The sequence below is a fragment of the Micromonospora sp. NPDC049060 genome, assembly GCF_040649055.1.
GTDB classification, from domain to species: domain Bacteria; phylum Actinomycetota; class Actinomycetes; order Mycobacteriales; family Micromonosporaceae; genus Micromonospora; species Micromonospora reichwaldensis.
This window is the reverse complement of record NZ_JBEZEV010000015.1, coordinates 1-50,456: the sequence shown is the minus strand read 5'-3', so window position 1 is coordinate 50,456 and position 50,456 is coordinate 1. Positions and strand designations below refer to the sequence as shown.

Sequence of the window (50,456 nt, the reverse complement as noted above, 5' to 3'; positions counted from 1 at the left end):
GTCTGTGTAGGCCCGGGTGGCGAGGGCGGCGACCTCGAAGAACCACCACCGGTCGGCGGGCCGGCGGGACCGGCCGGTGCCACCGCGCGTCGGTCAGAGGCCGATGTTGGCCTGCGGGCCGGCGTGGGTACGCAACATCGCCGGGATGTCGGCGGCGTTGTGCAGGGTGTACGGGTAGAAGCTGCTCGGGTTGAACGCCGAGCCCTTCGACTTGACCTTGCCGGAGTCCCACGGGCTGTTGACCGTGACGTTGCCCCGCTGGACGAGTTCGCCCGCCTCGACGTAGTACGGGTTGCGGACGTTCTCGTAGTAGCTGTTCTCGATGACGGCCTTGGTGAAGCCCCGCACGTAGTTGCCGTACGAGGCGCAGTTCTGCAGGTAGTTGTTGTACATGTGCAGGTTGGCCAGGTTGTCCGCGCTGGGGTTGCGGGTCCTGGTGTTCTGGAACCAGTTGTGGTGGATGGTCATCCTGGCCGTGACGTTCTCGGTCCAGCCGATGCCGAAGGTCTTGTTGTTGTCGGCGAAGTGGTTCCAGGAGACGGTGATGTTGGTGCTGTCCTTGCGGCTGTCCAGCAGGCCGTCGTTCATCCGCTGGAGCCGGTTGTGGTCGATCCAGACGCGGTTGACGGTGTCCATCTGGATGGCGTCGTAGTCGTAGGTGTCGTCGCCCGGGTCGTCGTCCGGCATCAGGGTGTCCCGGATCGTCAGGTTGCGGATGATGACGTTGTTGACCCCGGAGCCGAGGAAGAACCCGCCGCCGACGATGTGGCCGCTGGTGCCCACGCCGACGATCGTCTTGTTGGACGCCACCCGCAGTTCGGTGCCCTTCGGGCTGATGTTGATCGTGCCGGCGACCCGGATCACGTAGGGGGCCGACGCGGTGACGTACTGGTTGAGCTGCGCCTGGGTGGTCACCGTGACGGTCTGCCCGCCGGCCCCGCCGGTCACCCCGGTGGCGAACCCGTCGGGCGCGTTGCCGTAGGGCACCGACGGGGTGCCGCCCGAGCCGAGCTTGACCATCTGCCACTGCTGGTTGGTGCCCCCGAGGTCGGCGAACTGGGAGATCCGACCACCGTTGGCCGTCGACCACTCCCACACGTCCAACGCCTTACCGCTGTGCCGGTTGACGAACCGCACGAACCCGTCCGCCGAATCCGCGACACCGAAATGCTGCCGCGTGTTCGTACCCGCCGACTCCTGCGTCAACGCCGCACCATCCTCGGCACTCGCGATCTGCAACACCTTCCCGCTCTGCCGCGAACGCAACTGGAAGTAACCGTTGTCCACCGGCACGAACTGCCACTGCTGGTTCAACGTGTCCGTACGCGTCCACTGATGAATCGGCGCACCATCACTCGTCGAATAGTTCGACACATCGATCACCTTGCCGCTGTGCCGCGACACGAACACGTAGTACGCGCCCGTGTCCACAGCCGCCGCCTGAACCGGACCACTAGTAACCGCCACAGCGGCCGGCGCCACGACGGCAAGCACCGCCAACGGCACCACACGCCGCCACAGGCGACGGACGGCGGTGGTCGCCGGTGCCGGACGTTGGTCGGGGGGATGGGTGGTCAGTCGCATTGACTTCCTTCCTGCGTACGGGTGGTGGTGGTGCGTGGTGGACCGCCTGGCATGCGGCTGCCCGGGCCGGATGCCAGGCGGGTCGGCGTCGGCCCGCTCTGGTTCCGTAGACGACGGCAGGGTCACGTCGACAACGGAAATTCAGAACTTTGTTTGGATCGCCTACTTACTTGGACAGTGACGGGCGACGATCTTTACAGGCGCATTTCGGTATGCGAGCATGCCGTGAGCTGCGTCGTCACCGGTGCAGGACCGGCAGGAGGACGCCGGTCCGGGCGGCGGGAGGCACGCCGGATCCGGTCGGTCCGCCCACCCGCGACGTGAGGAGGGACCGCCACCGTGACCGGCAGCGACGTCCACGCGCCGGCCCACGACGCGGAACTGGACCCGGGGACGCGCGACCCGTCCCACCCGGACGTGCCCGCCCTGGTCGCCGCCGCCCGCGCGGGTGACGGGGCGGCGCTCACCGAGCTGGTCTCCGCGCACCTCCCGCTCGTCTACGGGATCGTCGGGCGGGCGCTCAACGGGCACGCCGACGTGGACGACCTGGTCCAGGAGACGATGGTCCGGGTCATCCGTGGCCTGCCGGACCTGCGGGAGCCGGAGCGGTTCCGCGCCTGGCTGGTGTCCATCGCGTACCGGCAGGTGCAGCTCCACCTGCGCGGTCAGGCGCGGACCCGGCGCCGCGAGCAGGAGACCGACGCGGACCTGCCCGACCCCGGCGGCGACCTGGCCGAACGGACCGTGGCCGAGCTGATCCTCAGCGAGCAGCGCCGGGAACTGGCCGAGGCCACCGGCTGGCTGGACGACGACGACCGGCGGCTGCTGCGGTGGTGGTGGCGGGAGGCGATCGGCGAGCTGACCCGCGCCGAGCTGGCCGACGCGCTGTCGGTCAGCCCGAAGCACGCGGCGGTACGGCTGGGCCGGATGCGGACGCGCCTGGACGAGAGCCGGCTGATCATCCGCGCGTTGCGCGCGACACCCCGCTGCCCGGAGTTGGCCGCGCTGCTGCGCGGCTGGGACGGCACCGCCGGGCCGCTGTGGCGCAAGCGGCTGAGCCGGCACGGCCGGGGCTGCCCGCGGTGCGGATCGCACGGGCACGTGCTGCTGGCACCGGAGCGGCTGCTGCCGGGCATGACGACGTTCCCGGTCGCCGCCGGGCTCGTGGCGGGCGTCCCGGCTGCCCCGGCCGCCGGGACGTTCTGGGCCATGGTCCAGGGCTTCTTCGCCAACAAGGTCGTGGCGGGCGCCACGGTCGCGACGGTCGCGGCCGGCGGCATCGGCTACGCCGTGCTCCAGGCCCCAGAGCCGGGCGGCGTCCCCGCCCCGGCCGGCCCCACGGTGGCCGCGCAACCGTCCCGGCCCACGGGTGCGCCCACCGCCGGGTCGACCCGACCCGCTGCCCCGGTGGCGGGGGCCGAGATCCACGTCGCACCGGGCGGCTCGGACGCCGGCACCGGCAGCGCCGACCGCCCGTACGCCACGCTGGGCCGGGCCGTCGCGGTGGTACGCCCGGGCGCTGCGCGGCGGGACCCACCGGCTCACCGAGCCCCTGGTCATCACCACCAGCGGCACCGCGCAGAGACGCATCACCGTCAGCGGCTACCGCGACGAGCGGGCGGTGGTCGACGCGAGCCGGGTGCCGGCCGGCGAGTGGGCGATCACGCAGCGGGCGAGCTACTGGACCGTACGCGGGCTGGAGATCAGGAACGCGCCCGACCACGCGTACGTCTGCGTCTCCTGCCGCCACACCGTCTTCTCCCGGCTGTCGGTCCACGACAACGGGGGCATCGGCCTGCTGCTGCGCGACCCGGGCACGGTGGGCAACCAGGTGCTGGACAGCGACTTCCACGCCAACCACGACACCTCGGACGACGGCGGCACGGCGGACGGGCTGGCGTTCAAGTACGGCTCGGGCACCGGCAACCTCGTACGCGGCTGCCGGATGTACCACAACTCGGCCGACGGGCTGGACCTCAGCGAGTTCACGGACCCGGTGAGCGTCGAACGGTCCTGGGCGTACGGCAACGGGGTCGACCGGTGGGGGATCCCCGGCTTCACCGAGGGCGGCGGCAACGGCTTCAAGCTCGGCGGCGGTGACCCCGCTCCCGAGGTGCGGCACCGGGTGACCCGGAGCGCGGCCTGGGACAACGCCGGCTACGGCTTCACCGAGGCGGCCAACCACGGGCGGCTGCGGATCACGAACAGCACGGCCTACCGCAACGGCAAGGCCGGGTTCGCGTTCGTCGGCTCGCCGTCGGTGCTGCGGCACAACCTGGCCCTCGCCAACCGCGACGAGACGTGGCTCGGCGGGACGGTCGACGACGAGGACAACTCGTGGAACCAGCGGGACTGGGCGACGACGACCCTGCGCAGCGGCGATCCGTCCTCGGCCGAAGGGCCACGGGGTGCCGGGGGCGCGCTGCCGGAGACCACGTTCCTGCTGAACCGCCGCGATCCGGCGATGGGCGCCGACATGCGGTGACGGCGGGGCCACCCGACCAGGCGCAGCCGGCGGGGTGAGCCGCCGACATCGTGCGGCCGGCACCCGTACGGCCGACGGGAGGGGTTACCTTGCGCAGATGGATCTGGCGTACCTGCGGGCGCACCCGGAGCACCTGCCGACCTTCCTGACCCACCAGCGGATCCGGGAGACGCCGGTCGCCGGCGGCGACATCTGTGCCGCGTCCCGGCTGACGCTGGACGACGGGCACTCGGTGTTCGCCAAGACCTGGCCGGAGGCCGCCGGAAGGCCCGCGCCGGAGGGCTTCTTCGCCGCCGAGGCGGCCGGCCTGCGCTGGCTGCGCGAGGCCGGGACGGTCGCCGTACCGGAGGTGGTGGCGGCGCTGCCCGGGCTGCTGGCGCTGGAGTGGATCGAGCCCGGCGAGCCGACGCCCGAGGCGGCCGAGCGGTTCGGCCGGGAGCTGGCCGGGCTGCACCGGGCCGGGGCGTCGGCCTTCGGGGCCGGGTGGAACGGCTTCATCGGAGCGCTGCCGGCGGACAACACGCCCGATGACGGCCCCTGGTCGGGTTGGTTCGCGCGGGCCCGGCTCGTCCCGTACCTCCGGATGTCGGTCGACGGCGGCGCGCTCACCGGCGCCGAGGCCGGCCTGGTCGAGCAGGTCGTCGAGCGGATCGGCGAGTTCGGCGGTGACGAGCCGCCGGCCCGGATCCACGGGGACCTCTGGCCGGGCAACGCGCTCTGGGGCGCGGACGACCGGGTCTGGCTGGTCGACCCGGCGGCGCACGGCGGTCACCGCGAGACCGACCTGGCGCAGCTCGCGCTCTTCGGCGGCGCGCCGCACCTGGACCGGATCCTTTCCGCATACGCGGAGACGTGGCCGCTGGCCGACGGATGGCGGGAACGGGTGCCGCTGCACCAGCTCCACCTGATGCTGGTGCACACCGCACTGTTCGGCGCGGCGTACCGGGATGCGGTCGCCCGTACCGCCCGGTCGGCCCTGGCCGGGCTCGGGCGCGCTACCGTCGACGGGTGACCGCCGCCCCGCCGACCGACGGCGTCCTCGCCGACCGGTACGGCCGCGTCGCCCGGGACCTGCGGGTCTCCCTCACCGACAAGTGCAATCTGCGCTGCACCTACTGCATGCCGGCCGAAGGGCTGGCCTGGCTGCCCGGCCCGCAACTGCTCGGCGACGACGAGATCGTCCGGCTGGTCGGGGTCGCGGTGCGCCTGCTCGGCGTGACCGAGGTCCGGTTCACCGGCGGGGAGCCGCTGATCCGGCCCGGCCTGGCCGACATCGTGGCCGCCGTGGCGGCGCTGGAGCCGCGCCCCCGCATCTCGCTCACCACCAACGGGATCGGGCTGGACCGGCTCGCCCCCGGGCTGCGCGCCGCCGGGCTGGACCGGGTGAACGTGTCGTTGGACACGCTGGATCCGGAGCGGTTCGCCCGGCTGACCCGGCGCCCGCGCCTGGCGGACGTACTGGCCGGGCTGGCCGGGGCCGCCGACGCCGGGCTGACCCCCGTGAAGATCAATTCGGTGCTGATGCGGGGCGTCAACGACGACGAGGCGCCCCGACTGCTCCGCTTCGCCCTCGACCACGGCTACGAGCTGCGGTTCATCGAGCAGATGCCGCTGGACGCCCAGCACGGCTGGGACCGGCGGACCATGGTCACCGCCGACGGGATCCTGGCCGCCCTGCGCGGGGAGTTCGACCTGGTCCCCGACCCGGCGGAGCGCGGCGCGGCACCGGCCGAGACCTGGCTGGTCGACGGCGGCCCCGCCCGGGTCGGCGTGATCGCCAGCGTCACCCGGCCGTTCTGCGGCGACTGCGACCGCACCCGGCTCACCGCCGACGGGCAGGTACGCGCCTGCCTCTTCGCCACCGAGGAGTCCGACCTGCGCGGGGCCCTGCGGGCCGGGGCGGACGACGACGAGCTGGCCCGGCGCTGGCGGGCCGCGATGTGGGGCAAGCGGGCCGGGCACGGCATCGACGACCCGGCCTTCCTCCAGCCCGCCCGGCCGATGTCCGCGATCGGAGGCTGACCGTGGCAGAACCGACGCGCCCGGCCGACCCCGGGCCACCGGCCCAGGCACGCCCGGCCGACACCGGGCCACCGGCCCAGGCACGCCCGGCTGACACCGGACCGCCGGCCCAGGCACGCCCGCTCCGCACCGGGCCGCCCGTCCAGGACGCCGGGGCGCCGGTTACCGTCCGCTACTTCGCCGGGGCGCGGGCGGCCGCCGGCCGGACCGAGGAGACCGCATCCGCCGGGCGGTCCCTGGACGAACTCGTCGTGGAGCTGACCGACCGGCACGGTGAGCGGCTCGCCGTCGTCCTGAAGGTGGCGAGTTTCCTGGTCGACGGCGTGACCTGTCATGATCGGCAGGCACCGCTACCGGCCGGGGCCACGATCGACGTCCTGCCGCCCTTCGCGGGCGGCTGAGGGAGGCGCACACATGCTGGCGGCACTGGCGTTCGTCGCCACCATCGCGCTCATCACCGGCCTGATCCACCTCTACCTGTGGAAGCGCCTGGTGCGGGACACCACCGCCCCGGGCCGATGGCGGCGGATCGGCGGGATCACCGCCCTGGTGCTCGCGTTGCTCGTACCGGCGACCATGGCCGGCACCCAGGCGGGCCTCTACTGGCTCGCGTGGCCGGGCTACCTCTGGCTCGCCGTCATGTTCTACCTGCTGGTCCTGCTCGTGGCGCTGGAAGTGCCGATGGCGGTGGCGAAGCTCGTGCTGCGTCGCCGGGTCGCCGCCGCGGAGCCCACCGCCGCCGCGCCCGAGCCCGCCATGGTGGGCGCGGCCGGGCCGGCGGACCCGCCGGCCGCCGACGCCGTCGCGCAGCCCGACCACGACCCTTCCCGCCGGTTGCTGCTCGCCCGCGGGACGGCGATCTTCGCCGGGCTCACCGCCACCGGCCTCACCGGGTACGGCATCCGCACCGCCCTCGGCCCGCCGCAGCTCGACCGGGTGCAGATCCCGCTGGCCAAGCTCCCCCGCAGCATGGACGGCCTGCGGATCGCCACCGTCTCCGACATCCACCTCGGTCCGCTGCGCGGACGGGCGCACACCGAGCGGATCGTCGCCGCCATCAACCGCCTGGACGCCGACATCGTCGCCGTCGTCGGCGACCTGGTCGACGGCTCGGTGGCCGAGCTGGGCGAGGCGGCCGAGCCGCTGCGCGGCCTGCGCTCCCGGCACGGCAGCTACTTCGTCACCGGCAACCACGAGTACTACTCAGGTGTCGAGGAGTGGGTGCAGGAGCTGGACCGGCTCGGCCTGCGGGTCATGCAGAACGAGCGGACGGAGATCCAGGCCCGGGGCGGCGTGCTCGACCTGGCCGGGGTGAACGACGTCACCGCCGCCGGCACCGGTCTGGCGGCCCCGGCGGACTACGCGGCGGCGCTCGGCGACCGCGACCCGAACCGCCCGGTGGTGCTGCTCGCCCACCAGCCGGTCGCGGCGACGGAGGCGGCGAAGTTCGGCGTCGACCTCCAGCTCTCCGGGCACACCCACGGCGGCCAGATGGTCCCCTTCAACCTGCTGGTGAAGCTCCAGCAGCCGGTGGTCTCCGGCCTGGGCGAGGTGGACGGCACCAAGGTCTACGTCACCAACGGCGCCGGCTTCTGGGGCCCGCCGGTCCGCGTCGGCGCCGAGCCGCAGATCACCCTGGTGGAGCTGCGCTCCCGCTGACCCATAGCGCGGGCGGCCGACGTTGTCCAGCACCGGATGCTCAGGTCACGGGTGTGCGTGGCGACGGGTGGGTAATGGCGCGGGCGTGACAGGATGCGGCGTGCCTCCGTTCAGTCCCGCACCCCCCGGCGGCGTCCCGCCGTTCGTCGCGGATCTGCACATCCACTCGAAGTACTCGCGCGCGTGCAGCCGCGACCTCACCCTGCCCAACCTCGGCTGGTGGGCGCGGCGCAAGGGCATCGGGGTGCTCGGCACCGGCGACTTCACCCACCCCGCCTGGTACGACCACCTCCGCGAGACGCTGCACCCGGCCGAGCCCGGCCTGCACCGGCTCAGCCCCGAGGCGGAGCGGGACATCGCCCGCCGGCTGCCGCCCCGGCTGGCGAGCGAGGCGGAGGCGGACCCGGTCCGGTTCATGCTCAGCGTGGAGATCTCCACGATCTACAAGCGGGACGACCGCACCCGCAAGGTGCACCACCTGATCTACCTGCCCGACCTGGACGCGGTGGCCCGGTTCAACGCGGCGCTCGGGCGGATCGGCAACCTCGGCTCGGACGGCCGGCCGATCCTCGGCCTGGACTCCCGGGACCTGCTGGAGATCACCCTGGAGGCCAGCGCCGACGGCTACCTGGTCCCGGCGCACATCTGGACGCCGTGGTTCTCCGCGCTGGGCTCCAAGTCGGGCTTCGACGCGATCGCCGACTGCTACGCCGACCTGGCCGAGCACATCTTCGCCGTGGAGACCGGCCTCTCCTCCGACCCCGACATGAACTGGCGCGTCGGCAGCCTGGACGGCTACCGGCTGGTGTCGAACTCCGACGCGCACTCGCCGCCGGCGCTGGCCCGGGAGGCGACCGTCTTCGCCACCGCCCGCGACTACTTCGGGATCCGGGACGCCCTGCGTACCGGTGACGGGCTCGCCGGCACCATCGAGTTCTTCCCCGAGGAGGGCAAGTACCACGCGGACGGGCACCGGCTCTGCGGGGTCAACTGGTCGCCCGAGGAGACCCGGGCCGCCGATGGCCGCTGCCCGGAGTGCGGCAAGCCGCTGACCGTGGGCGTACTCAGCCGGATCGAGGAGCTGGCCGACCGGCCGTCGGGGCACCGCCCCGCGCACGCCCCCGACGTCACCCACCTGGTGCCGCTGGCCGAGATCCTCGGCGAGATCAACAAGGTGGGCGCCCGGTCCAAGCGGGTCGAGGGGAGGCTCCACGAGCTGATCGCCGCCCTCGGCCCGGAGCTGGAGATCCTCACCAGCACGCCGCTCGACGAGATCGGCCGGGTCGGCGGGGAACTGCTCGCCGAGGGCATCGGCCGGCTGCGCCGGGGCGACGTCCGCCGGGTCCCCGGCTACGACGGCGAGTACGGCGTCATCACCCTCTTCGACCCGGCCGAGCTGGGCGGCAACGCCGGCGGGGCCCAGGAGACGCTCTTCGACGTACCCGTGCCGGCGCAGCGCACCCCCGCGGAGCCGGCGCCGAAGCCCCGGGCCAAGCGCCCGGCGACGGCCAAGCCCGAACCGAAGCGCAAGGCCGCGCCGGCCGCGCCCCCGCCCCCGATCGCGCCGACGCCCTCGCCGCACGAGCCGTTCGAGCCGATGCTCGCCGGCATGGAGGAGGTCGGCACCGGCCTGCTGGACCGCCTGGACGCCATGCAGCGGGTGGCCGCCTCCGCGCCGGGCGGGCCGCTGCTCATCGTCGCCGGGCCGGGCACCGGCAAGACCCGGACGCTGACCCACCGGATCGCCTACCTCTGCGCGGAGCTGAACGTCTTCCCGGAGCAGTGCCTGGCGATCACCTTCACCCGGCGGGCCGCCGAGGAGCTGCGGCACCGCCTCGACGGGCTGCTCGGGCCGGTCGCCGAGGACGTCACCGTCGGCACCTTCCACTCGCTGGGCCTGACGATCCTGCGGGAGAACGCCGACGCCGCCGGCCTGCCGACGGACTTCCGGATCGCCGACGACGCCCAGCGGGCGGAGGCCCGCGCCGAGGCCGGCGACGACGATGCCGGCTACGCGGCGCTGCTGCGCAAGCAGGACCTCGTCGACCTGGACGAGCTGCTGACCCTGCCGGTCGCGCTGCTGAGGGCCGACAAGAAGCTGGTACGGCACTACCGGGAGCGCTGGCGCTGGATCTTCGTCGACGAGTACCAGGACGTCGACGAGGTGCAGTACGAGCTGCTGCGCCTGCTCAGCCCCGCCGACGGCAACCTCTGCGCGATCGGCGACCCGGACCAGGCGATCTACTCCTTCCGGGGCGCCGACGTCGGCTACTTCCTGCGCTTCTCGCAGGACTTCACCGACGCCCGGCTGGTCCGGCTGAACCGCAACTACCGCTCCTCCGCGCCCATCCTGGCCGCCGCCGTGCAGGCCATCGCGCCGTCGTCGCTGGTCCCTGGCCGCCGGCTCGACCCGGCCCGGCTCGACCCGGAGGCCCCGCTGGTGGGTCGCTACCCGGCGGCGTCCGTCGCCGACGAGACCGACTTCGTCGTACGCACCATCGACGAGCTGGTCGGCGGCCTCTCCCACCGGTCGCTGGACTCGGGGCGGATCGACGGCCGGTCCACCTCGCTGTCGTTCTCCGACATCGCGGTGCTCTACCGCACCGACGCGCAGGCCGCACCGATCGTGGACGCCCTCGCCCGGGCGAACATCCCGGTGCAGAAGCGCTCACACGACCGGCTGCGGGACCGGCCCGGGGTGGCCGCCATCGCCCGCGAACTGCGCCACGCCGACGGGCTCGACGGCTCGCTGGCCGCCCGGGTCCGGCTGGCCGGTCAGGTGCTGGCGGAGCGCTTCGCGGTGCCCACGCTGGACGGTGCCGGCGCGGTACGCCCGGAGGACGTCCGCTCGGCCGTCGACCTGCTCACCCCGCTGGCCCGCCGCTGCGGCGACGACCTGCCGCTGTTCCTCTCCCAGCTCGCCACCGGCGCGGAGGTGGACGCGCTCGACCCGCGCGCCGAGGCGGTCACCCTGCTCACCCTGCACGCCGCCAAGGGGCTGGAGTTCCCGGTGGTCTTCCTGGTCGGCGCCGAGGACGGGCTGCTCCCGCTGCGCTGGCCCGGCAGCACCCCCGACGACGACGCGATCGCCGAGGAGCGGCGGCTCTTCTTCGTCGGGCTGACCCGGGCCCAGGACCGGCTGTACGTGACCCACGCCGCCCGCCGCACCCGGCACGGCACGGAACGCGACTGCGCCCCGTCGCCGTTCCTCGACGTCATCGACCCGGGCCTCTTCGAACGCTTCGGCGAGGCCGAGCCCCGCCGCCCCCGCGACCGCCAGCTCCGCCTGATCTGAGCCACCCGTCGGGCTTTGGGTCCTTCCGGCCGCGGGTGACCGCTCAGGGGGTCAGGGCGGCCCGGTGTGCCTGTCCGTGCGGGGCGCGTCGGGCCGTCAGGCACCGGCGCGCCGGGTGGCCCGGGGCGGCATCGCGCAGGTCGGGCAGATGTCGGTGCGGCGGGCTCAGGCGGCCAGGGCGGCCAGCCAGGCGCCGGTGAGCAGGGCCGGGCCCAGCGGAAGCGGGGTGTCGCGACGCACCCTGCCGGCCACCAGCAGGACGAGCACCAGCACACCGTGCAGCAGGTGCGGCAGGAGCAGCCCGAGCGCCAGGGACGACCCGCCGAGCCAGCCGAGCGGCAGGCCAAGGACGGCGGCGAGCTTCACGTCGCCGAAGCCCAGCCGGGAGCCCGGCAGCACCGCCAGCACCACGTGGCAGGCGAAGCAGAGCGCCGCCCCCGCCACCGCGCCGAGCAGACGCCCGGGGCTACCGGCCGCCGCCGCCACACCGGTCAGCCCGACGGCGGCGACCAGCGCGGCGGCACCGACCAGCGGGTCGGGCAGCCGCAGGCAGGCCAGGTCGACCAGGGCGAGCACCAGCCCGACGGCGGCCAGCACGAGGAGCACCGGCAGGACCGGATCCGCCCCCAGGGCCGCCGCGAGCCCGGCGAACGCGACAGCACCCGCCGCCGCACCCCACCCGGCGGACGGCACCGCCCCGGCGACGCGCACCGCGCCCGGCGTGGCCCCGACGACGCGCGGCGTGGGCCCGGCATCCCGCACCGCGTTCGGCGCGGTGCCGGCGACGCGCGGTGCGTTCGGGGCGGTGCCGGCGACGCGCGGTGCGAGCGGGGCGGTGAAGTGGCGGGCGGCCCGGGGTGCGGCGAGGCCGGCCAGGGCGCCGAGCAGCGCCACGCATGCCAGCAGCCCGGTCGACACGGGCGGACGCTACCGGCGCGACGGCTCCGGCGCGGCCCCCCGGACGGGACGTCGCGGTCTCTCGGTGCTCACCACGAGGGCCACCCCGGCGACGATGACCGCGCCGCCGAGCACCACCCGCGCGGTGACCGGCTCGGCGGCGAACAACGCGCCGAGCGCCACCGCGACCACCGGGTTGACGTAGGCGTACGTGGAGGCCAGCGAGATCGGGGCGTGGTGCAGCAGCCAGACGTACGCGGTGAAGGCGACAAGCGAGCCGGCCACCATCAGGTACGCGAGCGCGAGCCACGACCGCGTGGTCACCGCGCCCAGGTCGAAGCCGCGCAGCTCGCCCCGGCCCACCGAGAGGAGGGCCAGCGCCGCCGCCCCGGCGAACATCTCGTAGACGGTGGCGACGAACGGGTCGGCGGGCATCCGCATCCGCCCGGAGAGGAAGGAGCCGATCGACCAGCAGGTGGCCGCCGCGACCACGGTCAGCGCCCCGGTGAGCGGCACGGCGTCCGCCCCGCCGGTCGGCAGCACCAGCAGCACCAGGCCGACGAAGCCCAGCGTCACCCCCGCCAGCGTCCACGACCGGGGCCGGTCGCCGGTGACCGTACGCAGCAGCACCACCAGCAGCGGAACGGTCGCCACCAGCAGGGCGGCGACCCCGGACGGCACCGCCACCCCCACCGGGCCGGACTCGGCGAGCACCACCAGCCCGTTGCCGCAGGCCAGCAGGAGGACCCCGACCAGCGCGGCCGAGGCGAGCTGTCGCCGGTCCACCCGCAGCGCGCCCCGCCCCCGCAGCGCCCGCAGCACGATCGCCAGCACCAGACCGGCGGCGGCGAACCGGGCGGCCGCCGAGCCGAGCGGCGGCATGGACTCCACCACGATCTTGATGCCCAAATAGGTGGAGCCCCACAGGACGTAGACCAGCAGCAGCGCGGTCCAGAGCAGGGCCGGCGCGGCAGCAGCCGTACGACCCGCCCCGGCGGCCGGGCCGGGCGGGGTACCCGCGTCGACGGGCGGCTGCGCACTCGGTGGAGGTGGCCTCATCGGTGGACACGCTACGGTGACGTCGGCGTCGGCGTCCCTCGTTGGTGGCCGGCCTCTCACCACTCGCACGGGAGGCGTGCATGGCGAACTACGGACCACCGGGTCGCGGGGACCCGGACCCGTGGCACGGGCGGCACCCCGACGAGTCGTACGGTCCGTCGGCCGGGTCTGCGGGGCAGGAGCCCTGGGCGGACGCGTACGGCCCACCCCCGCCGGGGCACGGCCCGGTGCCGTACGCCGCCCGGAGCGACGGCACCGCCGTCCCCTCCCCGTACGCGGCAGGTCCCGCCCCGCCACCGCGACGGCGGCGCGGGCGGACGGCCCCGGTCGTCGCGGTGCTGGCCACGGTGACGTTGCTGGTGCTGGTCGGCGGGGCCGCGGTGCTCTACCTGCTCGACCAGGACGACAGGAAGCCCGTCGCCACGCCGAGCGGGCCCGCGCCCGCGGCCCGGACCGACCCGCCGGAATCCCCGGCGGGCGCGACAGCCGCCACGCCGAGCACACCCGCCCCCGAGTCCTCCACCGATCCGCGCTTCGTCAAGGCCGGCCAGTGCGTCCGCAACGACGGGCCGGCCGGCGGCAAGCCCAAGCTGCTGATCAGCGACTGCGCGCCGCAGACGTACGAGGTGCTGCGCCGGATCGACGGGGCGACCAGCGGCGAGAAGGACGCCGCGGCGAAGTGCGCCAAGGTCGACGGCTACACCAACTGGTACTTCTTCGACAGCGAGCTGGACACCCTCGACTTCGTGCTCTGCCTGAAGCAGCGCTGAGCCACCGCACCCCTGAGGAAGAGATGACGACCTACGGATCACCCGCACAGCCGGACGACCCCTACCAGCGCCCGCCCGGCACCCCGGGCGGCCCGCCCCCCATCGACCCGACCCTGCCGGAGTGGGGGCAGCCGCCGGCCGCCGCGCAGTGGGGCCAGCCGCCGGCCAGCAACGAACCGCAGTGGGGCCAGCCGCCGTACGGGGGTGAAGCGCCGGCCACCCCGCAGTGGGGCCAGCAGGACCCGGCGTGGAACCAGCCCGCGCAGCCGCCGGCGCCGGAACCGGGCTACCCCCCGCCGCCCTCCTCCGGGGCCGGGTACCCGCCGCCCACCTCGGGGGCGGGCTACCCGCCGCCGACCTCCGGGGCCGGATACCCGCCGCCCACGTCCGGGGCCGGATACCCGCCGCCCTCCTCCGGGGCCGGCTATCCGCCGCCGCCCGGGGTGCAGCCGCCGGCGGGCCAGGGGGGCTACCCGCAGGCGGGACCGTATCCGCCGGCCGGGCCGGCACCCACGCCCGGCAACCAGTGGGGCGCCCCGCCGCCGGGGCCCGGCGGGTACGCGATGCCGCCGGCCGCTCCGCCCGCGAACAAGAGCGGTGGCAAGGTCGCGCTGATCATCGGCCTGGTGGCGGTGCTCCTGCTCTGCCCGTGCCTCGGCCTCGCCGGCTGGGGATTCTGGCAGGCCGGCGACGACGACCCGGTCACGGCCCCGACGGTGAACGCCACCGCCGGCCCGACGGGCCAGCCGACGAGCAAGCCGACGGGCCAGCCGACGAGCGAGCCCACGGACGAGCCCAGCGTGGAGCCGACCACCGCCGCACCGAGCCCCAGCAGGAAGGTGTTCGCCAAGGGCGACTGCGTGGTCAACGACGGCACGGCCAGCAAGGCCGAGCTGCGTAAGGTGCCCTGCGGCCCCAACACGTACGAGGTGCTCCTGCGGATCCCGGGTACGGCGGACGGTGACCGGTGCAAGACCCGGGCCCCGGAGGCGACCGCGAACTACGTGCACGACAACTCGATCGACATCCTCGACTACGTGCTCTGCCTGAAGAAGCGCTGATTACCAAAACTAGGGCTGTCTAGCATGGACGCTAGACAGCCCTAGTTTTGTGTCGAGACCGATCCCGGTGACCCGACACGCCGGTTGCCCCATCTACGGATGTCTAGTCCCCCAGCTAGACGGCCCGATACTGTGCGATGCGTGGATCCGGTCCGCAACCCGTACGCCCCGGGCGCCGGTCAGCGTCCCCCCGAACTCGCCGGGCGGGGGCGCGAGCTGGACGTCTTCGACGTCGTGCTGGAGCGCATCGCCCGGGGCCGGCCGGAACGCAGCCTGATGCTCACCGGCCTGCGCGGGGTCGGCAAGACGGTGCTGCTCAACACCCTCCGCTCCCAGGCGATCAACCACCTCTGGGGCAGCGGCAAGATCGAGGCCCGACCGGACCAGTCGCTACGCCGCCCGATCGCCGCCGCGCTGCACATGGCCGTCCGGGAACTGGCGCCCCGGCACCGCGCGCCCGACCGGATCGACGCCTTCCTCGGCGTGCTCAAGGCGTTCGCCCAGCGGACCGCGCCGACCGGTCGCGGCACCGCCGCCCCGAAGCTGCGCGACCGGTGGCAACCGGGCATCGACGTGCCCGCCGCCAGCGGCCGCGCCGACTCCGGCGACATCGAGATCGACCTGGTCGAGCTGCTCACCGACGCCGCCGCGGTGGCCGCCGACGTCGGCACCGGCATCGCGATCTTCATCGACGAGATGCAGGACCTCGGCCCGGAGGACGTCTCCGCGCTCTGCGCCGCCTGCCACGAGCTGTCCCAGCTCGGCGCGCCACTGATCGTGGTCGGCGCCGGGCTGCCGCACCTGCCTGCCGTGCTCAGCGCGGCCAAGTCGTACTCGGAGCGGCTCTTCCGCTACCAGCGCATCGACCGGCTCGACCGGATCGCCGCCGACCAGGCGCTCTGCGCGCCGGCCGAGCGCGAGGAGGTCGAGTACGAGCAGAAGGCGCTCGACCTGCTCTACGAGAAGTCCGGCGGCTATCCCTACTTCGTCCAGGCGTACGGGAAGGCGACCTGGGACCACGCGCCCCGCTCGCCGATCACCGCCGCCGACGTACGGGTCGCCGCGCCCGAGGCCGAGGCCGAGCTGGCCGTGGGCTTCTTCGGCTCCCGCTTCGAACGGGCCACCCCGGCCGAACGCGAGTACATGCGGGCCATGGCCACGCTGTCCCTGGTGGAGGGCGAGGCGGACGGCGGGGGACGCGACGACATGGACGCCGCCGTGCCGACGGCGGAGATCGCCCGGGCCCTGGGGCGCAAGCCAGCCAGCCTCTCCCCGGCCCGGGACGCGCTGATCAAGAAGGGCCTCATCTACTCCGGTGAACGCGGCACGGTCGCCTTCACCGTCCCGCACTTCGGCCGCTACCTGCGTACCCAACCGGCCTGACCGGCCGCGACGAGCCGCGACGGGCGTCAGACCTTGGACCAGGGCGGCGGGAAGAGCACCTCGCCGCGCGGCGGCGGACCCTCGCCGCTCGTGGCCGGCGGCAGCACCAGCGCCTGCCAGGGGTCGCCGAGACCCGACCAGGGGCTGGTCAGGCCCATCCGGTCGGCCCGGCCGAAGCCGAATCGGTGGTAGTAGCCCGGGTCGCCGAGCACCACCACCAGCCGCTCGCCCAGCTCCGTGGCCGCCTCGATGGCGGCCTGCACCACCGCCGTGCCGAGCCCGATCCGCCGCCGGTGCGGCGCGACCGCCACGGGGCCGAGCGCCAGCGCCGGCGCGGTGTGGTCGTCGGACTTGACCCGGACCCGGGTGAGCAGGGCGTAGCCGACGACCTCGCCGCCGTACTCGGCGACCATCGCCAGCTCCGGCAGCCAGGCGTCGCTGTCCCGCAGCTCCGCGACCAGCCCCACCTCGGGCGGCGTGGTCACGTCGGGGCGGGCGAACGCGCCGGCCAGCACCCGCCGGACCGCGCCGGTGTCGGCCGGGTCCTCAGGTCGCAGCCGCAACGTCGTCACGCGGGGCACGTTACCCCTCACGGGCCGTCCATCAGCGACGGTCGCTCGAATCGGCGTGGCGCGAGGTGCACGTCCACCGATCCGGATCGGCGGTTGCGGGGGTAGCCGGGCCGGCGACGGGGTATGACTGACCCATGAAACCCGTACGTTCCCTCGCCCGCGCCATGCTGAGCGGCATCTTCGTGGTCAGCGGGTTCACCAACCTCCGGAACCCCGGGCGGCTGGTCCCGGCCGCGAAGCCCGTGACGGACCGGGTGACTCCGCTGCTGGAGAAGACCGACCCCCGCATCCCCACCGACACCGAGACGCTGATTCGCGTCAACTCGGCGGTGCAGGTCGGCGCCGGGCTGATGCTCGCCACCGGACGGTTCGCCCGGCCGGCGGCCCTGGTCCTGGCCGGCACGCTGGTCCCGGTGACGCTCGCCGGGCATCCCTTCTGGAACAACGACGACCCGGCGGCGCGGCGCAACAACCAGATCCACTTCCTGAAGAACCTCGGCCTCTTCGGCGGGCTGCTGCTCGCCGCCGCCGACACCGGCGGCAAGCCGGGGCTGCGGTGGCGGACGGGCCACCGGATCGGCCACTCCCGACGTTCCGTGCAGCGAGCCGTCCGTACCGCCCGCAGGGAGGCCCGAATCGCCGTACGATCGGCAGCGACGGCCCGTCGACTGCCTGGCTGACCTGCGTCGATACCTCCCCCCGCCCGGGCCTTCACGTGTCAACGCCGCGAATCACCTGAACCACCCGACAGGCGTTAACGCGGTGGAAATGTCAAAAACATGTGTGGGATCGGACACGGTCGCATAACGCGGGAGGCATTAACGTGAGGCGCCGTTCTAGGCTCCGTGCAGGACCTGGACGGGTAGGACGACCTTGGTACGGGGGTGGCCACGCCATGCCGGCGACCGTCGGAAGACGGGTGGACCGCCTCGCCCCAGTCCGTCGCGTAACGCGTGGGATCGATCGTAGGACAGTCGTACGGGCTGGCATCGTGGCCGCCGTCGCCTATGCCGCATGGCTCGCCATCGGTGCTTTCGGGCGGCCGTACAACTTCTTCGACATGAAGATCTACCACGGCGCGGTGGTGTGGTGGGCGAGCGGTCACGAGCTCTACGAGTTCATCGCACCCGGCACCACCCTCGGCTTCACCTACCCGCCGTTCGGCGGCCTGGTGATGCTGCCGATGGCGCACCTGCCGGTCGAGCTGGCCGGGATGGTCAACGCGCTCGCCAGCATCGCCGCCCTGGCCGTCGTGCTGGCCGGGCTGCTCCGCCCCATCGTCGACCGGCTCGGCTGGCCGCTCTGGTTCACCGTGGGGATCGCGACGCCGCTGGCGGTCGCCATCGAGCCGGCCCGGGAGACCCTCGGCTACGGCCAGGTGAACCTGCTCCTCTTCGCACTGATCATGGCCGACCTGATCGGCCTGCGCTGGCGGGCCCGCCGGGGCACCCACATCCCCCCGACCGACGGCCCGCTGCTGCGCTTCGTCTACAGCGGGGCGTGGGCCGGCGTGGGCATCGGCCTGGCCACCGCCGTCAAGCTGACCCCGGCGCTGTTCATCGCCTACCTGATGATCACGCGGCAGTGGCGTGCCGCGACCACCGCGATCGGCACGGTGATCGCGGTGACCGTCGGTTCCTTCGCGGTCGTCGGCACCGAGTCGCGGGCCTACTTCGGCGGCGTGCTCTGGCAGACCGAGCGCGTCGGGGCCGCCGACATGACGCCCAACCAGTCGCTGGCGGGGCTGCTGGCCCGGCTGTACGACTCGATCGAGACGCCCGGCCTGCTCTGGCTGGCGTTCTCGGTGCTGATGCTGGCGGTCGGCCTCTCCCGCGCTGTCAACGCCCGCGCCGACGGCGACGAGCTGACCGCGTTCACGCTGGTCGGCCTCACCGCCAACGTGATCAGCCCGATCTCCTGGACGCACCACCTGGTCTGGGTGATCCCGGCGATCATCGTGCTGGCCGACGCGGCCGTACGCCGTCGCGAGGCCAGCCGCGGGTTGGCGCAGCGGGCCGGCCAGGGAGGGTACGGCGGGCCGCCGGGGGTGACGGGGCTGCGCCCGCCGATCTGGTACCCGACGCTGACCGGGCTCCGGCACGGCGTCGCCGCCGTCGGGCTCTACCTGCTCTTCCTGGTCTCCCCGATCTGGCCGTACGAGCACCAGCTCCCCGAGGTGTCGCACTACCAGGACGGCCTCTTCGGCGCCCTGATGGAGAACTCGCTGGCGCTGGCCCTGATCCTGCTGGTCGCCGCCCTGCCGTGGCGCCCCGGCGCCGAGCCGGCCTTCTACGCCGACCGGTTCGGCCGGCAGGCCGCGCCGAGCCTGCGCCGCTGACCGGGTGGGCCGCCCCTCAGGGGCAGTTCACCCACTCCTCGGTGCCGTCGGCGAAGACCTGCCGCTTCCAGATCGGCAGCCGCGCCTTGACCTCGTCGACCAGTCGGGCGCAGGCCGCGAACGCGGCGGCCCGGTGGGCGGTGCTGACGGCCGCCACCAGGGCCGCGTCGCCGATGGCGAGCGGGCCGACCCGGTGCGACACCGCGACCGCGTACACGTCCGGGTCGGCGGCTATCTCGGCCGCGACCTCGCGCAGGATCCGCCCGGCGCTCGGGTGGCCCTCGTACTCCAGGCTGGTCACCGCCCGGCCGTGGTCGTGGTCGCGGACCACCCCCTGGAACGAGACGACCGCGCCGGCCCGGCGGTCGGCGACCGCCGCCTCGTGCGCGGCGAGGTCGAGCGGCCGGTCGGTGACCTCGCCGAACGTCGTGGACCGGCCCGACGCGTCGGCCGTCGGCGTGGTCACCACGCACGCTCCCCGGGCAGCAGCGGCAGCGGTACGACCGGCACCCGGTCCCCCGGCTCGCCGGAGGTGCCGGGGCGGATGACGGCGAACCCGTCGGCGCCCGCCAGCCCGCGCAGCATCGCCGAGCCGACGTGCCGGACCGGGTGGGCGGTGCCGGCGGTCCGGTCCAACCGGACCAGTGCCAGGTGGGTGTACCCGCCCCGGCCGCGCACCGGCTCGGCGAGCGTGGCGTGCGGCAGCACCGGCATCGGGCGGCCCGCCAGGCCGGCCAGCAGCGGGGCGACAAGCGAGACCAGGGCGACGATGGCGGACTGCGGGTTGCCGGGCAGCCCGGCGACGAACCGGACCCGGCCGTCGGCGTCGACCAGCCGCGCCAGCAGCATCGGGAAACCGGGCCGCACCGCCACCGTGTTGACCACGTAGTCGGCGCCGAGCGCCTCCAGCGTGGGATGCAGGTGGTCGACCGGCCCGTGCATCGTGCCGCCGGTGGTGCACACGAGGTCGGCGGTGCTCAGCGCCGCGCGCAGGGCGGCCACGTGCGCGGGGAGCGTGTCCGCCACCGGTCCGACCACGTCCGACGGGCGGACCAGGCAGCCGTACCGGCGCAGCCAGGCCGGCACCGCCGGCCCGAGCGCGTCGCGCACCCGTCCGGCGCCGGGCGGGCCGGCGGTCAGCAGCTCGTCACCGAAGACCAGCAGCGCGGCGCGGGGCTGCCGCCGCACCAGCAGGCTGTCGTGCCCGCAGGAGGCGGCCAGGCCGATCAGCGCCGGGTCGACCGGCGTGCCGGCGGGGACCAGTTCCTCCCCGGCGTACGCCTCCTCGCCCGGCTCGCGCCACTCCGGCGCCGGCCGCGGCGTGCCGTCGACGAGGCCCTCCGGCGTACGACGGGACTCCTCCACCCGCAGCACGGATGTGGTGCCCTCCGGCACCATCGCGCCGGTGGCGATCTCGACGGTCGTCCCGTCGTCGGTCAGCGGGGCGGGGGTGCCGCCCGCCAACACCCGCCCGACCGGCCGCCACGGCCCGGTGCCGCGCACGGCCCAGCCGTCGACGCTGGAGGTGGGGAAGGCGGGCAGGTCCGTACGGGTGGCCAGCGGCTCGGCGAGGGTGTGCCCGTCGATCTCGGCGAGCGGCCGGCTGACGGCGGGGAGCGCGGCGGCCAGGCCGACCGCGTACACCCGGGAGCGGGCCTCCTCCCAGCCGGCGGGCGGGGGCGCGGTGGCCGGCTCGGCGGCCGGGGCGGTTTCCGTGCTCACCGGCCGAGCCTAACGGTGCGGCATGCCGGCCGCGCCGTCAGCGGCGCCGCGCCCACCGGTTGGTCGCGGCCCTCCCGCGTCGTCAGTGGTCGCCGCCGCGGAGCTGGTCGACGGCGTGGCGGAGGATCGGCCCGAGCACGGCGAGGCCGTCCCTGGCCCCGCCGGTCGACCCGGGCAGGTTGACCACCAGCATCCGGCCGACGACGCCGGCGAGCCCCCGGGAGAGCGCGGCGGCGGGGACCTTGTCGCGGCTGTGCGCCCGGATCGCCTCGGCGATGCCGGGGACCTCGTGATCGAGCAGCGCCCGGGTCACCTCGGGGGTGCGGTCGGAGGGGTTGATCCCCGTACCGCCGCTGGTCAGCACCACGTCGATCCCGTCGGCCAGGGCGGCACGCAGCGCCTCACCCACGGGCTCGCCGTCGGGCACCACCACCGGCCCGTCCACCTCGCAGCCGAGGTCGCGCAGGCCCGCGACGAGCAGGGGGCCGCTGGTGTCCGCGTACACCCCCGCCGCGGCGCGGTTGGACGCCACGACCACCCGGGCCCGGATCACGGCCGCTCCTGCGGGCGGACCCACAGGCCGGTCTTGCCGCCCTCCTTGCGCAGCACCCGGACCGCGTCGACGCTGGCCGCCGGGTCGACCGCCTTGACCATGTCGACGAGCGCCAGCCCGGCGACGGCCACCGCGGTCAGCGCCTCCATCTCCACGCCGGTGCGGTCCGCCGTCCGCGCGGTGGCGGTGATCTCGACGGTGTCGTCGGTGAGCGTCAGGTCGACCGTGACGCCGTGCAGGGCGATGGGATGGCAGAGCGGGATCAGGTCGGGGGTGCGCTTCGCGCCCATGATGCCGGCGAGGCGGCCGACCGCCAACGCGTCGCCCTTGGGCAGCCCGTCGCGGCGCAGCAGCTCGACGACCTCGGGCGTGGTGCGGAGCCGGCCGGCGGCGACGGCCAGGCGGCCGGTGACCGCCTTCGCGGAGACGTCGACCATGCGGGCCGCGCCCGCCGGATCGACGTGGGTGAGCTGCGCGGGTTCGGTCACGCTCGCGAGCCTATCTTTCCGGTACGGGTGCACGGGGGTCACCGGCGCGGGCACGCCGGGCGACGACGGGCCCGCACCGGCTGAACCGACGTCCCTTTCGATCGCGCGACGGCCGCGACTCCTCGCGAGTGGGCACCACCCCTGTCGCGAATTCGGAACGCGTTTCCGGCCCGTTGTCCCGCGGCCGTTTCCCTCCCACTTCATGGACCGGACCGATAGCTCGCCCTTCCCGGTGGACGGTGGCTCGGGATGACGTCCCGTAACGACGGGACGTCATTGACTCCGCAACGCCACGGAAGCGATCATCACCATCGGGAGAATCTCCGGGCGCATCGATCGGGGCGGCAACGGGCAACGTACGGAGTGCATCTTGCTCCGGTCGTTCCGTGACCTCGTCGGGGCGGCGGCAGGCGGTGAGCGCTGACGGAACCACCCGGGCGGACGGGCGTACCGGCACGGAAGCGGTGGTCTAGACCACGCGATGTGCCCAGGGCACGCGCCACGACCCGGTGTCACGTCGTCGGCCGCTGCAAACTGCACCGTCGTGTCCGATGCGCCGACGCCGCCACCGGTTCATTATCTAGCGTTAACCGGAAGTCGATAGACACACAGCACTGAGTTCCCGGCCAGAAGCAGAAAGTCACGCCGCAGGGCACGGTTCTCATCCATTGCCCATAGTCACATATATCCCTCCATAATTGGCCGAACCGCACTTAGGCTGTCGGCGTCGCGGAACACAGCCGCGCAAGGGCCAACGCGAAACCGGGGAGGGATAGCGATGTCGGCACACGAGTGGAACTGAGGATTGTGGCTGGCGCGTGACCGCGGGTAATCTTGGCGTGCTTTGCAGTCGGAAGCAGTCGGGATGCCGTGACACGACCGAACGTGGGCAAGACAGAGGCCGAGCGGCGGCTCACGCTGCACGTCGGCCTCGTCTGCGTTGTGGCCGCCATCGCGGCCGCCCTGTGTCTCCGCGAGCTGACCCGGCTGGACTGGTCACGCAACCACCTGACGCTCTCGCTCACTCTGGTCTGCCTGGCCCTCCTCGCCATGACGATCAAGTGGCGGATCCGGATCCGCGCGACGGTCCACGCGATCTCCTGGAGTGAGACGGCGATCATCCTGAGCCTGGCGGTCGCGCCAACTCCGCTGGTGATCCTGACCACCGGCATCGGGGTGGCGATAGCCCAGTACCTCGCCAAGCTCCCGCCCCTGAAGGCCGCCTTCGGAGTGGCCAAGACCATGCTGCTGGCGGTGGGCGGCGGAGCAGCCCTCCACGCGACCGGAGGATCACCACCGATCACCGACCTGTGGCCGGCCCTCGGCCCGATCGGGGTCGCCTACGCCGTCACGGTCGTCCTCGACGAAGTGCTGACCCTCCCGGTCATCGCACTCGCCACCGGCACCCGGCTCAGGCAACTCTTCCGCGAGGGCCTCGGGCTGCGCCTGACGAGCGCGCTGGCGCGCTTCGTCCTCATCGTCACCACGCTGTTCATCCTCCACGGGGACCCCCGGCTCCTGCTGGCGGTGCCGCCCCTCGTACTCAGCCTCCACCTGCTCTACTCCAACCAGGTCAAGGCCCGCACCGAGCAGCAGGCGTGGCAGCGGCTGGCCCGCACCACCGACGCGCTCAACGTGGTCGACCTGGACAAGGTCCTCACCACGGCGGTCACCCAGGCCGCCGAGCTCTTCTCCGCCGACGAGGTGGAGATCGAGCTGCGCGACGGCGGCCGGACAGTACGCGGCGGTGCCGTCGCCATCACGTACGACGGGCCGGCCGGCGAGCCGACCGCCGTGGACGGCACCGTGGTCCCCGCCGCCCTGGAGGGGCACGACCGGACGGTCGACGTGGGCGTACTGCGGCTGCGGTTCCGGGGGCCCGTGCAGCTCTCCGAGCGGGAGCAGTACACGCTGCGCACCTTCGCCTCGGCGCTCTGCACGGCCGTGCGCAACGCGCAGGCGTACGCCGAACTGGCCCGGGTCGCCGACGAGCACGCGTACGCCGCCACCCACGACGCGCTGACCGGGCTGGCCAACCGCCGACACCTGCTCGACCAGGGCACCGAACAGCTCGACACCCGGCACGCCGACGGGGTGACCGCGCTGGTGCTTATCGACCTCAACCACTTCAAGGAGGTCAACGACACCCTCGGGCACGCCGCCGGGGACCACGTCCTGGTGCAGGTCGCCGAGCGGCTGCGCGACGCCGCCCAGGAGGGGGACCTGGTGGCCCGGCTCGGCGGCGACGAGTTCGCCGTACTCCTGCGGGGTCTGCCGGCCCCGGCGGTGGCCGCGCACCGCGCGGAGACCCTGCTCGCCACGCTGCACGAGCCGTTCGACCTCGACGGCATGCGGATCAGCGTCGAGGCGAGCGGCGGGATCGCCGCCGCACCCGCCACCGGCGGCATGCCGGAGCTGCTGCGCCGCGCGGACGTGGCCATGTACCAGGCCAAACGGGCCGGCCAGCGGACCTCGACGTACGCACCGACCCGCGACACCGCCGACCTCGGCCGGCTCACCCTCGGCGGCGAACTGCCGCGCGCCGTCGCCGACCACGAGTTCACCGTCAACTTCCAGCCCATCGTCGACCTGGGCACCGGCCGGGTCACCGGCGCGGAGGCCCTCGCCCGCTGGCACCACCCCACCCACGGGATGATCGACCCGCTGCGCTTCCTGGAGGCGGTGGAACGCTCGGGCCTGCTCCCCGCCTTCGCCGAGGCGATCCTCGACCAGGCACTACTCGCGGCGGGCAGCTGGCGGGACGCCGGCTTCGACGTGCCCGTGGCGGTCAACGTGTCGCCGCGCAGCCTCCTCGACGCCCGCTTCCCCGGCTCCGTGCTGGCCCGGCTGCGGGCCCACGACCTGCCCCCCGACCGGCTGGTGCTGGAGCTGACCGAGACGCTCACCCTCAGCCAGCTCGACGTGGTCGACCGGGTGCTCAGCCGGCTGCGCGACGAGGGGGTCCGGCTGGCGCTCGACGACTTCGGCACCGGCTACTCCTCCCTGTCGCTGCTCTCCCGCATCCCCGTGCACGAGCTGAAGATCGACCGCAGCTTCGTGACCGCCATGGAGACCTCCGCCGAGGCCGCCGCCGTCATCCGCTCCACCCTCGACCTGGGCCGCAGCCTCGGGCTCGACGTGGTGGCCGAGGGCGTGGAGAGCGAGCCGCAGCGCCGGGCCCTCTGGGAGCTGGGCTGCACCGCCGGCCAGGGGCACCTCTTCGCCCGGCCGGTGCCCGCCGGCACGCTCCTCGCGGCGTTCCGGCGCGGCTCCGGGGGCAGCCCCGGCACCCTCGCCCCTCCGCTGCACGACGCCGGAGCCGTGATCCGGCTCGCCCCGGGCCGCCGGCCGGGCGGGCGCGGCCGCACCGACCGCCACCTGCCCGCCTGACGCGGCGGCAGGCGCCAACTGCCCACCTGACGCGGCGAGGCGCACCTGCTGCCAGACTGGCCCGCGTGACCGCCGCCCCGACCGCCCGCCGCCGTGGCTGGCAGCGCCTCGACTCCGCCGCCGGCGGCCTCGCCCTCGACCTCGGCCTGTACGCCGGGTCGGCGGCGTTCGCCGCGATCACCGCCGCCACGTCCACCCTGCTCCCGCACCGGGCCTGGGGCGCCGTCGCCGCCGTCGGATACCTCCTCGCGGCCATCGCCGCGACCGGCCAGCTCCTGCTGCGGCGGCGCGACCCCGCAGCGCCGGCGGCCGGGCTGCGGGCCCGTTGGGCGGTCACCGGGTTCGCCTGGTTCGCCACCGCCCTGCTGCCGCTGGCCTGGCAGAGCATCCAACGGGCCGGCGGACGCACCGACCGGGCGCAGGAGGAGGTGCTGGTCGTCGAGGAGTCCGGCCGGCGGCTCGTCGACACCGGCACGCCGTACCTCGGGCACGACGCGATCGCCGCCCTGCCACCCGGCGAACAACTGCTCGGCTACACCCCCTACCAGCCGGGAATGGCACTGTTCGGGCTGCCCCGGGCGGCCGTCGACGCCTGGTGGACCGACGCCCGCGTCTGGTTCGCCGTCGGGACCGCGCTGGCGCTCGCCCTGGCCGTCCGCGCCCTCACCCGCGGCGCACGCCGGACCGCAGACGACCACACCGGCGCCGCCCTGCTCCGGGGCGTACAGGCCGCCACCGTCCTCCCCGTCTGCGCGCTCACCCTCGCCACCGGCGGCGACGACCTGCCCGTACTCGCCCTCTGCCTGCTCGCCCTCGCCCTCGCCGCCGCCGGACGGCCGGGCCGGGCCGGTCTCGCGGTCGGCCTGGCCGGGGCGCTGAAGCTCTTCGCCTGGCCGGTCGCCCTCGTGCTGATCATCTGGGGCCTGACCCGGCGGGCCGGCCTGCGGGTCGCCGCGGGCGCGATCGGCGTGCCCGCCGCCGCGCTGCTGCCGGCCCTGCTCGTCGACCGCGACGCGCTTGTCGAGAACGTGCTCCGCTTCCCGCTCGGGCACGGCCTGGTGACCAGCCCCGCCCAGTCGCCGTTCCCCGGCCACCTGATCGCCACCGCGCTGCCCGCCGGCCGCGCCGTCGCCGTCGCCCTCCTGCTCGCCGCCGGCCTGGCCATCGCCGTCCGGCTCGCCCGCCGCCCGCCCCGCACCGCCGTCACGACCGCCCTGATCTGCGGGTACGGCCTGCTCGCCGCGATCCTGCTGATGCCCACGACCCGCTTCGGCTACCTGCTCTACCCGCTCGCCCTCCTCGCGTGGGCCCCCGCCCTGCACCCCCCGGTTTCCGCGAACCGGCGGGCGGAGGCCGGCGACACGGCGTAGACCTGAGGCATGACCACCTACCGCGACCGCGAAGAGGCCGGCCGGACGCTCGCCGAACGGCTCACCGCACTCATCGGCGCACCGGACGTCATCGTCCTCGGGCTGGTACGCGGCGGCGTGCCCGTGGCCCGGGTGGTCGCCGAGCGGCTCGGCGCACCCCTCGACGTGCTGGTCGTCCGGAAACTCGGCATGCCGTGGGCGCCCGAGGTGGCCTTCGGCGCGCTCGGCCCCGGCGGCGTGCGCGTCCTCAACGACGTCGTCGCCAGTCGGCTCACGGAGGACGACGTCGCCGAGGTCGTCCGCCGCGAGGAGGCCGAGCTCGAACGGCGGGAACGGCTCTACCGCGCCGGTCGACCGCCGCTCGACCTGACCGGGCGCACCGCCGTGATCGTCGACGACGGCCTGGCCACCGGGGCCACCGCCCGCGCCGCCGTCCAGGTCGCCCGCCACCTCGGCGCCCGCCGGGTCGTGGTGGCCGTCCCGGTCGGCTCCCAGGAGGCCTACGAGATGCTGGCCGCCGAGTCCGACCAGGTCGTCTGCGCCCAGCACCCGCCGGAGTTCATGGCGGTGAGCACCTACTACGAGGACTTCCACGAGGTCGCCGACTCCGAAGTCACGGAAGCGCTGACAGCGACTGCGTGACCGGACCGGGTACGGTCGGAGGATGAGCCTGACCTGTCCCAAGTGTCACGGAGAAATGCGCCAGTACGAGCGCAGCGGCGTCACCATCGACCAGTGCGGCGAATGCCGGGGGATCTTCCTCGATCGCGGTGAGCTGGAGAAGCTGTTCGAGGCGGAGGCCAACTGGAGTCGCCAGCAGGGCGCGGCGGCCCCGGCGCAGCCCGCCCACCAGCAGGGCGGCTACCCCGGCCAGCCGAGCCACCAGCAGGGCGGTTACCCGCCTCCGCCGCCCCCGCCGCCCGCTCCCGCCCCGCACCAGCCGGGCTACGGCGCCGTCCCGCCGCCGCCCCCGCCGGTGCACGGCTACCCGCCGGCCCCCGCCTACGGCCAGCAGCACCACGGCTACCACGGCCACTACAAGCGCAAGAAGCACAAGAGCTTCCTGGACGAGATGTTCGGCTGAGCCACTCCGTCGACCGGGCCGGTGCCTCGACCGGCCCGGTCACCCGTCGTTCGGTTCCACGCCCCGCGCCACCGCCGTTCGCCGTGCCGAGCGGCGGCGGCCGTGCGACGCTGCGCTCCATGACGCACCGCGGACGACACCTCGCGCTGGCGCAGGCGTACGACGGGATCACCCGCGTCGTCGCCGACCTCGACGACGCGGACCTGCAACGGCCCACCCGGTGCCGGGGCTGGCTCGTCGCGGACCTGCTGTTCCACGTGCTCTGCGACGCCCAGCGAGCGCTGGTCGCGCTGGCCAGCCCCGCCGAGGGCCCGGCCGACGTGGACGACGTGACCTACTGGCGCGCGTTCCCGTCCGAGGGGGACGGCGACGGCGCGCGGCACGCCTGGTGGGCCCGCCGCTCCGCAGCCGCCTTCGACCGCCCCGGCGGGATCGTCCGGCTCTGGGCCGACACCGCACCCGCCGCCGTACGCGCCGCGGGCGCGGCCGACCCCGACGGCCACGTGACCACCCAGGGGCACGTGCTGCGGGTGCCGGACCTGCTCGCCACGCTGACCACCGAGGCCGTCGTGCACCACCTGGACCTGGTCCTCGACCTGCCCGACGCGCCCCTGCCCGGGGTGCTGGCCACGCGGGTCGCCGTGACCACCATGGACGGCCTGCTCAGCGACGACGCCGTCCGGCCGGCCGCGTGGAGCGACGCCGAGTTTCTGCTCAAGGCCACCGGCCGACTGCCGCTCACCGACCGCGACCAGCTCGAACTCGGCGAGGTCGCCGGCTGGTTCCCCCTGCTGGGCTGACCGGCGCGGCCGTCCTCAGACGATGGCCATGTCCACGAAGCGCGACAGGTGGAGCTGCGCGGCCACCGTCACCGTGTCGGTGGGACCATTTCTGTGCTTGGCAACAATAAAATCCGCCTCCCCGGCACGCGGCGACTCCTTGTCGTAGTAGTCGTCGCGGTGCAACAGGATCACGACGTCGGCGTCCTGCTCGATCGAGTTGTGGGTGGCGATGCCGTTGGCGATGAAGTTGTGGGTACCGAGGACAGTGGCGTCGAAGACGTCGTGGCTGCCGAGTGACTCGATCGACACGATCTCATCCCAGAAGATGTCGTTCGTAGCGTGCAGGTCGAGGTCGGCGGCTTCGAGGACCGATGCGATCTTCGCAAGCCTGGATCGACTTGGTGCGTGCTTCCACAACGTGCTGCCACAGAACTGGGAGTCGATCGCTGCGGCGAACTCGCGGTGGGTCATGCCGTTCTCCGCCAGGATCTCCCGGACCCGGCCCCACACCTCGCGCGGCACCGTGTCGACGTTGGTGTTGCTGCGCATCGCCGTGAGCGATGTGAGCAGCTCGGCGCAGTTGAGCGCCCTGTCGCCGTGCACGCCGATCTCCCGGAGGAACCGCAACTGGTCATCCCGTCCGGAAACGTCAAGCGTGTACTGAGGTCGGTGACGTTCGACCGGCACCACTTTGATCCGAGCGGTGATGCCGTATCGCAGCAGCAGCCGGGACATGTCCTCCAGCATCCGGCGGCTTGTCGACGAGAAGTAGATGCGGCCACCACGGCCGGACTTGTTCACGGTCACCGAGCCGTCCGTGGCCCACAGGTGCCGGAGGAAGAGTGTGATCTGCTCCTTCGGCATGCCGAAGACCGCCGCCGGGATGAACTTCTCATGCGACCGCAGGCCGAACAGTCCCAGACCGTCCAACCACTCGGCGATCGGATTGCGCCGGCCGCGAGCGAGACGGTAGGGAGCGGGAAGCCTCAGGGTGGTGACCCTGGCCGCCTCGTAGTCGTCACGGATGGCGGTGATGCCGAAATGTTTGGCGGCCTCCGCCACGGCCTGCAGATTGCCTTCGTCGCGGCTCGCGTACCGAATAGGCTGCCGGCGCACGAACGAGCCGTCGCCTAGCAGGTGCGCCAGCAGGACGACCTCCGGCTCCGCCCACGTTCGGATCGTGAGTGGAGGCGGAACGTGCCGGGGGGTGGCGAGACGCGCTCCCGGCGCCAACTCCCCGAGCGGCAACCATCCGGCGAAGGTGAGAAACGGATGGTTCGACGTCGCGTCAATCTGCTTACCCGAGGCCAGCTTCATGCGGAACACCTCCCGATTGCCGCTCGGGAAGACGTGGGTCATCGTTCGCGGGGTGTAGCGCAGTGTCTCGTCCAGCGCCCATACCGGGACGTCCTTGGTTCCGTCGGCGAGCAACTCGCCGAGGGTCACTTCGGAGTTGTTGTCGGCCCGGATCAGCCGGGTCTCCGCCGTCAGGCAGCCCGATTCACGCAAGTCGGACAGCTGTGGTCGCTTGTCGGTGCGCTGCTCCGGGCCACGGTTCAGCTGGCTGACCGCGATCACCGGGCACTCCACCTCCTTGGCGAGCAGCTTGAGGCCACGGGAGAGGTCCGCGACCTCCTGCTGCCGGCTCTCGGTGCGCTTCGGGGAGGTCATCAGCTGGAGATAGTCGACCACGATCAGCTTGAGGTCGTGCCGCTGCTTGAGCCGGCGCGCCTTGGCCCGGATCTCCATCAGGTTCATGCTCGGCGTGTCGTCGACGAAGAGCGGCGCCTCACTGATCTCGCCCATGCAGCGGGCGAGCTTGGTCCAGTCGTCGTCGGAGAGCTGGCCGCTGCGTAGGACGTGCAGGGGCACGCGCGCCTCGGCCGACAGCAGCCGCATGACGATCTCGACCTTGCTCATTTCCAGCGAGAAGATGGCCGCCGCCTGGTTTGCCCGGATTGCAGCGTTGCGCGCGAAGTCCATGCTCGCCGTGCTGTTGTGTGTCGGGATCATCGCCCGACCCGCGAGGTAGAGGTGCTCGGGATTGTCCACCGTGACGCACCGGACCGGCACGCTCGCCACCGGTCGGACGTCGACGATGAAACGGCTGTCCGTCCGGGAGTTGCTCTCGCTACGGCGCCGCAGCCGGTGCGCCTCCCGCTTGCGGGTCAGGCGGAACACTTCGTCCCTCGTCGTGAAGTTCAAGTTGAAGGCGATCGAGCTTTCCGCGGTGCGTCCCTTGACGGTCTTCCGACTGACCGAGCAGCGGTACCCGAGACTGACGACCAACTCGTGCACGTCCTCGGCGAGGCGGGGGGACGTCGTGGTGAACTGCACGTTCCCGCTGACGGTCACGGTGCCGTCGGTGTCGAGCAGCCCGGCCAGCAGCGCTCGCCGCTGCGCCTCCGAGGCCCGCAGGTACGCGGCGGGGATGTGCTTGTCGCCCAACACCCCGGCTCCCCGCAGGTAACCACGGAAGGAGCCGTAACGCTTGTGGCAGTCACGGCACCTGCGACTTGCGTTCCAGGCGCTGGCGTCCACTCTCCCGCAGTGGGCGCAACCTTCGCGCCGCGCCGCAGGGACGAGTCCTTTCGACCGGCCTCCGCACGACTGTCCGCAGGTGTGGACCGCCGGGCCACGAGGCGTGAAGACCGTATGGCAGACGACGCATTCACGGTCCGGGATCGCGGGCAGCCGCGGCGGACGAATGGTGTAGACCATCGGCCCCGAAGGTCTGACCTCGAAGCCGTCGGACTTGATTCCGGCCAGGATCTCCGGGTCGACGGTGGTGACCCTTCCTTCCGCCGTGTGGCCGTCGCCGAGCCAGACGCCGAGCGTGTACGGCGCGAGCGGGAGTTCGCGCTCCGGAAGGCGGAGTGCGGCGGCGTTCTCGACCGCATGATTGAGTCGTCGGTCGGCCGTGTTCGTACGCAGGGTCGCTCGTATCTGCTCCGTCGTCACCACGTCCTGCAACTCCGCCGCCGCCAGGCTCTCCGACCACTGCTCGACACGCTCCAGCAACTGGCGGTAGAGGCGGCGGGCCGGATAGGCCCTGGCAGGGCGCACACGCGGGCGCCTGCGCATGACGACGGGCGACTCGTCGGCGATGTCATGCGCCACCCGTTGAGCGGTGTGCGTGAACTCCGGGCCGAGTACGGCGGCCAACTCCGCGATCGTGACATCGTCGCTGGAGGTGGCGCGTGCAGCGGCACCCTGTAGCCGTTGGATGGCTTGCGGAGACCAGTGGTTGCGCCGGCGGGCGGGGGCCGCGCGGCGACTCGCCCGCGTAGTGGTCTTCCACAGGTGTTCACCGTCGGCCACGATCACCGAGCCGTCGGAGAACTCGACCTCGTAGCACGGCCGGTCGTGCCGTACCTCGAACGCGGCGGTGACCTTCGTCGGCAGGCCGTCGGCGCTCAGCAACTCGTCGCCGACCTTCACGTCCCCCATGGTGGTCCAGCCCGTGGGCGTGGGAAGGGGGGTGTCCAACGCGAGCGCCTTGCCCAACCCAGGGCGTCCGGCGACGATCACCAACTGCCCGGCGTGCAGGCCGTTGAGCAGCCGGTCCAGGTCGGTGAAGCCGGTGGGGACGCCGGTCATGACGCCGCCCTGGGCGCCCACCGCCTCGATCTCGTCCAGTGTCGGCTGGAGCATGTCGGCGAGTACGGCGAAGTCCTCGCTGACGCGGCGCTCGGTGACGTCGTAGACCGCCTGCTGGGCGAGGTCCACGATGTCGTCGACGTCGCGGCTGCCGCCCTGGCTCGTGCCGTAGCCCAGCTGCACGATCTTGGTGCCGGCCTCGACCAGGCGCCGCAGGACCGCCCGCTCGCTGACGATCCGGGCGTAGTACGCCGCGTTCGCGGCGGTCGGCACGCTGGCGATCAGCGTGTGCAGGTAGGGGGCGCCGCCGATCCGCACCAGGTCGCCGGAGTCGGCCAGGGCCGCCGCCACGGTGATGGAGTCGGCCGGCTCGCCCCGGCCGTAGATCTCCAGGATGATGTCGAAGATGGTGGCGTGCACCGGCCGGTAGAAGTCGTTGGTCTTGAGGATCTCGACGACGTCGGCGATGGCGTCCTTGGAGAGCAGCATGCCGCCGAGGACGCACTGCTCGGCGGCGACGTCCTGTGGCGGGGTCTTGTCGAACTGGCCGTCGCGCTGCGGCGGCGGGGACGCCTGCCCCCCGCCCGATCGCGAGTCCGCCCGCATGTCGTCGGTGACCGACACGGGTCCCCCCTCCACTGCGTCGAATCCGGATCCAGCCCTGTCGCCGGGATGGACAACCTCGACCTGCCGGTCGATCGGGGGTCATCGCACGACCGGTCGGGGGCCAACCATACGGAACCCGAGGTCAGCCCCTCAACCACGTCGGTGGACGAGCCTCGGGACAACCTGTGGACGCCGGGGGACAAGCATGTGCGCAGGCTGTGCACAGCCTGTGGACAACGGCTGGGGAATTCTCCGCCGCAAGGCGCTGAGCTGCGGAAACACAATCCCCAGCCTGTGGATGGCAAGTTTTCGGTCGAACTGCGCGGTCGAACGTCCCGTACTATCTCCAGCGAACGGCTACACCTGCACAGGGGATTGCGCCATCGGTTGAGAAGGGTCACGCTCCGGCCGTGAGTAACCGGGACTGGGGACGCGGAGATGGCGGTCCGCGCGAGCCGGTCGCCCCCTGGGACGATCCCGCCGACCCGGCACCGGTCGATCCGTACGAGCGCGCTCCCGCGCGGCACCGCACGCCGAGCCGGCGCCGGGCCGTCGAGCGCGGGCAGCGGGAGCCGGTCGACAGCTACCTGCCGCGTTGGGCCCTGGAGTCGGGGATCCGCAGCGCCGACGGCGGTGGCCGCCATGCCGCGCCCGACGACGAGGTGGAGGTCGAGGCCGAGCAACCGCACTCCGGTGCCTGGCGGGCCACGGAGACCACGAGCAGCTGGCACCGGGTCAGCGAGACGAGTTGGCACGAGTCCCCGGCGATCGGCGCGGCCCCGCAGTCGGAGCACACCGGGGAGTGGACGTTAGGCGCGGCCCCGCAGTCGGAGCACACCGGGGAGTGGACGTTCGACCGTCCGCAGGAGCGGGGATACTCCGGGCGGCGGCGGGCCGAGGACGACCCCGTCTCGGGGTCGGCGCCGCTGAGCCGGCCGAGGCGCCTGCCGTCGGAACGCCCGCAGGTCGTCTGGTCCGGCCTGGAGCAGGCGAACGCGTCCGGGTCCGTACCGGATGGGGAGGCCGAGCGGCCGGCCCGGCGGGGCCGGCGGGCGGCGGAGGACCGCCCCGCCGTCGATCCCTGGGACCGGGAGTCGCACCTCGCCGCGTCCGGGAGCACACCCTCCCTTCCGGCGGTGGACGCGTGGGACGCGTCGGGTGTGCACGCGTGGCGCCCGGCCGGTGAGGTCGAGGGCTGGGACCACACCGACACTGGCCGGTGGGACCGGGCCGACGACACCGGCAGCTGGGACCGGAGCGACGGCACGGGTCGGTGGGACCGGACCGACGGTACCGGTGAGTGGCGCCGGTCCGATGACACCGGTGCGTGGGAGCGGTGTTCCGACGACGGTGGGTGGGACAGGACCGCGCCGGGTTCCGGCGGGGGCGCCGTGCAGGATTTGCCCTGGCCGGGGCGGGACGACCGGAGCGAGGGTTTCTGGTCGGGCACCCGGCTGGCGGGCGACGATCCCCGCTGGATGGACCCGCCGGCGTCGGCGCCTCGGTCACCCGTGGTGCCCTACTCCGCGCCGCGGCCGCGTGCGGCACCGCGTCGGCGCATGGCCGAGCCGGTCGGTGCCGCGACGGCGTCGGCCGTACGCCGTCGGGCCGGGACCGCCGGGGCGGGGGCGTGGGGCCGTCGTATCGAGGACGACCTGCTCGATCCCGATCCGGGCGGGCCGTGGCGGTCGCTGCTCTACACGGTCGCGTGCTATCTGGTGCCGGCGGCGCTGATCTTCGTCTGGTTGCTGACCCTGGACGGGCAGGTGCCGGCGGGGTGTGTCACCGACATCAGCGGAGGGGGTTGCGACTCGCCCCGGGCGCGGGCGCTCGGCTCGCTGGCAGCGGGCCTGCCGCGCTTCGGGTTGGCGCTGGCCAGCAGCCTGGTCGTGGCGCTGCTGCTGCGCCGGGTCGGGACGACGTGGCGTTCGGCCAGCGTCGCGCTGGCGGCGGCCGTGGTCGGCGGCGGTCTCTCGACGGTGATGATCAGCGCGGTGACGGGCCAGCCGATCGGCTGACAGTCAGTGCGACCGCACGACCATGCTGCCGCTGCGCGCCGAACGCGCCGGCCGGCTTGTCGGGCTGATGATCAGCGCGGCCGCCCGATGGCTGACGCGCCGCCGCCCTGGTCGGCCCACATTACGACGAACTGGCCGCCCGCGAGCGGGAGCGTGCGCCGCAGGCCGTACACGAACAGGGCCCGCACCGGTCGGTGCGGGCCCTGTCGTGGTGCTCGGGTGAGGTGTCAGCCCTGGACGACGTTGAGGTCGAACTTGGCGCTCACCTCGGGGTGCAGCTTGATCTGCACCGGGTAGGAGCCGATCGACTTGATCGGACCGGACAGCTCCAGCCGACGACGGTCGAGGGCCGGACCACCGGCGGCCTTGACGGCGTCGACGATCTCGGCCGGGGTGACCGAGCCGAAGAGCCGACCGCCGTCGCCGGCGCGGGCCTTCAGGTTGACCTTGAGGCCCTCGAGCTGGCCCTTGACCTCGTTGGCGTGGCCGAGGTCGCGGATCTCGCGGGCCGAACGGGCCCGCTTGATGACCGTGACCTGCTTCTCCGCACCCTTGGTCCAGGCGATCGCGAAGCCCTGCGGCAGCAGGTAGTTACGGCCGTAGCCGTTCTTGACCTCGACGATGTCGCCCGGGGCACCGAGGCCGGACACCTCCTGAGTCAGGATGATCTTCATATCGGTGCCTCCTCTCAGCGGGCCGTGGCCGTGTACGGCAGGAGCGCCATCTCACGGGCGTTCTTGACCGCACGGGCGATCTGCCGCTGCTGCTGCGAGGTCACGCCGGTCACCCGCCGAGCGCGGATCTTGCCGCGGTCGGAGATGAACTTGCGCAGCAGCGCGGTGTCCTTGTAATCGATGTAGGTGATCCCGTCCTTGTCGAGCGGGTTCACCTTCTTCTTCGGCTTGCGAAGTGCAGCGGCCTTGGCCATTGCTCGTGCTCCTGGTTTGCGATCGCGGGCGCTCGGCGCCATTAGAACGGGGGCTCCTCGTCGAAGTTGCCGCCACCCGAACCACCGCGCGAGGGTGCCGGTGCAGCCGATGCCCAGGGGTCGTCGAAGTTGCCTCCGCCGCCGCCCTGGCCGCCTCCACCACCACCGCCGCCGAAGCCGCCGCCACCGCCGCCGGAGCGGGACATCTTCTGCACCTTCGCCGTGGCGTAGCGCAGCGACGGGCCGATCTCGTCGACCTCGAGCTCGATGACGGTGCGCTTCTCGCCCTCGCGCGTCTCGTACGACCGCTGACGCAGCCGGCCCGAGACGATCACGCGGGCGCCCCGCTGGAGCGACTCGGCGACGTGCTCCGCCGCCTGCCGCCACACGGTGCACGCCAGGAAGAGCGGCTCGCCGTCCTTCCACTCGCCGGAGGCCTTGTCCATGAACCGGGGCGTCGAAGCGACCCGGAACTTGGCGACCGCCGCACCGGACGGGGTGAACCGCAACTCGGGGTCATCGGTCAGGTTGCCGATGACCGTGATGGTGGTGTCTCCTGCCATGACATCTCCTCGCGCACTCATCAGTTCTGCCGTCCAGGCTCTCAGAGCCCTCCGACAGTGCCGATGAGGCTGATCCGGGTGGACCGGGGTTGAATGCTTTAGCGCATCTCCGGCCGGATGACCTTGGTGCGCAGCACGGACTCGTTGAGCCGCAGCTGACGGTCCAGCTCGGCCACCGCTGCGGGCGTCGCCTGCAGGTCGATGACGGCGTAGATGCCTTCGGCCTTCTTGTTGATCTCGTACGCGAGGCGCCGGCGGCCCCACACGTCCGTCTTTTCGACCGAGCCACCCGCGGTCCGGATCACGTTCAGGTACGTGTCGAGAGACGGGGCGACGGTGCGCTCCTCGAGGCTGGGGTCGAGGATCACCATGACTTCGTAATGACGCAAGACGTGCTCACCTCCTGTGGGCTAAGCGGCCACGGTCCTTCCGTGGCAGGAGGTCGTGCGTCGTGGCCCGCGCCGGTTCCGGGGGAACCCGGCCGTACGCGGACAACCGGACCAGGATACCCGGTCCCGACGATCATGCCCGGGGTGGTCGGTGGAGCCCTTCCACCGGGCGAGGCGAGACGGGGGCCCGCATCGACGTCGCTGTCGATGCGAGCCCCCGTACACGAGGCCGCGGGGCGTCCCGTCCGCATTCCTTGGGTGGGACCTGGGGAGGAACGACCACACCGATGAGGTTGGACCGGGGACGCCCCGCGGAGCTTTATCGTGTTGTTACCTGACGTTACAACGGCTCTTGCCCCTTGTCGGGGGAAATAGCGGAATTCTCCGACAAATTTCCCGATGAGCCCAGTTCCGTCGGGGCGGGCCCCCGCCGCGCCGGGCCGCGCGACGGGGGTGCCCCCGCTCTCGGGCGGTTCGACGCGCCTCCGGGACGGGCCGACCAGCGGCCGTTCCGGGCCGGCGGCGGCAACCGTGGATCCCACTCGCATCAACGACCGCCGCCGCCGGGAGGTGACGCGAGGAACGGCGAGTCCGCCACCGCCGTCATCCCGGCTGTCGGCGACGCGACGTAGGCTCCCGTGCATGCGTATCGGAGCCCACGTCGATTCGACCGACCCGGTGGCGGAGGCGACCGCCCGCGGGGCCGAGGCCGTGCAGTTCTTCCTCTCCGACCCTCAGGGGTGGAAGGCGCCGAAGCCGCGGGAGGACGCGGACCGGCTGCGGGCGGCGGGCGTCGACCTCTACGTGCACGCGCCGTACGTCATCAACGTCGCGACCCTGAACAACCGGATCCGGATCCCCAGCCGCAAGCTGCTGCTCGGGCACGCCCAGGCGGCCGCCGCCATCGGCGCCAAGGGGCTGATCGTGCACGGCGGGCACGTCAACGCCGGCGACGACCTGGCCGTCGGCTTCGACAACTGGCGCAAGACCTTCGCGTACGCGGCGGACTCCGGCGGCTTCGGCGTGCCCGTCCTGATCGAGAACACCGCCGGCGGTGACAACGCCTGCGCCCGGCGGCTCGACGCGCTCGCCCGCCTCTGGGACGCCGTCGGCGATCACGAGGTGGGCTTCTGCCTGGACACCTGCCACGCCCACGCCGGCGGCGAAGAGCTGCTCGGGCTCGTCGACCGGGTCAAGGCGATCACCGGCCGGATCGACCTGGTGCACGCCAACAACTCCAAGGGCGCGTTCAACTCCGGCCAGGACCGGCACGACAACCTCGACGGCGGCACGATCGACCCGGAGCTGGTGGTGGCGGTCATCCGCGCGGCCGGCGCACCGGTCATCGTCGAGACCCCGGGCGGGGTCGACGGTCAGGGCGCCGACATCGCCTTCCTCCGCGACCGGCTGGGCACGGGGAGCCCGGCGGCATGACGACCGAGCAGTCCGCCTCCGGCAGCCCTCGTCCCGACGCAGCCGCCGAGAAGGCCGACACTGCAGGGAAGACGGGAGCCGCCGGAAAGACCGACCCGGCCGCCGCCACGCCCGGCCCGGCCGCCGCCAGGACCGCCGGGGCCGAACCCAGGACCGGCGGGACCCGATCCAAGGCTGAAGCAGCTGAGCCCAAGGCCGGCGCAACCGAGCCCAAGACCGGAGCGGCCGAACCCAAGGCTGGTGGAGCCCGACCAGGTGCCGACACGGCCCAGGCCGGGGCCGGGACACACGCCGGGGCCGACGCGACCGACGCGACCGAGACGGGGAACGGTAAGACCGACGCCACAGCGGGCGGGGCCGACAAGACCGCAACCAAGGCGGGCAAGGACGACGCCACGGCGGGCGCAACCGACAAGGACGACGCCAAGGCGGGCGGAACCGACAAAGACGGCGCCAAGGCGGGTTCAGCCGACAAGCCGGACGCCAAGGCGGGTTCAGCCGGTGCGGCCGGGGCCGGCGAGGCCGGCGAGGGCAAGGGCGGCGACAAGGCGGAGGGCAAGAGCCAGGGCGCGGATGGCAAGGAGGGGAAGCCGGACCGGTGGGAGGCCTTCGCGTCCGCCCCCGAACCGGTGCCCTCCCGGATCGGGCGCGCCGCGCGGGCGGTGGGCCGCCTGCTGATCCACGAGTGGACGCTCGCGACGCTCGCCTCGCTGGCGTTGGCCGTGCTGCTGACCTGGCCCACGCTGCGCTACCCGCGACACACCCTGCCGCAGGACTACTGGGATCCCAGCCTCCAGGCATGGCAGATGGCCTGGTCGGGGCACATCCTGCTGACCAACCCGGGGCAGCTGTGGCAGTCGAACACCTTCTTCCCGGAGTCCTGGAGCTTCGCCTTCTCCGACACCCTGCTCGGCTACGCCCCGGCGGGCATGATCGGCACCGGCCCTGAAGCCGCCGTGCTCCGCTACAACATCATGTTCGTGCTGGCCCACGCGCTCGCCATGCTCGGGGCGTACGCGCTGGCCCGTCAGCTCGGCGCCGGCCGGATCGGCTCCGCGGTGGCCGGGGCGAGCTTCGCGTACGCGCCGTGGCTGCTGGCCCAGGCCGGGCACCTGCACGTGATCTCCAACGGCGGCATCCCGCTGGCGTTGGCGATGCTCGCCCGGGGGCACGGCTGGTCGTTGCGGCACGGGTACCGTCCCGAGCGCCGGCATGACGGCTGGGTCTACGCCGGCTGGTTCGTGGCGGCCTGGCAACTCAGTCTCGGCTTCGGCATCGGGCTGCCATTCGCGTACTTCCTCGCCGGGACCGTGCTGGTCGCGGCCGTCACCTGGTTCCTGCGGCGGTGGGTCGTCCGGCCGGTCAAGCGCCCGTTCGGCCGCCGGTTGCTGATCGCGGACCTGGTCGGCGGGCTGTTCTTCGCCGGCGTCGGTGGCCTGCTGGCCATCCCGTACTTCAAGGTGGCGGGGGCGCACCCGCAGGCGGAGCGTTCCATCGGCGACATCGGCGTCTACTCGCCGCCGGCGGCCGGCTTCTTCACCGCGCCCGCCGAGTCGCGGGTCTGGGGCACCCTGCACGAGGGCGCGCGGGCGGCGCTGCCCTGGCACCCGGAGATGACCCTGCTGCCCGGCTTCGTGCTCTACGCGCTCGCCGCCGGCGGGCTCTTCTTCTCGGTGTGGAAGCTGCGCCACCGGGTGCTGCTGCTCGCCGGGGTGGTGGTGACGATGGTGCTCGCCATGGGCACCCGGTTCTTCGACGGCACCTTCACCTACGTGCCGCTGTTCGACCATCTGCCCGGCTGGAACGGCATCCGTACCCCGGGCCGGCTGATGCTCTGGACCACGTTGCTGCTCGGGCTGCTCGCGGCGGGCGCGGTCAGCGCGTTCGCCACCCGGGTCCGGGAGGTCTACGCCGAGCGGATCCCCTCCTGGCCGAGCCCGTGGCTGCGGTTGGCCACGCTGCTGCCGCTGGTGCTGGTGCTCGGCGAGGGGTTGAACGCCACGCCGCACCCGGTCGTGCCGTCCCAGCCGGCCGCGATGCGCACCGTGGACGGGCCGCTGCTGGTACTGCCGAGCAGCCAGAGCCTCGACCAGCCGGTGATGCTCTGGTCCACCAGCAAGTTCCAGGACGTGGTCAACGGGGGCAGCGGCTTCACCCCGCGCCAACTCGACGACGTACGCCGGGTGACGCTGGCCTTCCCCGACCAGACCAGCGTCGACTACCTGCGCGTCCTCGGCGTACGCAACGTGCTGCTGATGCGGGAGCACATCGCCGGCACGCCGTGGGAGGTCACGGTGGACGCACCGGTCGACGGGCTCGGCATCACCCGCGAGGAGATGGGGAACATCGTGGTCTACCGCTTGTGACCCTCATCGCCCTCACATTCGCCGCGAAGCAGCCTCCCGGTCGTCCAGTCTCCCGAAGAGCTTGCGAGCAGCGGAGAGGATCGCCAACACGGCGACCGTGAGCAGCCCGAACAGCCCGTTCAACCACCAGTCGACCGTGTCGGCGGAGAAACACAGGTTGCCCGGTGTGCAGTCGGCGTCGCCGAGTTCGAACCTGCCGGCGATGACTCCGGCGGGAAGGCAGGCCAGCGCGACACAGCCGCCCAGGCCGAAGAACCACCCGGACACCCGCCGGACGAGGGCCAGGCCGAGCCAGACCGTGACGAGCAGCACGGGCAGGATCGCGTCGACGGCGCTCACACCGGTGAACGGGTCAGGGACTTCCGACAGGGCGCCATCAAGACGTCACTCGCCGGCCACCGTCCCCGTCCCCGCCGCTGGCGCCCGGGGTCGTCAGCGCCGAACTGGCCGCCAACTCCGTCGGTGGCGGCGAGGCCGGGGCTGGTCGACGCCAGCGAGCCACCCAGGGTGCGTCCCTGGCGCCGTTGAACACGCCACCGTCCGGATCGTCCGGATAGGTCTTGCGGACCGCGTCCAGTTCGGGGTGCAGGATCTCCCGGACGACCAGCACACAGAGCACGACCACGGTGGCCAGGCGCAGCGTCGAGGCCAGCACGAAGACCCCCTCCGGGAAGACCGGCTTGCTGGTCGCCGCGCCGAGAAGTTCGCCGTAGAAGGCCACGAAGTAGCAGACCTCGGCCACCTGCCAGGCGAGGAAGGCGCCCCACTTCGGGCGGGCGAGCACCACCAGCGGCAGCAGCCAGAGCACGAACTGCTGCGACCACACCTTGCTGAAGATCAGGAAGGCGGCGACCACCAGGAACGCGAGCTGGGCGAGCCGGGGCCGGCGCGGGGCCAGCAGCCCCAGCGCGGCCACCCCGAGGCAGGCCAGCCCGAAGAGGGCGTACGACAGGGTGTTCAGCGTCGGGATGTTGGCGTTCAGCCACTCGAACGGCCCGAGGTCGGCGGGGTTGGCGTTGCCGAACTTTCCGTCCACGTAGCGGCCGATGTACCAGAGGGTGCCCCAGTCGATGGGCCGGGTCGAGTTCAGCTCGAAGAAGCGGTCCCAGTTCTCCCGGTAGGGGATGGCGACCGGAAGGTTCACGAGGACCAGGGAGACCAGGGCCGCGCCGAAGGCGGTGAGGGCGGCGCGGAGCCGCCCGGCGCGCAGCCCCAGCACCAGAATCGGGCCGAGGATGAACAGCGGCCACATCTTGGCCGCCCCGGCGAGACCGAGCAGGACGCCGGCCGCCAGTGGTCGGCTGCGGGCCCAGGCGAAGAGGCCGAACGCGGCCAGGCCGATGGCGAGCAGGTCCCAGTTGACCGTGGCGGTGAGCATCAGCGCGGGTGCGAGCGCGAAGAGCGCGGCGTCCCATGGTCGGCGGCGGCGTAGGGCGAGGAGCACCGCCACGGTGGCGACCGCCAGCGCGCCGAGCACCAGCGCGTTCAGGTTGTAGAACCACATGCCCTGGTTGAGCCCCGGGTCGTTCTGGCCGAGGGCGTGTACGGGCAGGCCGAGGGCGCCCATGAAGTACCCGGTGAGCACCGGGTACTCGACGGGGTGGTCCTGGTAGGGCACCGCACCCTCGTTGAGCCGCTCGGCGTAGTAGAGCGCCAGCACGTCGGTGTAGCAGAAGCGGGTGTACTGCACGTTGTTCTGCCAGGCGCCGTCCTGGCAGGGCGACTTCTGCACCCAGTGCAACGCCAGGGTCAGGCAGACCAGGGCCAGGACGATGCGGGTCGCGGTCCAGAACCGACTTTCCCGCCCGGCGGGCCGGTCCAGGGCGACGGCGTGGTCGCCCAGCGGGCCGCCGATCGCGCCGGAGACGCCCCGGACGAAGCCGTCGGAGCGGGACGGATGGTCAGGGGCACCGGCGTCGTCGATGCCTCGCGTCGACTGCGTGCTCATGAAGGTGCATCCTGCCGTACATCGGGCCTCCGCGTCCCCTCCCTCTCACGACACGTCGATACGTGAAACGCCGCCGGCGGCCGGAAAGTTGCTCCGGCCGCCGGCGGCGTTCGTCGATCAGTCGTTGTCCGGCCTGGGTGTCAGGCTCGGTAGCAGCCCGCCGCCGCCACCGTCCCGGCCAGGGCGCGGATCGGTCGGGGTGGTGGGCCCGCCGGGGCCACCGGGGGTACCAGGGCCACCAGGGCCGCCCGGAGGGGTGCCGCCGCCGTTGTTGCCGCCGGGCGGGCAGAGCAGGTCCAGCGGACCGCAGTTCGACTGGCCCGGCGGAGGCGGCGGAGGCGGGGGCGCCTCACCGTTGCCGCTGTTCGGGTCGCCGACGTTCGCCGCGGGCGGGAAGTCCTTCTTCTCCCATTTCTTGGCCTTGTGTGCCTCGTCCATGAACCGTTCCCAGATGGTGCCCGGCAGGTTGCCGCCACTGATCTTGTTGCCGTTCTTCAGCTTGAGCGGCTTGCGGTCCTTGACGTTGCCCACCCAGACGGCGGTGGCGATCTGCGGGGTGTAGCCGATCATCCAGGCGTCGCCGTTGTCGTCGCTGTCCGCCTTGAGTTCCCAGGTGCCGGTCTTGGAGGCCGCCTTCCGGCCGTCGTCGAGCTGGTGGTTGACCTGCGCCGGATACCGCTCCAGCACCGAGGTCACGTCCGCCACGACGTCCTTGTCGATACGCTGCTCACCCTTGAGTGAACCCTCGTCGGCGATCTTCTTCCACTTGCCGGTCACCTCGTCCCGCTTCTCGACCGAGAAGAGGAAGTGGGCCTTGTGGTAGCGGCCCTGGTTGGCGAAGGTGGCGACGCCGTTGGCGTGGTCCAGGACGGTGATCGGGTACTGACCGTAGCCGACGACGTGGAAGAACGGGTTCGGCGCGATCTTCTTCGGGTCTTCCTTGGTGAGGTCGTAGCCCTTCGGCGGGTTCGTGTCCGACCGCCACATCATGCTGACGCCGGCCTTGGCCGCCATGTCGACGACCTTGTCCGGGCCGATCTCCTGGGTGACGTGGTAGAACGGCACGTTCAGCGACTTGAGGGTGGAGACCGTCAGGGTGCAGGAGTTGCCGCACTCGGGGTTGTCCACGCCGGCGTTGCTGACCTTGAACTTGGTGCCTTCGGGCGTGAAGGCCTTGCCCTTCCAGCGCGACTCGAGGGCCTTGCGCTCCTTGAGCGCCGCCGCCAGGGTGTAGATCTTGAAACTTGAGCCCGGCGGGTGACCGCCGTAGGGGTTGCCGGAGGCGTCGAGGTTCCTGCCGGCGTAGTCGGTGCCGGTGCCGTTGTCACCGCCGTAGTAGGCGAGCACGCGACCGTTCTTCGGCTCGATGGCGACCACCGCCGCCATCAGGTTCGGCGGCTGGCCGGCGAGTTCCGACCCCTTGGTCTTGCGCTGGGCGGTCTCGACCGCCGCCTCCTGGATCTTCGTGTCGATCGTGGTGCGGATCTTGTAGCCACCCGACATGAGCGCCTGGGAACAGAGCGGCTTGGCGTCGGTGATCTGCTCCTCCTTGTCGACGCAGATGCCCTTGTCCCGCATCTCCTGCTTGACGTAGTTGATCACGTTGCCGTACGGGGTGTTGACGCCGAAGTCGATGCCGGCGCCGCCCTGGCTCGGCTTCCTCAACGTCTTGGTCGGGTACTCGGCCAGGGTGGGCGCCGCCGGCTTGCCCGGGGCGTTCAGCCAGCCCTCGGCGACCATGCCGCCGATCACGTACTCCCAGCGGGACTTGGCTTCGGTGGGGTTCACCGCCGGGTCGTAGCCCTTGTGGCCCATCCCGGCCTCCGGCTGCTTGATCAGCGCCGCGAGGACCGCGCCCTCGGCCACGCTCAGCTTGTTCGCCGGCTTGCCGAAGTACGTCTGCGCCGCCGCCTCGATGCCGTGCGCGCCCCGCCCGAAGTAGATGATGTTCAGGTAGTGCTGCATGATCTGCGGCTTGGTGTACTCGTCGTTCAGCTTGGAGGCGAGGATCGCCTCCTTGACCTTCCGGGCGTAGGTGTCGTCCTTCAGGTTGTCGAACGCGTTGCGCGCGTACTGCTGGGTGATCGTCGAGGCGCCCTGCTTGCTGCCGCCGGAGACGTTGTTCCACGCGGCCCGGACGATGCCCTTGTAGTCCACACCCGAGTGCTCGTAGAAGTTGCGGTCCTCGGCCGCGGCGACCGCGTCCTGCACGTGCTTCGGAATCTGGTCGATGGTGACCAGGGTCCGGTTCTGCGTGCCGACCTTCGCGATGATGGTCTTGTTGTCGGACGCGTAGAGGGTGGTCGCCTGCGGCGGCGTGGTGTCCTCCGGAAGGACCACGTTTGTCGAGTAGTAGGTGAAGCCGACGACGCCGAGCCCGGCGAGCATGATGAACACGGCGAAGGCGGCGATCAGCATGTTGACCCGCTTGCGCTTCTTCGCCCGCGACGCACCGGCCGGGTCGCCCGCGCCGCGCCCGCGCCGGCCGGGGCCGGTCGGCCCGCCGGGCCCACCAGGGCCGCCTGCGGCCGGGGAGACGCTCGCCCGGGCCGAGGCACGGCCGCTGACGCCGCCGACCGCCGCCGATCCGACGCTGGCCCGTCCGGCCGGGGCGGCGCCGACGGCGGCGGAGCCCACCGAGGCGCGACCTGCCGGCCCGCCGGCCGGGGAGACCGGCACCGAAGCGCGACCCGAGCCCGCCGCCCGGCCGACGCCGGGCGCAGGCGGGACCGGCACGGCCCGGCCCGGCGCCGCCCGACCGACCGAGGCCGAACCCACCGAGGCTGTTCCGGCGCGCGGCGGGACGGCCGCGGACGCCGAACCGGAGACGGAACCGCCGCGCGGCGGAACGGCGGCCGAGCCGCCGACCGAGGCCCGCCCGCCGGCGGCGCGGGGCGCGACCGAGGCGCGGCCCGCGGGTGCCGTACCGTCCTGTGCAGCCGACCAGCCGCCCCCGGAGGCGTCACCGCCGGGGTCGCCGTGCTGGCCCGGAATCTGGGCCCGCCCGCGCGGGGAACTGGAATCGCCGTACGAGTTCATTCCTCACACCCTGCCGTCGCGGTGGGACGCGACTGCGCCGCCACCGGTTTGCCGTGAGATGGGACACCTGTCGAGGGCGGCACGTGCGTGCCGGTCGACCGGTGCCACTTGCGAATCAATCGGGCCAATCAGACCAACGATCCGTCGGTCTCCCCAGGCGTGCGTGCGCTGGCCGGGGTCGGCCGATCGAGCGAAGATCACCGTTGCGCCTCTCGCCTCCGTCGACTGCCCGCACCGTTGCCCGAGGCGGCCGCGCCGCCCACCGCGTCCTGCTCCTGCCCACCCTCCGGACTCCCGGCCAGGCCGTCCCGGCCGAGCAGGTACTGCTCGACGAGATGGTTCCAGTCACAGCCGAGGCACACCTCCACCACGAAGACCTGGAACTCACGCACCGTCATCGCCAGCACCGGCAACTCGGCCAGTGTCCGGGCCTGGCCGGCGGACTGCTTGAGTTCGTCGCCGTAAATGTAGTGGACGTGGGTCAGGTTCTCGCTCCGGCAGATCGGACACCGCTCGTCGGTCGGCTCACCGTGGAAGCGGGCGGCGTTCTTCAGGTAGGGCGAGGCGTCGCAGACGTCGTACGTGCCGACCCGGCCCGCGAGGAGCTCACGCAGCACCGCTCGCTTCCGGAGCGAGTAGTCGACTACCTGGCGCTGCGTACGCATGCGGAGAAGGGTACGCGGTCTCGTCGGACGGGGCGACCACGGTGACGATGCGTGACCGAAGAACCTCGGAGCGGGGGTTTGCCCTGATCACGGCGATCCGCTAGCGTGCGATGTATCGGTCCGATACATCGCGGCGGTTACCGCTCCGCGTAGAGGGTACAGAGAGGATGGCCCGTGCTCGAGCTCGCCATCCTCGGCCTCCTGCAGGAGTCTCCGATGCACGGCTACGAGCTGCGCAAGGAGCTGACCGCCAAGCTCGGTGCGATCAGGGCGGCGATCAGCTACGGCTCGCTCTATCCCACGCTGCGCAGGTTGCAGGCGGCGGGTTGGATCACCGAGGCCGCGGAGGCACCCGCCACGGTCGAGGAGGTGCCCGCGCTGACCAGCCGACGAGGTCGGGTGGTCTACGAGATCACCGCGGACGGCAAGGAACGCTTCGCCCAACTGATCGCGCAGACCGGGCCGGAGACGTACGACGACACGGGTTTCGGCGTGCACTTCGCGTTCTTCGCCCGGACCGACCAGGCGACCCGACTCCGCATCCTCGAGGGTCGCCGGCGAAAGATCGAGGAACGTCGTGAAGGGCTTCGCGACGTGCTCGGCCGGGCGGCCGAGCGGCTCGACGCCTACACGCTGGAACTGCAGCGCCACGGCCTGGACGCCTGTGAGCGCGAGGTCCGCTGGCTGGAGGAGCTCATCGCCAACGAGCGCTCCGGCCGTGCCCCGACGGTCCCGTCAACCGGGACGGCCGGCGGCCGACGAGAAGACAACAGCCCGCCTCCGCCTGGAGAGTCCAGGAAAGAGCGGCCGTGATGAAGAAGAAGGAGGCAGACGCTATGGGCTCCGTCCGCGTCGCCATCGTCGGTGTGGGTAACTGCGCCTCGTCCCTCGTGCAGGGCGTGGAGTACTACCGGAACGCCGACCCGAACGACCGCGTCCCGGGTCTCATGCACGTCACCTTCGGCGACTACCACGTTTCGGACGTGCAGTTCGTCTCGGCGTTCGACGTGGACGCCAAGAAGGTGGGCATGGACCTCGCCGAGGCGATCGTCGCCAGCGAGAACAACACCATCAAGCTCTGCGACGTGCCGCCGACCGGCGTCACCGTGCAGCGCGGTCCGACCTTCGACGGTCTGGGCCAGTACTACCGCGAGATCGTCGAGGAGTCCGACGCCAAGCCGGTCGACGTCGCCCAGGCGCTGCGCGACGCGCAGGTCGACGTCGTGGTCTCGTACCTGCCGGTCGGTTCCGAGCAGGCCGACAAGTTCTACGCCCAGGCCGCGATCGACGCCGGCTGCGCGTTCGTCAACGCGCTTCCGGTCTTCATCGCCTCCGACCCGGAGTGGGCCAAGAAGTTCGAGGACGCGGGCCTGCCGATCGTCGGTGACGACATCAAGAGCCAGGTCGGCGCCACCATCGTGCACCGCGCGCTGGCGAAGCTGTTCGAGGACCGGGGCGTCGAGCTGCTGCGCACGTACCAGCTCAACTTCGGCGGCAACATGGACTTCATGAACATGCTGGAGCGCAACCGCCTGGTCTCGAAGAAGATCTCGAAGACCCAGTCGGTCACCTCGCAGATCCCGCACGAGATGAGCAAGAGCGACGTGCACATCGGCCCGTCGGACCACGTGCCGTGGCTGGACGACCGCAAGTGGGCGTACATCCGCCTGGAGGGTCGCTCCTTCGGCGACACCCCGCTCAACGCCGAGCTCAAGCTCGAGGTGTGGGACTCGCCGAACTCGGCCGGTGTCATCATCGACGCCGTCCGCGCCGCGAAGATCGCGCTGGACCGGAAGATCGGCGGCCCGATCCTGTCGGCCTCGTCGTACTTCATGAAGTCCCCGCCGGTGCAGTACGCCGACCACGACGCGCACGCCGCCGTCGAGGCGTTCATCGCCGGTGACGCCGAGCGCTGACGCGCCGACAGCAGCACCGTCGAGGGCCGGGTCCGCACGGATCCGGCCCTCGCCGCGTCCAGCACTTCCGCAGCCGTACGCGCAACGGGCCACCGACCTCACACGGGGTCGAACGGACTGCGACTCGCCGTTACGCTGACCGACGTGACGTCCCTCCCTCACGGCGGCGCGCGACGGGTCGTCGGGGCTCTCGCCGTCGCGGTGCTCCTTCCGGTCCTCGTCGGCTGCGCGGCGCCGGGATCCGACCCGACCACCACGCCGGCCGGCGGCGTGGCGCTGGCCGACGGCACCACGACAGCGGGTGGCACGGCACCGGCAGCCAGCACGGCACCGGACGGCGGCGTCGGCTCGGCCCGCCCGGCCACCTCCGCGACGCCGTCCGAGGCCGACTGCGCCAGGGCGGGCACGCCGGTCGCGCGCCCCGGGCAGGTCGCCCCGTCCGGTGGCGGGGTCCCGGCCGTCACGTCGCGTCCGCCCGGCACCCGACAGCCGCTGACCGACGAGCAGCGCCGCGCGGAGGAGTTCCGCCGCCAGCAGGCGGCCAACGACGCCTTCCGGCAGCGCGGGACGCTCGGCGAGGAGGCGGCCACCGGCGCACGGGCCTGCGCTGCGGACGTCAGGAGGAGCCTCAGCCTGCTGACCGCCGGCGGCCGGGACCAGCCCGGGCAGGAGGCCGTCCGGCGGGCGATCGTGGCGACGGGGCTGACCGGGGTCACCGTGCGACCACCGGGCCGGCTCGACCTCGGCCCCGTCGACGGGCTGGTCTTCGCGGGCTGGACCGGCCGGGCGTGCGTCTTCGGCAACGTCCGGGCGGGCGACGTCACGGTCGAGATCGGCACCCGCATCGCCGACGGCGGCTGTCTGCCCGCCCCGAGCTGAACCGGGCGGGTGCGGACGGGACCGCGTCAGGACCAGGCGCGGCGCAGGGCGACCCCGGCCTCCAACTCCAGCAGCTTCACCTTGCGGTCCAGGCCGCCGCCGAAACCGACCAGCTTGCCGCCGGCGCCGACGATCCGGTGACACGGCACGAGCACCGGGATCGGGTTGCGGTTGCAGGCCACCCCGACCGCGCGGGCGGCACCCGGGTCGCCGAGCCGGCGGGCCACCTCGCCGTAGGTGAGCGTCTCCCCGTACGGGATGCGGGTCATCTCCCGCCAGACGCCCCGTTCGAAGTCGGACCCGCCCGGTGCGGCCAGCGGCACCGCGAACCCGGTCAGCTCGCCCGCGAAGTACGCCCGCAGCTCCGCCAGCGCCTGTCGGGCCGCCTCGTCGCCCGGCTCCTCGGCGGCTGCGTCGACCCGGCCGAAGTGGGCCCGGCACACGTGGGTGCCGTCGGTGGCGACGGAGAACTCGCCGATCGGGGAGTCGAGCACGGTCCAGCGCATCCGCCCATTGTCCCCGGAGCGCGGGACACGGCGTAACACCGTAGACATCGCCACCGCTGGATGAATGGAGAGTTGATCTCCGTCTATGGTCCTCACCGTCCGGGAGGGCCGATCCTGCGACGTGAGGACGCCATGCGATCCCATTCCCTGTCCTGCTCGATCCGACGTGCCTTCGCCACCTCGATAGCCAGCCTCGCCCTGGTCGGGGCCACGGCAGCACTCGCTCCGGCCGACGCGGTGGCGGCCGGACCCACGCAGCCCGACCTGTTCGTCGACCTGATGACGGTCGACGCGCTGAACCCGATGGAAGGCGAGACCTTCCGCGCACAGATCGACGTCCGCAACGGCGGCACCGGCGAGTCGAACCCGGTCGTCGTCACCGTGTCGGTGCAGGCGGGGCTGCACACGACCACCCTCGCGCCCACCGACGGATGGGCCTGCACGGTGGCCAGCGAGTCCAGCTACACCTGCTCCCACCCGGCCCTGCCCGCCGCCGGACGGGCCCCACGATTCTCCGTACCGTTCGTGGTGTCCGGCGCCGAGCCGGGTTCCAGGGTGCCGATCACCGCGACGATCAGCCCGCAGCGGCGCGAGTCCAGCACCGACAACAACACCACCTCGGTCTCCGTGCCGATCTCCGGGACCTGCGTCGTCCGAGGCGTCGTCTGGCACGACCTGGACCGGGACGGGCAGCGCGACGAGGGGGAGCCGGGGATCGGCACCGGCCCGGACGGAGTGCTCCAGGTCCGGGTCGGCCCCCGCCAGGGCCAGACCACCGGCGGGGGCACGGCCACCGTCAACCCGGACGGCACCTGGTCCCTGACCACCCGCACCGAACTGCTCTACGTGGTCTGGCTCGAGGCGTCCAGTGCGTACGGCCGCACCGTCTCCGACGTGGGCGACGACGCCACCGACTCGGACATGGTGACCACGTACGAGTCCGACCCGATCCTGCTCACCTCGAGCGCCGAATTCTCCGCGTCGCACGGCGGCGAGTACGTGGTCGACGCCGGCCTGGTCACCCGTAGCTGAACCGGTCGCCGCCCGTCGGGCACCAGCAGCGCCCCGATCCAGTAGAGGCGGTC

40 protein-coding genes and 2 pseudogenes are annotated in these 50,456 nt (G+C 72.9%); 24 read left to right on the top strand and 18 right to left on the bottom strand.

Annotation, left to right across the window (positions count from 1 at the left end; genetic code table 11):
• Positions 1-93 precede the first annotated feature (93 nt).
• A complete protein-coding gene (locus tag AB0B83_RS09405; RefSeq protein ID WP_357577746.1) occupies positions 94-1,431 on the bottom strand; it encodes an RICIN domain-containing protein in 1,338 nt (445 codons plus the stop codon).
• Positions 1,432-1,923: 492 nt separating this feature from the next.
• On the opposite strand from AB0B83_RS09405, the pseudogene AB0B83_RS09400 reads away from it, so the two are divergent.
• From AB0B83_RS09400 to AB0B83_RS09370, 7 genes and pseudogenes are all read left to right on the top strand, one after another.
• A pseudogene (locus AB0B83_RS09400) lies at positions 1,924-2,469 on the top strand (sigma-70 family RNA polymerase sigma factor); the annotation flags it as partial.
• 484 nt (positions 2,470-2,953) lie between these two features.
• Positions 2,954-4,069 carry a right-handed parallel beta-helix repeat-containing protein gene (locus tag AB0B83_RS09395; protein ID WP_357577745.1) on the top strand — a complete coding sequence of 372 codons (1,116 nt, stop codon included), beginning with the start codon at positions 2,954-2,956 and terminating at the stop codon, positions 4,067-4,069.
• A 97-nt stretch (positions 4,070-4,166) separates the two neighbouring features.
• A complete protein-coding gene (locus AB0B83_RS09390; RefSeq protein ID WP_357577744.1) occupies positions 4,167-5,081 on the top strand; it encodes a fructosamine kinase family protein in 915 nt (304 codons plus the stop codon).
• Positions 5,078-6,091, top strand: coding sequence for a GTP 3',8-cyclase MoaA (gene moaA, locus AB0B83_RS09385; RefSeq protein WP_357577743.1), 1,014 nt, complete (start codon positions 5,078-5,080; stop codon positions 6,089-6,091). Before AB0B83_RS09390 ends, moaA begins: the two co-directional genes overlap by 4 nt.
• A 161-nt stretch (positions 6,092-6,252) precedes the next feature.
• Positions 6,253-6,492 (top strand): annotated as a pseudogene (locus AB0B83_RS09380) (MoaD/ThiS family protein); the annotation flags it as partial.
• Between the two features lie 13 nt (positions 6,493-6,505).
• Positions 6,506-7,750 carry a metallophosphoesterase gene (locus AB0B83_RS09375; protein ID WP_357577742.1) on the top strand — a complete coding sequence of 415 codons (1,245 nt, stop codon included), beginning with the start codon at positions 6,506-6,508 and terminating at the stop codon, positions 7,748-7,750.
• A 100-nt stretch (positions 7,751-7,850) separates the two neighbouring features.
• Positions 7,851-11,045: a UvrD-helicase domain-containing protein gene (locus AB0B83_RS09370; RefSeq protein ID WP_357577741.1), complete on the top strand. Its 3,195-nt coding sequence runs from the start codon at positions 7,851-7,853 to the stop codon at positions 11,043-11,045.
• A 165-nt stretch (positions 11,046-11,210) separates the two neighbouring features.
• Here the strand turns inward: AB0B83_RS09370 and AB0B83_RS09365 are convergent, their stop codons facing one another.
• Together AB0B83_RS09365 and AB0B83_RS09360 are read right to left on the bottom strand one after the other, a co-directional pair.
• Positions 11,211-11,963: a prepilin peptidase gene (locus AB0B83_RS09365; protein ID WP_357577740.1), complete on the bottom strand. Its 753-nt coding sequence runs from the start codon at positions 11,961-11,963 to the stop codon at positions 11,211-11,213.
• Between the two features lie 9 nt (positions 11,964-11,972).
• Complete coding sequence (locus AB0B83_RS09360; RefSeq protein WP_357577739.1) at positions 11,973-13,001, bottom strand: EamA family transporter; 1,029 nt, start codon at positions 12,999-13,001, stop codon at positions 11,973-11,975.
• Positions 13,002-13,228: 227 nt separating this feature from the next.
• Between AB0B83_RS09360 and AB0B83_RS09355 the strand changes: the two genes are divergently transcribed.
• The 3 genes from AB0B83_RS09355 (at position 13,229) to AB0B83_RS09345 (ending at position 16,215) form a co-directional block, all read left to right on the top strand.
• Positions 13,229-13,771, top strand: coding sequence for a hypothetical protein (locus AB0B83_RS09355; protein WP_357577787.1), 543 nt, complete (start codon positions 13,229-13,231; stop codon positions 13,769-13,771).
• 611 nt (positions 13,772-14,382) lie between these two features.
• Entirely contained in the window at positions 14,383-14,832 is a 450-nt protein-coding gene (locus AB0B83_RS09350; RefSeq protein ID WP_357577786.1) for a PT domain-containing protein, read from the top strand.
• Between the two features lie 141 nt (positions 14,833-14,973).
• On the top strand, positions 14,974-16,215 hold the full coding sequence (locus tag AB0B83_RS09345; RefSeq protein ID WP_357577738.1) for an ATP-binding protein: 1,242 nt from the start codon (positions 14,974-14,976) through the stop codon (positions 16,213-16,215).
• A 26-nt stretch (positions 16,216-16,241) separates the two neighbouring features.
• Here AB0B83_RS09345 and AB0B83_RS09340 read toward each other — a convergent pair whose 3' ends face one another.
• Positions 16,242-16,796 carry an N-acetyltransferase gene (locus tag AB0B83_RS09340; protein ID WP_311410102.1) on the bottom strand — a complete coding sequence of 185 codons (555 nt, stop codon included), beginning with the start codon at positions 16,794-16,796 and terminating at the stop codon, positions 16,242-16,244.
• A 125-nt stretch (positions 16,797-16,921) separates the two neighbouring features.
• Between AB0B83_RS09340 and AB0B83_RS09335 the strand changes: the two genes are divergently transcribed.
• Together AB0B83_RS09335 and AB0B83_RS09330 are read left to right on the top strand one after the other, a co-directional pair.
• A complete protein-coding gene (locus AB0B83_RS09335) occupies positions 16,922-17,467 on the top strand; it encodes a DoxX family protein (protein ID WP_357577737.1) in 546 nt (181 codons plus the stop codon).
• Positions 17,468-17,682: 215 nt separating this feature from the next.
• Positions 17,683-19,125: a glycosyltransferase 87 family protein gene (locus AB0B83_RS09330; RefSeq protein ID WP_132235524.1), complete on the top strand. Its 1,443-nt coding sequence runs from the start codon at positions 17,683-17,685 to the stop codon at positions 19,123-19,125.
• Between the two features lie 16 nt (positions 19,126-19,141).
• Here AB0B83_RS09330 and AB0B83_RS09325 read toward each other — a convergent pair whose 3' ends face one another.
• From AB0B83_RS09325 to moaC, 4 genes are all read right to left on the bottom strand, one after another.
• Positions 19,142-19,591 carry a molybdenum cofactor biosynthesis protein MoaE gene (locus AB0B83_RS09325; RefSeq protein ID WP_357577736.1) on the bottom strand — a complete coding sequence of 150 codons (450 nt, stop codon included), beginning with the start codon at positions 19,589-19,591 and terminating at the stop codon, positions 19,142-19,144.
• A complete protein-coding gene (locus AB0B83_RS09320; RefSeq protein WP_357577735.1) occupies positions 19,588-20,847 on the bottom strand; it encodes a molybdopterin molybdotransferase MoeA in 1,260 nt (419 codons plus the stop codon). The genes AB0B83_RS09325 and AB0B83_RS09320 overlap by 4 nt, the downstream gene beginning before the upstream one ends.
• An 82-nt stretch (positions 20,848-20,929) precedes the next feature.
• On the bottom strand, positions 20,930-21,400 hold the full coding sequence (locus AB0B83_RS09315; RefSeq protein ID WP_357577734.1) for a MogA/MoaB family molybdenum cofactor biosynthesis protein: 471 nt from the start codon (positions 21,398-21,400) through the stop codon (positions 20,930-20,932).
• Positions 21,397-21,888, bottom strand: a complete 492-nt coding sequence (gene moaC, locus AB0B83_RS09310; protein ID WP_357577733.1) for a cyclic pyranopterin monophosphate synthase MoaC — start codon at positions 21,886-21,888, stop codon at positions 21,397-21,399. Before moaC ends, AB0B83_RS09315 begins: the two co-directional genes overlap by 4 nt.
• A 963-nt stretch (positions 21,889-22,851) precedes the next feature.
• Here moaC and AB0B83_RS09305 point away from each other — a divergent pair.
• From AB0B83_RS09305 to AB0B83_RS09285, 5 genes are all read left to right on the top strand, one after another.
• On the top strand, positions 22,852-25,278 hold the full coding sequence (locus AB0B83_RS09305) for a bifunctional diguanylate cyclase/phosphodiesterase (protein WP_357577785.1): 2,427 nt from the start codon (positions 22,852-22,854) through the stop codon (positions 25,276-25,278).
• 65 nt (positions 25,279-25,343) lie between these two features.
• Complete coding sequence (locus AB0B83_RS09300) at positions 25,344-26,648, top strand: glycosyltransferase 87 family protein (RefSeq protein ID WP_357577732.1); 1,305 nt, start codon at positions 25,344-25,346, stop codon at positions 26,646-26,648.
• A 9-nt stretch (positions 26,649-26,657) separates the two neighbouring features.
• Positions 26,658-27,290 carry a phosphoribosyltransferase family protein gene (locus AB0B83_RS09295; protein ID WP_132235514.1) on the top strand — a complete coding sequence of 211 codons (633 nt, stop codon included), beginning with the start codon at positions 26,658-26,660 and terminating at the stop codon, positions 27,288-27,290.
• A gap of 22 nt (positions 27,291-27,312) precedes the next feature.
• Positions 27,313-27,732: a zf-TFIIB domain-containing protein gene (locus AB0B83_RS09290; RefSeq protein ID WP_357577731.1), complete on the top strand. Its 420-nt coding sequence runs from the start codon at positions 27,313-27,315 to the stop codon at positions 27,730-27,732.
• 119 nt (positions 27,733-27,851) lie between these two features.
• Positions 27,852-28,532, top strand: a complete 681-nt coding sequence (locus AB0B83_RS09285) for a maleylpyruvate isomerase N-terminal domain-containing protein (RefSeq protein WP_357577730.1) — start codon at positions 27,852-27,854, stop codon at positions 28,530-28,532.
• A gap of 15 nt (positions 28,533-28,547) precedes the next feature.
• Here AB0B83_RS09285 and AB0B83_RS09280 read toward each other — a convergent pair whose 3' ends face one another.
• Complete coding sequence (locus tag AB0B83_RS09280) at positions 28,548-32,720, bottom strand: replicative DNA helicase (RefSeq protein ID WP_357577784.1); 4,173 nt, start codon at positions 32,718-32,720, stop codon at positions 28,548-28,550.
• 410 nt (positions 32,721-33,130) lie between these two features.
• Between AB0B83_RS09280 and AB0B83_RS09275 the strand changes: the two genes are divergently transcribed.
• Positions 33,131-34,738, top strand: coding sequence for a hypothetical protein (locus tag AB0B83_RS09275; protein ID WP_357577729.1), 1,608 nt, complete (start codon positions 33,131-33,133; stop codon positions 34,736-34,738).
• Positions 34,739-34,965: 227 nt separating this feature from the next.
• On the opposite strand, the gene rplI is transcribed toward AB0B83_RS09275, so the two are convergent.
• The 4 genes from rplI to rpsF all read right to left on the bottom strand — a co-directional run bounded on the left by rplI (position 34,966) and on the right by rpsF (position 36,618).
• Complete coding sequence (gene rplI / locus AB0B83_RS09270) at positions 34,966-35,412, bottom strand: 50S ribosomal protein L9 (RefSeq protein ID WP_357577728.1); 447 nt, start codon at positions 35,410-35,412, stop codon at positions 34,966-34,968.
• Positions 35,413-35,426: 14 nt separating this feature from the next.
• Positions 35,427-35,666 (bottom strand): 30S ribosomal protein S18, encoded by a 240-nt coding sequence (gene rpsR, locus AB0B83_RS09265; protein ID WP_007073789.1) that lies wholly within the window; start codon positions 35,664-35,666, stop codon positions 35,427-35,429.
• Between the two features lie 41 nt (positions 35,667-35,707).
• Positions 35,708-36,229, bottom strand: a complete 522-nt coding sequence (locus AB0B83_RS09260) for a single-stranded DNA-binding protein (protein ID WP_121399156.1) — start codon at positions 36,227-36,229, stop codon at positions 35,708-35,710.
• Between the two features lie 98 nt (positions 36,230-36,327).
• Positions 36,328-36,618 (bottom strand): 30S ribosomal protein S6, encoded by a 291-nt coding sequence (gene rpsF / locus AB0B83_RS09255; protein WP_121397433.1) that lies wholly within the window; start codon positions 36,616-36,618, stop codon positions 36,328-36,330.
• 642 nt (positions 36,619-37,260) lie between these two features.
• Between rpsF and AB0B83_RS09250 the strand changes: the two genes are divergently transcribed.
• Together AB0B83_RS09250 and AB0B83_RS09245 are read left to right on the top strand one after the other, a co-directional pair.
• Positions 37,261-38,052, top strand: a complete 792-nt coding sequence (locus AB0B83_RS09250; protein WP_151456172.1) for a deoxyribonuclease IV — start codon at positions 37,261-37,263, stop codon at positions 38,050-38,052.
• Positions 38,049-40,418, top strand: a complete 2,370-nt coding sequence (locus tag AB0B83_RS09245; RefSeq protein ID WP_357577727.1) for a hypothetical protein — start codon at positions 38,049-38,051, stop codon at positions 40,416-40,418. The genes AB0B83_RS09250 and AB0B83_RS09245 overlap by 4 nt, the downstream gene beginning before the upstream one ends.
• 12 nt (positions 40,419-40,430) lie before the next feature.
• On the opposite strand, the gene AB0B83_RS09240 is transcribed toward AB0B83_RS09245, so the two are convergent.
• The 4 genes from AB0B83_RS09240 to AB0B83_RS09225 all read right to left on the bottom strand — a co-directional run bounded on the left by AB0B83_RS09240 (position 40,431) and on the right by AB0B83_RS09225 (position 46,070).
• The gene (locus tag AB0B83_RS09240; RefSeq protein WP_357577726.1) at positions 40,431-40,757 is read right to left on the bottom strand and encodes a hypothetical protein; all 327 of its coding nucleotides are present in this window, start codon (positions 40,755-40,757) and stop codon (positions 40,431-40,433) included.
• A gap of 37 nt (positions 40,758-40,794) precedes the next feature.
• Positions 40,795-42,366 carry a glycosyltransferase 87 family protein gene (locus AB0B83_RS09235; protein WP_357577725.1) on the bottom strand — a complete coding sequence of 524 codons (1,572 nt, stop codon included), beginning with the start codon at positions 42,364-42,366 and terminating at the stop codon, positions 40,795-40,797.
• 117 nt (positions 42,367-42,483) lie between these two features.
• On the bottom strand, positions 42,484-45,405 hold the full coding sequence (locus tag AB0B83_RS09230) for a transglycosylase domain-containing protein (RefSeq protein ID WP_357577724.1): 2,922 nt from the start codon (positions 45,403-45,405) through the stop codon (positions 42,484-42,486).
• A gap of 197 nt (positions 45,406-45,602) precedes the next feature.
• A complete protein-coding gene (locus AB0B83_RS09225) occupies positions 45,603-46,070 on the bottom strand; it encodes a DUF5318 domain-containing protein (protein WP_311409953.1) in 468 nt (155 codons plus the stop codon).
• A 174-nt stretch (positions 46,071-46,244) separates the two neighbouring features.
• Between AB0B83_RS09225 and AB0B83_RS09220 the strand changes: the two genes are divergently transcribed.
• From AB0B83_RS09220 to AB0B83_RS09210, 3 genes are all read left to right on the top strand, one after another.
• A complete protein-coding gene (locus AB0B83_RS09220) occupies positions 46,245-46,883 on the top strand; it encodes a PadR family transcriptional regulator (protein ID WP_357577723.1) in 639 nt (212 codons plus the stop codon).
• Between the two features lie 23 nt (positions 46,884-46,906).
• Complete coding sequence (locus AB0B83_RS09215; protein ID WP_357577722.1) at positions 46,907-47,986, top strand: inositol-3-phosphate synthase; 1,080 nt, start codon at positions 46,907-46,909, stop codon at positions 47,984-47,986.
• A 144-nt stretch (positions 47,987-48,130) separates the two neighbouring features.
• Positions 48,131-48,865, top strand: coding sequence for a hypothetical protein (locus AB0B83_RS09210; RefSeq protein WP_357577721.1), 735 nt, complete (start codon positions 48,131-48,133; stop codon positions 48,863-48,865).
• A gap of 26 nt (positions 48,866-48,891) precedes the next feature.
• Here AB0B83_RS09210 and AB0B83_RS09205 read toward each other — a convergent pair whose 3' ends face one another.
• Positions 48,892-49,371, bottom strand: a complete 480-nt coding sequence (locus tag AB0B83_RS09205; RefSeq protein ID WP_357577720.1) for a methylated-DNA--[protein]-cysteine S-methyltransferase — start codon at positions 49,369-49,371, stop codon at positions 48,892-48,894.
• Between the two features lie 132 nt (positions 49,372-49,503).
• Between AB0B83_RS09205 and AB0B83_RS09200 the strand changes: the two genes are divergently transcribed.
• On the top strand, positions 49,504-50,403 hold the full coding sequence (locus tag AB0B83_RS09200; protein WP_357577719.1) for an SdrD B-like domain-containing protein: 900 nt from the start codon (positions 49,504-49,506) through the stop codon (positions 50,401-50,403).
• Positions 50,404-50,456: the final 53 nt, after the last annotated feature.

Excerpts from the sequence above, each read along its gene's own strand:
- AB0B83_RS09390 (WP_357577744.1), top strand. The coding sequence starts at position 4,167 with ATGGATCTGGCGTACCTGCGGGCGCACCCGGAGCACCTGCCGACCTTC.
- AB0B83_RS09375 (WP_357577742.1), top strand. The coding sequence starts at position 6,506 with ATGCTGGCGGCACTGGCGTTCGTCGCCACCATCGCGCTCATCACCGGC.
- AB0B83_RS09360 (WP_357577739.1), bottom strand. The coding sequence starts at position 13,001 with ATGAGGCCACCTCCACCGAGTGCGCAGCCGCCCGTCGACGCGGGTACC.
- AB0B83_RS09335 (WP_357577737.1), top strand. The coding sequence starts at position 16,922 with ATGAAACCCGTACGTTCCCTCGCCCGCGCCATGCTGAGCGGCATCTTC.
- AB0B83_RS09330 (WP_132235524.1), top strand. The coding sequence starts at position 17,683 with ATGCCGGCGACCGTCGGAAGACGGGTGGACCGCCTCGCCCCAGTCCGT.
- AB0B83_RS09295 (WP_132235514.1), top strand. The coding sequence starts at position 26,658 with ATGACCACCTACCGCGACCGCGAAGAGGCCGGCCGGACGCTCGCCGAA.
- AB0B83_RS09290 (WP_357577731.1), top strand. The coding sequence starts at position 27,313 with ATGAGCCTGACCTGTCCCAAGTGTCACGGAGAAATGCGCCAGTACGAG.
- AB0B83_RS09285 (WP_357577730.1), top strand. The coding sequence starts at position 27,852 with ATGACGCACCGCGGACGACACCTCGCGCTGGCGCAGGCGTACGACGGG.
- AB0B83_RS09280 (WP_357577784.1), bottom strand. The coding sequence starts at position 32,720 with ATGCGGGCGGACTCGCGATCGGGCGGGGGGCAGGCGTCCCCGCCGCCG.
- rplI (WP_357577728.1), bottom strand. The coding sequence starts at position 35,412 with ATGAAGATCATCCTGACTCAGGAGGTGTCCGGCCTCGGTGCCCCGGGC.
- rpsR (WP_007073789.1), bottom strand. The coding sequence starts at position 35,666 with ATGGCCAAGGCCGCTGCACTTCGCAAGCCGAAGAAGAAGGTGAACCCG.
- AB0B83_RS09260 (WP_121399156.1), bottom strand. The coding sequence starts at position 36,229 with ATGGCAGGAGACACCACCATCACGGTCATCGGCAACCTGACCGATGAC.
- AB0B83_RS09250 (WP_151456172.1), top strand. The coding sequence starts at position 37,261 with ATGCGTATCGGAGCCCACGTCGATTCGACCGACCCGGTGGCGGAGGCG.
- AB0B83_RS09245 (WP_357577727.1), top strand. The coding sequence starts at position 38,049 with ATGACGACCGAGCAGTCCGCCTCCGGCAGCCCTCGTCCCGACGCAGCC.
- AB0B83_RS09235 (WP_357577725.1), bottom strand. The coding sequence starts at position 42,366 with ATGAGCACGCAGTCGACGCGAGGCATCGACGACGCCGGTGCCCCTGAC.
- AB0B83_RS09230 (WP_357577724.1), bottom strand. The coding sequence starts at position 45,405 with ATGAACTCGTACGGCGATTCCAGTTCCCCGCGCGGGCGGGCCCAGATT.
- AB0B83_RS09225 (WP_311409953.1), bottom strand. The coding sequence starts at position 46,070 with ATGCGTACGCAGCGCCAGGTAGTCGACTACTCGCTCCGGAAGCGAGCG.
- AB0B83_RS09215 (WP_357577722.1), top strand. The coding sequence starts at position 46,907 with ATGGGCTCCGTCCGCGTCGCCATCGTCGGTGTGGGTAACTGCGCCTCG.
- AB0B83_RS09205 (WP_357577720.1), bottom strand. The coding sequence starts at position 49,371 with ATGCGCTGGACCGTGCTCGACTCCCCGATCGGCGAGTTCTCCGTCGCC.
- AB0B83_RS09200 (WP_357577719.1), top strand. The coding sequence starts at position 49,504 with ATGCGATCCCATTCCCTGTCCTGCTCGATCCGACGTGCCTTCGCCACC.